This is a genomic window from Streptomyces scabichelini (assembly GCF_011045015.1).
Classification (GTDB): domain Bacteria; phylum Actinomycetota; class Actinomycetes; order Streptomycetales; family Streptomycetaceae; genus Streptomyces; species Streptomyces scabichelini.
Genome location: NZ_JAAKZY010000047.1, coordinates 1 through 55,322, shown reverse-complemented (window position 1 = coordinate 55,322; position 55,322 = coordinate 1). Strand labels below are relative to the sequence as shown.

Annotated in this window: 45 protein-coding genes and 2 pseudogenes; 23 read left to right on the top strand and 24 right to left on the bottom strand. The window is 70.5% G+C overall.

Translation table 11 applies throughout. From position 1 onward, the window contains the following. The 8 genes from G5C60_RS54160 to G5C60_RS17140 all read right to left on the bottom strand — a co-directional run. Positions 1–940 (bottom strand): D-glycero-alpha-D-manno-heptose-1,7-bisphosphate 7-phosphatase (locus G5C60_RS54160; protein WP_420907379.1); only part of this gene is annotated, 940 nt, incomplete at its 3' end. After that, positions 937–2,025: a glycosyltransferase family 2 protein gene (locus tag G5C60_RS17170; RefSeq protein WP_165260092.1), complete on the bottom strand. Its 1,089-nt coding sequence runs from the start codon at positions 2,023–2,025 to the stop codon at positions 937–939. The genes G5C60_RS54160 and G5C60_RS17170, both read right to left, overlap by 4 nt. Next, on the bottom strand, positions 2,022–3,689 hold the full coding sequence (locus G5C60_RS17165) for a carbamoyltransferase family protein (protein ID WP_165260090.1): 1,668 nt from the start codon (positions 3,687–3,689) through the stop codon (positions 2,022–2,024). The genes G5C60_RS17170 and G5C60_RS17165 overlap by 4 nt, the downstream gene beginning before the upstream one ends. Positions 3,690–3,778: 89 nt before the next feature. Then, positions 3,779–4,747, bottom strand: coding sequence for a UDP-glucuronic acid decarboxylase family protein (locus G5C60_RS17160; RefSeq protein WP_165260088.1), 969 nt, complete (start codon positions 4,745–4,747; stop codon positions 3,779–3,781). Between the two features lie 454 nt (positions 4,748–5,201). Beyond that, positions 5,202–5,729, bottom strand: coding sequence for a hypothetical protein (locus tag G5C60_RS17155; RefSeq protein ID WP_165260086.1), 528 nt, complete (start codon positions 5,727–5,729; stop codon positions 5,202–5,204). Positions 5,730–5,868: 139 nt separating this feature from the next. Beyond that, positions 5,869–6,444, bottom strand: a complete 576-nt coding sequence (locus G5C60_RS17150; RefSeq protein WP_206439634.1) for a GerMN domain-containing protein — start codon at positions 6,442–6,444, stop codon at positions 5,869–5,871. Next, the gene (locus G5C60_RS17145; RefSeq protein WP_165260084.1) at positions 6,441–7,913 is read right to left on the bottom strand and encodes a sensor histidine kinase; all 1,473 of its coding nucleotides are present in this window, start codon (positions 7,911–7,913) and stop codon (positions 6,441–6,443) included. Before G5C60_RS17145 ends, G5C60_RS17150 begins: the two co-directional genes overlap by 4 nt. A gap of 35 nt (positions 7,914–7,948) precedes the next feature. Then, the gene (locus G5C60_RS17140) at positions 7,949–8,650 is read right to left on the bottom strand and encodes a response regulator transcription factor (protein WP_165260082.1); all 702 of its coding nucleotides are present in this window, start codon (positions 8,648–8,650) and stop codon (positions 7,949–7,951) included. Between the two features lie 137 nt (positions 8,651–8,787). Between G5C60_RS17140 and G5C60_RS17135 the strand changes: the two genes are divergently transcribed. The 3 genes from G5C60_RS17135 (at position 8,788) to G5C60_RS17125 (ending at position 11,387) form a co-directional block, all read left to right on the top strand. Further along, entirely contained in the window at positions 8,788–9,630 is an 843-nt protein-coding gene (locus G5C60_RS17135; protein ID WP_165260080.1) for an SGNH/GDSL hydrolase family protein, read from the top strand. 113 nt (positions 9,631–9,743) lie between these two features. Beyond that, positions 9,744–11,009, top strand: a complete 1,266-nt coding sequence (locus tag G5C60_RS17130; RefSeq protein WP_165260078.1) for an acyltransferase family protein — start codon at positions 9,744–9,746, stop codon at positions 11,007–11,009. A 174-nt stretch (positions 11,010–11,183) separates the two neighbouring features. Further along, a complete protein-coding gene (locus G5C60_RS17125; protein ID WP_165260076.1) occupies positions 11,184–11,387 on the top strand; it encodes a cold-shock protein in 204 nt (67 codons plus the stop codon). 125 nt (positions 11,388–11,512) lie between these two features. On the opposite strand, the gene G5C60_RS54155 is transcribed toward G5C60_RS17125, so the two are convergent. Both G5C60_RS54155 and G5C60_RS54150 read right to left on the bottom strand, forming a co-directional pair. Beyond that, the gene (locus G5C60_RS54155) at positions 11,513–11,806 is read right to left on the bottom strand and encodes an SRPBCC domain-containing protein (protein ID WP_165260112.1); all 294 of its coding nucleotides are present in this window, start codon (positions 11,804–11,806) and stop codon (positions 11,513–11,515) included. Beyond that, a complete protein-coding gene (locus G5C60_RS54150; RefSeq protein WP_165260110.1) occupies positions 11,763–12,170 on the bottom strand; it encodes an ArsR family transcriptional regulator in 408 nt (135 codons plus the stop codon). Before G5C60_RS54150 ends, G5C60_RS54155 begins: the two co-directional genes overlap by 44 nt. Before the next feature lie 263 nt (positions 12,171–12,433). On the opposite strand from G5C60_RS54150, the gene G5C60_RS17110 reads away from it, so the two are divergent. From G5C60_RS17110 to G5C60_RS17075, 8 genes and pseudogenes are all read left to right on the top strand, one after another. After that, entirely contained in the window at positions 12,434–14,026 is a 1,593-nt protein-coding gene (locus G5C60_RS17110; RefSeq protein WP_165260074.1) for an NAD(P)-binding domain-containing protein, read from the top strand. A gap of 7 nt (positions 14,027–14,033) precedes the next feature. Continuing rightward, complete coding sequence (locus G5C60_RS17105; RefSeq protein ID WP_165260108.1) at positions 14,034–15,152, top strand: alpha-hydroxy acid oxidase; 1,119 nt, start codon at positions 14,034–14,036, stop codon at positions 15,150–15,152. Beyond that, entirely contained in the window at positions 15,149–16,564 is a 1,416-nt protein-coding gene (locus tag G5C60_RS17100) for a cytochrome P450 (RefSeq protein ID WP_165260072.1), read from the top strand. Before G5C60_RS17105 ends, G5C60_RS17100 begins: the two co-directional genes overlap by 4 nt. Before the next feature lie 13 nt (positions 16,565–16,577). Next, positions 16,578–17,849, top strand: a complete 1,272-nt coding sequence (locus G5C60_RS17095; RefSeq protein WP_165260070.1) for a cation:proton antiporter — start codon at positions 16,578–16,580, stop codon at positions 17,847–17,849. Next, the gene (locus G5C60_RS17090) at positions 17,846–19,528 is read left to right on the top strand and encodes a thiamine pyrophosphate-dependent enzyme (protein ID WP_165260068.1); all 1,683 of its coding nucleotides are present in this window, start codon (positions 17,846–17,848) and stop codon (positions 19,526–19,528) included. The genes G5C60_RS17095 and G5C60_RS17090 overlap by 4 nt, the downstream gene beginning before the upstream one ends. 41 nt (positions 19,529–19,569) lie before the next feature. After that, positions 19,570–19,893 (top strand): annotated as a pseudogene (locus G5C60_RS17085) (P-loop NTPase family protein); the annotation flags it as partial. 216 nt (positions 19,894–20,109) lie between these two features. After that, complete coding sequence (locus G5C60_RS17080) at positions 20,110–22,188, top strand: SpoIIE family protein phosphatase (protein WP_206439631.1); 2,079 nt, start codon at positions 20,110–20,112, stop codon at positions 22,186–22,188. Between the two features lie 134 nt (positions 22,189–22,322). Further along, positions 22,323–23,531 (top strand): flavin-dependent monooxygenase, encoded by a 1,209-nt coding sequence (locus tag G5C60_RS17075; RefSeq protein ID WP_165260064.1) that lies wholly within the window; start codon positions 22,323–22,325, stop codon positions 23,529–23,531. Positions 23,532–23,564: 33 nt separating this feature from the next. Here G5C60_RS17075 and G5C60_RS17070 read toward each other — a convergent pair whose 3' ends face one another. The 7 genes from G5C60_RS17070 to G5C60_RS17040 all read right to left on the bottom strand — a co-directional run bounded on the left by G5C60_RS17070 (position 23,565) and on the right by G5C60_RS17040 (position 33,435). Then, complete coding sequence (locus G5C60_RS17070) at positions 23,565–24,830, bottom strand: LCP family protein (protein WP_165260062.1); 1,266 nt, start codon at positions 24,828–24,830, stop codon at positions 23,565–23,567. 29 nt (positions 24,831–24,859) lie between these two features. After that, entirely contained in the window at positions 24,860–26,950 is a 2,091-nt protein-coding gene (locus tag G5C60_RS17065) for a bifunctional polysaccharide deacetylase/glycosyltransferase family 2 protein (protein WP_241266864.1), read from the bottom strand. A 218-nt stretch (positions 26,951–27,168) separates the two neighbouring features. After that, positions 27,169–28,083, bottom strand: a complete 915-nt coding sequence (locus G5C60_RS17060) for an ROK family protein (protein ID WP_165260102.1) — start codon at positions 28,081–28,083, stop codon at positions 27,169–27,171. 32 nt (positions 28,084–28,115) lie between these two features. Beyond that, positions 28,116–29,801, bottom strand: a complete 1,686-nt coding sequence (locus tag G5C60_RS17055; RefSeq protein ID WP_165260060.1) for a dipeptide ABC transporter ATP-binding protein — start codon at positions 29,799–29,801, stop codon at positions 28,116–28,118. Next, the gene (locus G5C60_RS17050; RefSeq protein WP_165260058.1) at positions 29,798–30,679 is read right to left on the bottom strand and encodes an ABC transporter permease; all 882 of its coding nucleotides are present in this window, start codon (positions 30,677–30,679) and stop codon (positions 29,798–29,800) included. Before G5C60_RS17050 ends, G5C60_RS17055 begins: the two co-directional genes overlap by 4 nt. Beyond that, on the bottom strand, positions 30,676–31,635 hold the full coding sequence (locus G5C60_RS17045) for an ABC transporter permease (RefSeq protein WP_165260056.1): 960 nt from the start codon (positions 31,633–31,635) through the stop codon (positions 30,676–30,678). Before G5C60_RS17045 ends, G5C60_RS17050 begins: the two co-directional genes overlap by 4 nt. A gap of 6 nt (positions 31,636–31,641) precedes the next feature. Next, positions 31,642–33,435 carry a peptide ABC transporter substrate-binding protein gene (locus G5C60_RS17040; protein ID WP_165260054.1) on the bottom strand — a complete coding sequence of 598 codons (1,794 nt, stop codon included), beginning with the start codon at positions 33,433–33,435 and terminating at the stop codon, positions 31,642–31,644. 176 nt (positions 33,436–33,611) lie between these two features. Here G5C60_RS17040 and G5C60_RS17035 point away from each other — a divergent pair, with 176 nt between their 5' ends. From G5C60_RS17035 to G5C60_RS17020, 4 genes are all read left to right on the top strand, one after another. Continuing rightward, positions 33,612–34,802, top strand: coding sequence for an ROK family transcriptional regulator (locus G5C60_RS17035; protein WP_165260052.1), 1,191 nt, complete (start codon positions 33,612–33,614; stop codon positions 34,800–34,802). Between the two features lie 34 nt (positions 34,803–34,836). Continuing rightward, on the top strand, positions 34,837–36,360 hold the full coding sequence (locus G5C60_RS17030) for a M81 family metallopeptidase (RefSeq protein ID WP_165260050.1): 1,524 nt from the start codon (positions 34,837–34,839) through the stop codon (positions 36,358–36,360). A gap of 148 nt (positions 36,361–36,508) precedes the next feature. After that, entirely contained in the window at positions 36,509–37,522 is a 1,014-nt protein-coding gene (locus tag G5C60_RS17025; RefSeq protein ID WP_165260049.1) for a permease, read from the top strand. Then, the gene (locus G5C60_RS17020) at positions 37,519–38,313 is read left to right on the top strand and encodes a TIGR03943 family putative permease subunit (RefSeq protein ID WP_165260047.1); all 795 of its coding nucleotides are present in this window, start codon (positions 37,519–37,521) and stop codon (positions 38,311–38,313) included. Before G5C60_RS17025 ends, G5C60_RS17020 begins: the two co-directional genes overlap by 4 nt. 51 nt (positions 38,314–38,364) lie before the next feature. On the opposite strand, the gene G5C60_RS17015 is transcribed toward G5C60_RS17020, so the two are convergent. Then, positions 38,365–39,042 carry an MBL fold metallo-hydrolase gene (locus G5C60_RS17015; RefSeq protein WP_165260045.1) on the bottom strand — a complete coding sequence of 226 codons (678 nt, stop codon included), beginning with the start codon at positions 39,040–39,042 and terminating at the stop codon, positions 38,365–38,367. Next, positions 39,039–40,184: a CapA family protein gene (locus G5C60_RS17010; protein ID WP_165260043.1), complete on the bottom strand. Its 1,146-nt coding sequence runs from the start codon at positions 40,182–40,184 to the stop codon at positions 39,039–39,041. The genes G5C60_RS17015 and G5C60_RS17010 overlap by 4 nt, the downstream gene beginning before the upstream one ends. A 105-nt stretch (positions 40,185–40,289) precedes the next feature. Here G5C60_RS17010 and G5C60_RS17005 point away from each other — a divergent pair, with 105 nt between their 5' ends. Continuing rightward, entirely contained in the window at positions 40,290–41,189 is a 900-nt protein-coding gene (locus tag G5C60_RS17005) for an aminoglycoside phosphotransferase family protein (RefSeq protein ID WP_165260041.1), read from the top strand. 33 nt (positions 41,190–41,222) lie between these two features. Here the strand turns inward: G5C60_RS17005 and G5C60_RS52120 are convergent, their stop codons facing one another. From G5C60_RS52120 to G5C60_RS16995, 3 genes and pseudogenes are all read right to left on the bottom strand, one after another. After that, positions 41,223–42,071 (bottom strand): pectate lyase, encoded by an 849-nt coding sequence (locus tag G5C60_RS52120; RefSeq protein ID WP_420907380.1) that lies wholly within the window; start codon positions 42,069–42,071, stop codon positions 41,223–41,225. A 48-nt stretch (positions 42,072–42,119) separates the two neighbouring features. Further along, positions 42,120–42,488: pseudogene (locus tag G5C60_RS52115) on the bottom strand (RICIN domain-containing protein); the annotation flags it as partial. A gap of 238 nt (positions 42,489–42,726) precedes the next feature. Next, positions 42,727–43,377 (bottom strand): TetR/AcrR family transcriptional regulator, encoded by a 651-nt coding sequence (locus tag G5C60_RS16995; RefSeq protein WP_165260039.1) that lies wholly within the window; start codon positions 43,375–43,377, stop codon positions 42,727–42,729. Between the two features lie 114 nt (positions 43,378–43,491). Between G5C60_RS16995 and G5C60_RS16990 the strand changes: the two genes are divergently transcribed. Further along, positions 43,492–44,052, top strand: coding sequence for an NAD(P)H-dependent oxidoreductase (locus G5C60_RS16990; RefSeq protein WP_165260037.1), 561 nt, complete (start codon positions 43,492–43,494; stop codon positions 44,050–44,052). Between the two features lie 124 nt (positions 44,053–44,176). Here G5C60_RS16990 and G5C60_RS16985 read toward each other — a convergent pair whose 3' ends face one another. Further along, the gene (locus tag G5C60_RS16985; protein WP_165260035.1) at positions 44,177–45,949 is read right to left on the bottom strand and encodes a phospholipid carrier-dependent glycosyltransferase; all 1,773 of its coding nucleotides are present in this window, start codon (positions 45,947–45,949) and stop codon (positions 44,177–44,179) included. A 286-nt stretch (positions 45,950–46,235) separates the two neighbouring features. On the opposite strand from G5C60_RS16985, the gene G5C60_RS16980 reads away from it, so the two are divergent. The 4 genes from G5C60_RS16980 to G5C60_RS16965 all read left to right on the top strand — a co-directional run bounded on the left by G5C60_RS16980 (position 46,236) and on the right by G5C60_RS16965 (position 51,795). After that, positions 46,236–48,137 carry an AMP-dependent synthetase/ligase gene (locus G5C60_RS16980; protein ID WP_241266863.1) on the top strand — a complete coding sequence of 634 codons (1,902 nt, stop codon included), beginning with the start codon at positions 46,236–46,238 and terminating at the stop codon, positions 48,135–48,137. Between the two features lie 43 nt (positions 48,138–48,180). Continuing rightward, on the top strand, positions 48,181–49,620 hold the full coding sequence (locus tag G5C60_RS16975) for a GMC family oxidoreductase (protein ID WP_165260027.1): 1,440 nt from the start codon (positions 48,181–48,183) through the stop codon (positions 49,618–49,620). Positions 49,621–50,080: 460 nt separating this feature from the next. Then, positions 50,081–51,121: a hypothetical protein gene (locus tag G5C60_RS16970; RefSeq protein ID WP_338145843.1), complete on the top strand. Its 1,041-nt coding sequence runs from the start codon at positions 50,081–50,083 to the stop codon at positions 51,119–51,121. Positions 51,122–51,354: 233 nt separating this feature from the next. Continuing rightward, the gene (locus G5C60_RS16965; RefSeq protein ID WP_165260025.1) at positions 51,355–51,795 is read left to right on the top strand and encodes a TIGR03618 family F420-dependent PPOX class oxidoreductase; all 441 of its coding nucleotides are present in this window, start codon (positions 51,355–51,357) and stop codon (positions 51,793–51,795) included. 33 nt (positions 51,796–51,828) lie between these two features. Here G5C60_RS16965 and G5C60_RS16960 read toward each other — a convergent pair whose 3' ends face one another. Further along, positions 51,829–52,398, bottom strand: a complete 570-nt coding sequence (locus tag G5C60_RS16960) for a pep a2 (protein ID WP_241266862.1) — start codon at positions 52,396–52,398, stop codon at positions 51,829–51,831. 306 nt (positions 52,399–52,704) lie between these two features. On the opposite strand from G5C60_RS16960, the gene G5C60_RS16955 reads away from it, so the two are divergent. Both G5C60_RS16955 and G5C60_RS16950 read left to right on the top strand, forming a co-directional pair. Then, positions 52,705–53,040, top strand: coding sequence for a DUF5133 domain-containing protein (locus G5C60_RS16955; protein ID WP_165260094.1), 336 nt, complete (start codon positions 52,705–52,707; stop codon positions 53,038–53,040). A gap of 89 nt (positions 53,041–53,129) precedes the next feature. Next, complete coding sequence (locus G5C60_RS16950) at positions 53,130–55,163, top strand: alpha-1,4-glucan--maltose-1-phosphate maltosyltransferase (protein ID WP_165260023.1); 2,034 nt, start codon at positions 53,130–53,132, stop codon at positions 55,161–55,163. Positions 55,164–55,322 lie beyond the last annotated feature (159 nt).

Genomic DNA, 55,322 nt, shown 5'->3' with positions numbered 1-55,322 from the left:
CAGCCCGGTCCACCGACCCCGGCCGACCCGGCAGAGCCTCCGCCCGACGCACACCCCCGACCCCACGCCCGGACTCCGACCCGCCCGCCGCACGACCCGCCAGAAACGCGCCCTCAGCCCGGTCCACCGACCCCGGCCGACCCGGCAGAGCCTCCGCCCGACGCACGCCGTCGCCCCCGTGCCCGGACTCGGGCCCGCCCGCCGCACGGCGCGCCGGGTTCACGTCCTCGGCATCATCCACCGGCCGCGGCCGCTCCGGCACAGTTTCCGGCCGGCGCACGGACTCCGGCCCGTCAGAACCCGCGCTCTGCACCAGCCGCACTGCTGCGAGCAGGTCGGGGGCCGTGGTGTCGGCGGTTTCGATCTCCTCGGGGCGGGTGATGGGGGTCGGCACCAGTACGCCGCGGGCGCCGGCGGCGCGGGCGGCTGCCATGTCGGCGCCGATGTCGCCGATGACGGTGGTGCGTTCGGCGGAGACGCCGAGTCGTTCGCAGGCGGCCAGGATCAGGCCCGGGGCGGGTTTGCGGCAGCCGCAGCCGTCGTCCGGTCCGTGCGGGCAGACCGCCCACACGGCGAACGGACCGAGGAGGTCCTCCACCCGGCGCCGTACGGCCTCGACTTGACGGTACGTCAGCATCCCGCGGGCCACACCCGACTGGTTGCTCACGACCCCGACCGGAATCCCCAGGGCGCGTACCGCCTCGACGGCCTCCCGCGCCGACGGCATGGGTTCGACCCGCGCCGGGTCGCCGTTGTAGGGCACGTCCACCACGAGCGTGCCGTCGCGGTCGAACAGGACCGCCGCCGGAAGGTCGCCGCCCGGGTCGGACCGTGACGGCGGCGCGTCCGGGCGGGCGTCCGGAGGCCCGTCGAACAGCCACGATCCGGTCGCGGAACGCGCGAGGACCTCCGGGGGCCGGGGTGTCGAGGAGCCGGTCATGGGCGCACCCGTTCCAGGAGAGGCTGCCGGGGTTCGCGCGGCGGCTCACCGGCCTCGTACGGGCCGAGCGGCAGCGTCCCGCGGTGTCCGGCCTGCCCGCGCAGCCAGTGCCAGGTGGCGGCGGGCGGGATGAGCACACTGGTCAGGGCCATGGTGATCACCTCGTCCCGGGTCCGCGGCCCCGGCGCGATCCGGGCCAGCGCGAATTCGGCGGTCCCGGCCAGCCAGGCGGCAGCACAGGCCACGGCGGCGCGGCGCCTGCCGAGCACGGCGCAGGAGAGGGCCGCGACCGCCGCTCCGGTCACCGCCAGGTGGCGGGGCCGGCGCCCGCGTGGCGCTCCGGCCCGGCTCCGCCAGTCGCGGCCGTGGCGCCGGGTCATCAGTACGTCGTCCGCGTTGCCCGCCTGGAGACGTACGGAGATCCAGCGGTCTGCCGGACGCACCGGATGGGTCGTGGTCCGGGTCCCGGCGGTCAACGTCCAGCCGGCGGCGAGCACCCGCAGGGCAAGGTCCGCGTCCTCCCGGAAGGCGCGCCGGAACCGTTCGTCGAATCCGCCGACGGCCTCCAGTGCCTCCCGGCGGTACGCCATGTCGGCGGTGATCCACCGTGCGGTGGCGAGCCCGGCGGTATTGCGTTCCCAGTCGTTCGGCCTGCGGTCCACCGGCAGCGGCACTGCGATACGAGCCGTGATCCCGGCGGTGCGGTATGTCGCCCCCGCGAGGTCAAGGACGAGGTCGTCACCCCAGGTGTGGCCGGGCACCACATCGTCGTCGAGGAAGACGATCCAGGGCACACGACCGGCCGCCCGCCACCCCGTGTTGCGCGCCGCGGCCGGTCCCCGGGCGCGGCCCCGCACGACGGTGGTGACGGAACGCAGGGCGACCGGGACGTCGACCGCGAGGGGTGTGCCGCCGGTCTCGGGACGGTCGTCGACGAGGATCATCCGTACCGGCTTGGGGCCTTCGGCATCGGCCAGCGCGCGCAGGCATCCGCCCAGGCTGGGGCGTCCCAGCGTGGGGATGACGACGGCGTACGCGTCGTCGGCCGGCTCCGCCGCCTCTTCTCCTTCTCCGTACTCCGTCATCGCACTCCCCCTTCGGCCGCGGCGGAGCGGAAGAAGCTCTCGCGCCGGATCGCGTACGGGCCGATGGCCAGCAGATCGACGGGCGAGGACCCGAAGCACTCCAGCGCGTCGCGCGGGTCGTCCACCATGGGCCGGCCCGCCGTGTTCAGGCTGGTGTTGACCACCACGGGCAGTCCGGTGAGCCGCTCGAACTCGCTGAGCATGCGGGCCACCAGCGGGTCCTGGGCCGGATCGACGGTCTGGATACGGGCGGTCCCGTCGACGTGCACGACAGCCGGGATGCGCTCCCGCCAGGCCTGCGCCACGTCGTGCACGAAGAGCATGTACGGGCTCGGCAGCGGACCGTCGAAGACCTCCGCGGCGCGGTCGGCGAGCACCATCGGCGCCACCGGCCGGAACTGCTCGCGGCCCTTGACGTCGTTGAGCCGTTCCAGATTGCCCGCGTGCCCGGGATGGGCCAGCAGCGAGCGGTGGCCGAGCGCCCTGGGACCGTACTCCGAGCGGCCCTGGAACCAGGCGACGATCCCGTTGTCGGCCAGGGCGCGCGCCACGGTCGCGGCGATGTCCGGCGGCCGGTCGAAGGGCACGGCCGCCGTCTTCAGCCAGGCTCCGAGCTCCGCGTCCGACCAGTCCCGGCCGAGGTCGGCCCCGGTCATGGGCTGCGGCTCGTCCCCTCCGCCGGCGGCCAGCAGCAGGGCGCCGCCCAGAGCCGTACCGGCGTCACCGGCCGCCGGCTGCACCCACACCCGGGAGAACGGGCCCTCGCGGGCGATCCGCGAGTTGGCGACACAGTTGAGCGCGACGCCTCCGGCGAGGGTGAGCACGCTGTGGTGCGTCCTCCCGTGCAGCCAGCGGACGAGATCGAGCAGCGTCTCCTCCAGTACGGCCTGGGCGCTTGCGGCGACATCGGCGTGGTCCTGCGTCCAGGGCTCGTCCGGGCCGCGGGGTGCGCACAGTTCGTGCCAGGGCACCGCGGTGGCACGGAACCCGCCGTCGCCCGTGGGATACACGTGGCGGCGCAGTTCGGGCAGCATGCGCGGGGTGCCGTGCGCCGCGAGGGCCATCACCTTGAACTCGTCGGAGGAGCGCAGGAATCCGAGGTGTTCGGTGAGCTCTTCGTAGACCAGCCCCAGGGAATGCGGCAGTTCCTGCGCGCAGAGGGGTTCCAGCCGGTCCCCGACCCGGTACGCGGCCAGATGCGAGGCCCGTTCCCCGCGGCCGTCCAGGACGAGTACGGACGACGGCTCGGCGTCCGGCGCGGCGAAGGCGCTCGACGCGGCGTGCGCCATGTGGTGCGGTACGAAGCGGACGATGCCCGGATCGAGGCCCGGCAGCGCGGTCTTGAGGAAGCCGGGCGCCTCGCGCGCGTACGTCAGGCGCAGCTGGTCCCAGGGGTCGTCGAGGCCCATGGACTCGGCCGGGCGGGCGAGCGCCGGGTCGAAGGAGTAGGTGACCGCGTCGAGATCCTGCGGGCGCAGCCCCGCGCGCTTCAGGCACCAGGCGGCGGCCTTCTCCGGAAGTTCCCAGGCGGAGAACGGCACCGGCCGCTTCCCGTGCTTGCGCCGGGAGAACCGCTCCTCCTCCGCGGCGGCGACGGTCCTGCCGTCGATCACGAGAGCGGCGGCCGGATCGTGGAAGAGGGCGTTGATTCCGAGGATGCGCATGGGCGGGTTCCCAGGTCTTTCGGCGGATCGGGGCGAAGGCGGCGCCGCCTGACAGGGAGTCGGCGGGGACGGCTGCGCGGTGCGTGGGATCAGCGGTCGGCGGTCGCGTGGTCGCAGAACCAGGCGATCGTGCGGCGCAGCCCTTCTTCGGCGGTCACCCGCGGTTCCCATCCGAGCTTGTCGCGGGCCAGCGCGATGTCCGGGCAGCGCACGGCCGGGTCGTCCGTCGGTCGTTCGATGAAGCGGATCTCCGAGCGGGATCCGGTGAGTTCGATGACGAGCCGGGCCAGCTCGAGCATGGTGATCTCGGTGGGATTGCCGATATTGACGGGGCCGCGCATCCCGTGCGCCGCCGCCGCGAGAATGCCGCGCACGGTGTCGTCGACGTAGCACAGGGACCGGGTCTGGCGTCCGTCACCGGTGACGGTGAGGGGTTCACCGTTCAGCGCCTGCCGGACGAAGGTCGGGACGGCGCGGCCGTCGTGCCCGCGCATGCGCGGGCCGTAGGTGTTGAACAGCCGCACGATGCCCGTGTCGCTGCCGTGGGCTTCGGCGTGGGCGGTGGTCAGTGCCTCACCGAAACGTTTGGCCTCGTCGTACACGCTGCGTGGTCCGACCGGGTTCACATGGCCCCAGTACCGCTCGTCCTGGGGGTTCTGCTGTGGGTCTCCGTAGACCTCGGAGGTAGAGGCGAGAAGAAAGCGGGCTCCGGAGCCGTGGGCGAGTTCCAAGGCGTTGCGCGTGCCGAGGCTGCCGGTCTCCATCGTGTGCAGGGGCAGCCGCAGATAGTCGGCCGGGGATGCCGGGGAGGCGAAGTGCAGTACGAGATCGGGTGGCCGCTCGACGGTGAGTCCCTCGGCGACATTGGCCTGCACCAGGGTGAATCCGGGTCGGTCGAGGAGCGCGGCCACGTTCTCGGGCCGGCCGGTGCTGAAGTCGTCCACGCAGGTGACCGCCGCACCCGAGTCCAGCAGGGCGGAGCACAGGTGCGAACCGACGAAACCGGCGCCGCCGGTGACGACGGCGTGGTCCCAGTTCCGTGAGAGAGCGGTACTCATTTCGATCTCCTCTGTACGCGACGACGGCGTATCGGCCCCTGTTTTCGCCGCCGGGCTCCTGATGTGGCCGAAGGCCGTCGAGCTCTCGATCAGCGTCCGCCGCGGCGGCGCCGGGGGCTCGGTGGTGTACGGCATCCGGGTGACTCACGCAGAGCGAAGGCGGACACCTGATGCCTGGCTGGACAGGCCGCCGTGGCGCTGTTATCGCCGGGTTACTGCCGGCTGGACGCGCACTCGGCAGCCGTCGTCACAGCCGGGCCGGGAGTCGACGCGCTGCCGACGGGGCCGTGCATCGCCGCCCCGCCGGCCGACGACAGAAGCACAGCGTGGGCAGGCCTCGGCCACGTATCGCATGCTTTGACGTATCGCTTGGTTCTTGACATGCGTCACCGGTTTCCCTGCCGACCGCGGGACATGCCTGTGCCCCAGGCAGTCGGAGCGGGTGCTTCCGGTTTCAGGCGGTGAGCGCCTGTCCCGGCTTCAGTCGGTCCAGGAGATCGGCGTGGTGGAGTTCGGCTACGGGCGAGAGGAAGTCCGGATGGCGCAGCAGCGCTGCCGCCCGCCGGTCGCGCTCATCGGGAGCGACCAGACGCCGGAACTCGGCCGGCGAACCGGCCGTGTGGCCGGAGTCGGCGAGTGCGGACACCGCCCTCTCGGCCAGCGTCGGATCGGTGAGCAGACATGCCGCCCAGCTCGCCACGACCTCGTCCACCCAGGTACGCCACGCGTACGCGTCCGCGTCGTCGGCCCCGGTGCCGTCCGCACCCGTGATCCAGTCGAGCCGGGCGGATCCTCCGGGGCCCGCCATCCCGACGAGCGCGGCATCCATCGGCGTCGGATAGCGCAACCACGCCGCGACGATCACGGCCTGCCGGGCCTGCACCTCCGAGAGAGCGGAGTCCAGCGCACCACCGCCCGACGGATACGAACACGTCAGCCACTGAGCGGTCGCCGCTATGACCGGGGAGAGATCTGCGTGCACTGGCTGTCCGAATTCGCTGGGGAACGTGGAGAAAGACGCTAGCCCGCGGCTCCGCTGAGGGAAATGGCACAGGTCACGGAAACGACGTTGCTTCGCCCACATCGTCGGTTCGAAACAGCGGCCGGTGACCGGCGGTGTGTCAGCCGGTCACCGGTGTCACGTTGCCGTTCGGACCACAGCGGACTGTCCAGGGCGTCCGGGAGCGAGTGAGGTTCTCGTGGATGCGGATGTCGACCTGTGTGGCGGGTTCGTTGCCGGGGACTTCGGCGTGGGCGGCGGTGCAGGCGATTTGACTGACCGTCGTGACGTCGAGGTCGCCGGAGCCGACTTCGCCGGGAACGAGGACGTCGACGGCTCCCTTGGTCGTGGTGGCGGTCAGCTGTCCGGCCATCGGCGGCACTTGGGTGATCAGGCCGCGGTCGCGTTCGGCGGGGGTGGGGCCTTCCAGAAGGAGGTCGAGGGCTCGCTGGGGGCTGAGTGGCCGGTCCGTGGGGCGTGAGACGGAGCGAATGCCGTAGGGGCCGGCGAAGTACAGGCGCACGGAGTGGGCCTCGGTGCCGGGCTGCCGGATGCCGGATGCCGGTGCACCGGCATGCACCGGGCCGGTGGGGCTGATTCCGCATCCGGCGGCGGTGGCGGCGAGCAGGACGGTCAGGGCGCCGAGGGCGGCTCTCCTGGTACGGCGGCCGGTCCTGGCCGTGGGTCGGTGGGTCATCGCTGTCCCTGCGGGGAGGTGGCGCGAGGCAGTCTGAGGGTGAAGGCGGCACCGCCGTCGGGGGCGTTGGCAGCGGTGAGTGTGCCGCCGTGCAGGAGAGCGTTTTCGTAGGCGATGGCCAGGCCGAGACCGCTGCCTTCGGATCGAGTACGTGCCGTGTCGGCTTTGTAGAAACGTTCGAAGACATGCGGGAGTGCCTCGTCAGGGATGCCGGGTCCCTGATCGGTGACGGTGACGACGGCCTGGTTGTTCTCGGTTCGGGCGGTGACGGTGACGGGCGGACGTCCATGGCGCAGTGCGTTGGTGATGAGGTTGGCCAGGATGACGTCGATGCGGCGGGGATCGGCGCGTACGAGGACTTCGTCGGCCAGGTCGGCACGGACGCGTTCGTCGTGGGCCCAGCCGCGCAGTTGGAGGGTCTTGGCCGCGATGGTGCGCAGGTCGGCTTCCTCCAGGTGGACGGGGGCGGCGTTGGCGTCGAAGCGGGAGACTTCCATCAGGTCTTCGACCATGCGGGCGAGGGTACGGATCTCCTCGCTGACGAGCTGGACGGCATCGGCTGTGTCGGGGGGCAGGATGCCCGAGGCGGCATCCTCGTCGAGGACTTCCGTGACGGCGGTCATGGCCGCCAGTGGTGTACGGAGTTCGTGCGCGACGTCGGCGGCGAACCGGCGTGCGCCCGCTTCCATGCGGCGCAGCTCGGCGGCGTCTTTCTCCAGGGTGTGGGCCATGGTGTTGAAGGAGTGGGTCAGATCGGCGAGTTCGTCGTGGCCCGCGGCGTCGAGGCGGGTACCGAGTTCCCCGGCGGCGATGCGTTCGGCCCCGTGGTGCAGCCGGCGTACGGGACGCAGGACGCTGCGAGCCGCGAAGAGGGCCGGTACGAGAGCGAGGGCAAGCGCGGGGATGGCACCGGCCTGAGCTGCGGTGACCAGGGCGGCGATGTCGGCTTGGTCGTCGTCGAGGGGGAAGGCGGCGTACACGGTCAGTCCGGAACGTTTGCCCGCGCTGTCGGGCCGGCCGGGGTCACCGGCGTAGGCGACGGGCATCCCGAGCGCCAGCCAGGGGCGGCCGGCGCGTTCGACCCGTTGGTAGGCCGCCCGGCCGTCGTCCTGGACGGCTTTGCGCAGCCCCTCCGGCACGGGTGGCGTGCGGGGAGAGGCCGAGACCGGTTTGCCACCCTTGTACGAGGCCGAGGAGTGCCACGCCCGCCAGCCTCCGGCCTGGTCGAGCTGGCGGGTCAGGCTACGCAGGTCTTCGGTGCGGGGTGGGAAGGTCAGGTCGGTCGCGAGGGAGTCGAGCTGGGTGCGCAGGTCGGCGACGGCGGTGTTCTGGGTGCGCTCCAGGATGGCCGAGCGGGCCTGGTGGAAGGTGAGTCCGGCCGTGAGCAGGGCGCCGAAGGCGGCGGCCAGGAGGAAGGCGACGACGAGCCGCACACGCAGACCACGGGGCACACGCAGACTACGGGGCATGCGCAGACCACGGGGCATACGCGGCTCGAGGTCCATCACAGGGGACCGAAGCGGTAGCCGAAGCCACGGACGGTCTGCACGTACAGCGGCTTGCGCGGATCGTCCTCGATCTTGGCTCGCAGCCGCATCACGCAGGCGTCGACCAGGCGGACGTCGCCGTAGAAGGAGTGCTCCCAGACCTGTTCCAGGAGCTGCTGGCGTGAGTAGACCTGGCCGGGAGCCGCGGTGAGGAACAGCAGCAGCTTGAGCTCGGAAGGCGCCAGGGACAGTTCGGAGCCGTGCTTGGTCACCACCAAGGTGGTGCGGTCCACCGTGAGGTCCGCATAGTGCTCCGCACCTGCCACCGCTGGGGGTCCCGTCCGGGTGTCCTGGGCGGGCGCGACCCGGCGTAGGACCGCTCTTATGCGCGCTTCGAGGATCTCCGCGCCCGCCGGTTTGACGATGTAGTCGTCGGCGCCCGCTTCCAGGCCGACGACCATGTCGATCTCATCACCCCGCGCGGAGAGGATGATGATGGGTATCTGCTTGCTCTCTCTGATCCGGCGGCACACTTCCAGGCCGCTCATGTTCGGCAGCATCAGGTCGAGCAGCACCAGGTCGGGCCGGTAACGCTCCAGGGTCAGCAGTCCGGTCTCGCCGCTGCCTGCGACCTCCACCTCATGCCACCGGCGCTTCAGAGCGAGGGCGACACCCCTCTGTACGGCGGGGTCGTCTTCGATGAGCAGGACTCGTGCCATGGGTTTGTGCGCTCTTCTCCAGCCGAACGGGTGTCTTCTACCAGGGTGCGCACAGCGTATGACGCCCCGTTTCGCGTTCCATGATGAAACGATGACAGGCCGCCCGAGGGGCGATCGCGTGGACTGTGCTGGAGCGCATGAACGCCAAGACCACTTACTCGCCACGGCTTCGGAGCGCCCGTCGCCTCGCCGGGCTCACCCTCGCCGCCGTCGCGGCCACGCTTCCCCTTACCGCCTGCCAGGGTTCCGGCAACGGTTCAGAGACCGCGGCCGATGGCCGCACCGAGACAGCCGGCACAACCGGCGACCAGCAGGCGTCCGGCAACGAGAAGCGGGACGCCAAGCCGCACAAGCTCCTGTGGATGGGCGACTCCATCGCGGAGGCCCAGGCCCCCGCCCTCGGCGCGGCGATGAAGGCCGGCAACGTGGATTTCAAGTCCGTGGCATCCACCGGCGGCGGCGGAGTCATCGGCGAGATCGCGGCGCCCACGTGGGAGACCCTCCCGAAGGCACTGGAGTCCTTCGAACCGGACGTCGTCGCCTATCAGGTCACCACCTACGACTGGGGCACCCGGGACGAACAGCGCGCCGCCTACGAGCGTCTGGTCAAGACGGTGAACAACGCGGGCGCCGACCTTCTCATCGTGTCCGCACCGCCCTTCAAGATCGACGACTTCTACAAGCCGCACGAGGCCGCGCTCAAGACCGCGCCCCAGTCCGCCGAGGACGTGGCGGACAAGCACCCTGACACGGTCCGCTACCTCGACGCCTCCGCCCTGTGGGGCACCGACAGCAACTCGGCCAAGGCCCAGCGCGGCAAGGACGGCATCCACTCGTGCCAGCAGGGCTCGGCCGCGTTCGCTGCTTGGTTCGGCGAGGAGCTCCAGAAGCGGTACGGCTTCACCCCGCCCGAGGTGAACCAGTGGGCCACCGGGCCGTGGACCGGCGAGAAGGTCTACAGCCAGCTCGGCTGTCGGTAGTCGAGGCCTCCTCGCCGTCCGAGGGCCGACCGGCCTGCTGCACCACCTCCCGCGAGGCGTCCCTGCCCCCATGCCCGGGGCCGGGGGCGCCTCGTCCCTGCCGATGGAGACCCATGCCCACCCAGCCATCACCCGCGCGTGCCCGCCGCCGCACCCGCACCACCCCTCCCTCTGCGCCCCTGTCTGTTCCGCCGACCGAGCGGCACATCGCCCCGCTCGACGGCCTGCGCGGTCTGGCCGTCCTGGGTGTGCTGTTGTTCCACGCCGGCCACTTCAGCGGCGGCTTCCTCGGCGTGGACCTCTTCTTCGTCCTGTCCGGCTTCCTCATCACCGGCCTCCTGCTGAAGGAGACGCGGGCGGGCAACGGCCGCATCGACCTCATCGCCTTCTGGGGCCGGCGCGCACGCCGCCTGCTGCCCGCGCTCGCCGTGACGATCGCGGGCACCCTGATCCTCGTGTGGGCGTTCGGCCCGCCGAACCTGCTCCGTTACGCCCTCGACGACAGTCCGTGGGTGGTGGCGAACCTCGCCAACTGGCACTTCATCGCCGACCAGGTCGGCTACTGGAACTCGGCCGACACGAGGGTCTTCAACCATCTCTGGAGCATCGCCGTCGAGGAGCAGTTCTATGTGATCTGGCCGCTGGTTCTGGGCCTTGCGACCCGTGGCCGCAACGCGGGCCGACGCGTCGCCGCCGTGGCCGCGGCCGGAGCCACCGTCTCGCTGGTCCTCATGATCGTGCTCACCGTCCCGTCCGACACCACACGCGTCTACGAAGGCACCGACACCCGCGCCTTCTCCCTTCTCCTCGGTTCCCTGATGGCCACCCCACCGGCCTCCCGGCTCCTGGCCCGCGCCGGCGAACGTGCGGCCGGCTGGTGCGGCCTTGCCCTGGCGTGCGGGATCGGGGCGTACTGGATCACCGCCGACGGGCAGAACGCCCACTCCCTGTTCCAGGGCGCACTCTTCCTCCACGCGCTGGCCGCCGCCCTGCTCATCGCCTGCCTCGCCCGGGCTCCCCACACCCCGGTCGGCCGTGTCCTCGCCGCAGCTCCCCTGCGCTGGACCGGCCTGATCTCGTACAGCCTCTATCTCTGGCACTGGCCCGTCTACCTGCTGCTGAGCGAGGAACGGCTCGGCACGGCGGGCTGGAGCCGTACGGCCGTCGTCCTCACCGTGTCCGTCGCGGCCGCGTGGCTCTCCAAGGTCCTGGTGGAGGACCCGATCCGGTTCCGGGCCGGCTGGGCGAAGGGCCGCACCGGAGCGATCGCCCTCGTTGCCACCTTCGCCGCGCTGGCCGGCCTCTGGGCCCTCATCCCCCAACCGCAGACCGGAGCGGGCACTGTCGATGTCACACGCCTCCTTTCGGCCAACGAGTGACTTCATGACTTCAGCACCGCGTACGTGGCACGACGGCCCCAGGGGGTCATGCGGTCCGTAGGCACACCCTCACGGATGACCCGCGTTTGCCTCCCGCAGCCCTGGGAAACCCGTCAACGATCAAAGCGCGACCGCCCAGAAGCGACGCGCGCAGGGCCCATGAAGGAGATCGAAATGGCTACGGGCACTGTGAAGTGGTTCAACGCAGAGAAGGGATTCGGCTTCATCGAACAGGACGGCGGCGGCCCGGACGTGTTCGTCCACTACTCGGCCATCGCCAGCACCGGATACCGGGAACTCAACGAGGGCCAGAAGGTCCAGTTCGACGTGACGCAGGGCCCCAAGGGACCCCAAGCCGAAAACGTCACCCCCGCCTGACTCGGACCCGGCACTGTACTGATGGGCTCGCTGCGGAGTCGGGTGGCACCGCCACCGCAGCAGCCATCGTCATCCGGCTCCGCCAGGGACCGGCCGGACAGCGGCCGGCCCACCGGCCCGGGCGGTCATCCAGGCATCTCGAGCTGCGCCACAAGCTCCTCCAGGCACGTCTGCCAGCCTCCGGAGGCACTGTCGGCGATCGAGGGATCGGCCATGACGTGCGTCAACACCAGGAGGCAACCGGCGCCCTCGCCGCGCAGCTCGATCCTGAGGTGACCGTCGAACTCCCGCTCCTTGCCGTCCGGATCGTGCTCGTCGAACGCGAACAGCCGCGGCGGGTCGAAGTGGGTGATGGTGGCCGCGTAGACCGTCCCCTCACCGTCGTCGAAGGCAAGCCGCCCGCCGACCCTCGGCTCCAGTTTCCGTCACTCGAAACGGATACCACTGGCTCAGATGACGGGGATCGGTGACGGCCGGCCAGACCTTCTCCCGGCTGCGCTTCAGGTGACATTCGAACTGCAGTGCAGGCCGACCGTCAATGACGGTGGTGTGGGTCGCGCTCATCACTTCGCTGCTCCTCTGGCCGAGCGACGCGGCCGTTCCTGGGGGACGTCGGGCATCGCGTCCAAGTGTCGCCCGTACGGCGACGACCTCGGCTTCCCGCAGCACCCGCAGATGCCTGGACACCCGCGGCCGGCTCATCTCCAGCTCGTGAGCGATCTCCCCTCCCTTGCGCCCCGGCAGGGCGGCCGCACTCCTGGCCGTGTGGACCGGCGGGAACACCTGAGCCCCGCTCCACGAGTGAAACCCGGCCGGATCGCGGTGTTGCCAAAGCTGAACTGCCGTTACTAGGGTCCTCGTTGACGTTTCAATATCATTGGGCCGACGCCACACCGCAAGCCATCGAGCTGCAAGCCGCGCAAGCCGCAAGTCGCGTACGGGGTGCCGCACGTCGCTCCCTGCCCATCGACGCCCAGTGTCGCCTTTCCGAACTCCCGCACGTCTCACGGCCCTTTCAGACACTCCCCCACCGTAAGGAAGGCACCGTGCACAATGAACCGCTCGACTATCTCGTGATCGGTGGCGGTCCCGCGGGACTCCAGCTCGGGCAGCTGCTGCAGGCCGCGGGCCACAGCTACCGGATTCTGGAGGGCGGACCCACCCCGGGCACCTTCTTCCGCACCTTTCCCCGGCACCGCAAGCTGATCTCCATCAACAAGATCTACAACGGCACCTCCGACCCCGAGCTCAACCTCCGGATGGACTGGAACTCGCTGCTGTCCCCGGACCCCCAACTGCTGTTCACCCGTTACAGCAAGCGCTACTTCCCGCACGCCGACGACCTCGTGCGCTACCTGGCGGACTTCGCCGAGGCGTTCAAGCTCGACGTCGCGTACGACACCCGGGCGGTACGGATCCGCCGTACCGACGACGGATTCACGGTCGACGACCAGCACGGTGCGGAGCACCACGGCCGGCGCCTGGTCATGGCCACGGGACTGACGCGGCCCAACACCCCTGACATTCCCGGCATCGAGACCGCCGAGGACTACTCCGTCGTGTCGACCGACCCCGAGGACTTCACCGACCAGCGCGTTCTGATCATCGGCAAGGGCAACTCCGCGCTGGAAACGGCCGACAACCTCGTCGAGACGGCCGCCGTGATCCATGTGGCCGGGCCGCACTCCATACGGATGGCCTGGAACAGCCACTACGTCGGCCATCTTCGCGCCGTCAACAACAACTTTCTCGACACCTATCAACTCAAGTCGCAGAACGCCCTGTTGGACGGCCATGTGCTGTCGATCGACAGAGCCGGCGAGGACGCCGCAGACGATATGTACCGGGTCCGCTTCAGCTTCTCCCGGGCGAACGAGGTCGTGAAGGAACTGCGCTACGACCGGGTCATCCTGTGCACCGGCTTCCGCTTCGACGCCTCTGTCTTCGCTCCCGACTGCCGGCCCGAGCTGGTGATCAACGACCGTTTCGCCGGGCTCTCTCCGGCCTACGAGTCGGTGAACGTGCCCGGTCTGTACTTCGCCGGCACCTTGATGCAGCAGCGCGACTTCAAGAAGTCCACCGGCGGCTTCATCCACGGATTCCGTTACGCCGTACGCGCGTTGAGCCGGATTCTCGACGAACGCCATCACGACCGGCCCTGGCCGCAGCTGTCCGTGGACACGGATCCGTCCGCGCTCGCGGACGCCGTGGTGGCGCGGGTCAACCGGAGTTCGGCGCTGTGGCAGCAGTTCGGCGTGCTCGGGGACGTGCTGGTCACGGTGCCCGGCGAACCGGTGCGCTACCACGAGGAGGTACCGGTCGCGTACGCGCACGGCAGCCCTCTCACCGAGCGGGGCGACTACTTCACCGTCACCCTGGAGTACGGCCCCGACCACGACAAGGTCGACCCTTTCGACATCACCGTGCGCCGCACCGCCCAGAACTCGGTCGACGACGCCTTCGACGCCGCGTATCTGCATCCGGTGATCCGCCACTGGCGGGTCGGCGAACTGCTCGGCACCCATCACATGGCCGAGAACCTGGAGAACGAGTGGGACGACCCTGAGGTCCACCACGCACCGCTGGCTCAGTTCTTCGCCCGTGAGCTGGACCCGCGGCCCGCCGGTGCGGGGCGGTGACGCCGCCATGACGCTCTCCGTCCATGACTTCGAGACCGCCGCCCGCGCCAAACTCGACCCCGTCCACGCCGACTTCATCGCCGGCGGGGCACGCGACGAGATCACCGTACGGGCCAACGAGGCGGCGTTCGGGCGGCTGCAACTGCTGCCGCGGGTGCTGCGCGGCAGCGCCGAGCGGGACCTGGACGTCACCCTGCTCGGCGGCCACGCACGCCTGCCGATCCTGCTCTCCCCCACCGCCTTCCACAAACTGGTCACCCCTGAGGGCGAGTTGGCCACCGCGCGCGCCGCGGCCGACGCCGGCGCGATCATGATCGTGAGCATGGCGTCGACGGTGTCGGTGGGCGACATCGCCGACGCCGCGCGCGCGGCCTCCGAGCACGGCGATCCGCCGCCCCTGTGGTTCCAGCTCTACATCCAGCCCGACCCGGACATCACCGAGGCCCTGGTGCGGCGGGCCACCGACGCCGGCTGCACCGCGCTGGTGGTCACCGTGGACTCCCCGGTCCTCGGCGCCCACGAGCGCAACCGGCGCAACGGCTTCCACGACCTGCCCGCGGGCCTGCGCTGCGAGAACCTGGTCGACCTGCGCGACGGCGAGAGCGGCCACGTACGCCAGATCGCCATGTCCCCGGAGCTGAACTGGGAGCACATCGACTGGCTCCGCTCGATCACCTCGCTGCCGATCCTGCTCAAGGGCGTCCTGCATCCCGAGGACGTACGCCTGGCGCTGCGGCACCGTGTCGACGGGCTGCTGCTGTCCAACCACGGCGGCCGGCAGCTGGACACCGTACCGGCGACGCTGGAGCTGCTGCCCGAGATCGCCGCCGCGGTCGCGGGCCGGATCCCGATCGTGCTGGACGGCGGCGTGCGGCGCGGCACCGATGTGGTCAAGGCGCTGGCGCTCGGCGCGTCCGGCGTGGGCATCGGCCGCCCGGTGATGTGGGCCCTGGCGGAGGGCGGCGAGAAGGGCGTACGACGGCTGCTGGAGCTGTTGCGCGAGGAACTCGACGACACCCTGGCGCTGTGCGGCGCGACCGGGCTGCACGACCTCACACCGGACCTGGTCCGGTTCCCCGCCTGGGGGCCCGGCTGGGGCGCGGCGCACGGCGGGGTGCTGTCATGAGCGGCACGGGATGGCTGGTCACGGTCGCCGCCGTGGCCATGGCCGCGAGTCTGCCGTACTGGCTGCCCCGAGTGGTGATCGCGCTGCGGGTGCGCATCTTCGCCCGGGTCAACGGCGAGGAGGGCATCCCCGCGCCCGGCCGTGAGGTGCCCGCCGAGGAGTTCAAGAAGGTGTACGGGCACCCGGCCGCGAACGGCCGCAGCCGTGGCGCCGCGCTCTCCGACCTGTTCTGGTACTGGCTCTCGCCCGGCCCCGAGGTGCACCAGGAGCACCTGGAGCCCGGCCCGCGCTACGACGACGTGGCCCGGACGACCCGGCAGATCCTCGCCGGGCTCTCCCGGGAACAGTGGACGGAGCTGGTCGGCCGCTGCGCCCGGCACGTACTCGACGAGCTGGAAGCCGGCAGCGCACCCCGCGTGCACAAGGTCAGGCTGCGGGACCTGATGATGCCCGTCTGGGCCGAGGTCTACTACGAACTGGTCTTCCGCGAACCGTGCCCACGCCACGTCCGGGACCTGATCGTCGGCAACGCGGACGACGTGGTGACCGCCCTCAAGTGCACCAGCCTGCGGCACATGGACCGGCGGGCCCGGCTCACCGCCCATCTGCGGCACCGGCTCGCCACCGATCCGCCGCCCGTGCCGCTGCCGTCGCTGTTCTCCGAGGAGGAACGGGCCTACTACCTTCAGGGCACGTTCTTCAACACGGCCGTGGTGCAGATGTCCGAGGCGATGGCGCATCTGCTGCTGGCCCTCGCCACCCACCAGCCGGTCCAGGAAGGGTTGTTGACAGGCCATCAGCATGACCCGGACTTCCTGGACCGGGTCATCGACGAGACGCTGCAGCACTTCCCGCTGTTCGGCGTGGCCCACCGGATCACCACGGACGAGATACCGCGGAACGGGCGCGACCCCATCCCCGCAGGCTCCGTCCTGCTGTTCAACTACCCCGAGTACCAGCGGTCCGGCGCGGCGAGCGAGCGGTTCGACCCGGACCGCTGGCTCTCGCCGGAAACCAGGCCCGCCTCGTACATCCCGTTCGGGGTGACCGCGAACCGGCCATGCCCGGCCCGCGGCTTCGCGATCCTCACCATGCGGGTCGCGGCCGAGGAGGTACTGAGCCGCTTCCGGCTCGAGTCGTCGGCCGAGCACACCCGGTCGCTGCCCAGCCGTGGTCCCTGCCTGCTGATCCCCCGCTCCGGCGCCGGCGCGGTGGCCTGGAGTCCGGCCCGCCGAAGGGTCCGGCTCGCCGCTATGCGGCTGGGCGACCACTGGGCGGGGATCCCCCGCAGCCTGGTCCAACTCGTCCTGGGCAGCTACATGGTGTGGGACGCCCGCCGCCAGGGCCTGTGCCGGAACTACTTCGCCACGGCGTCCGGCGGCTCCGCGCCGTCCGCCCTCGGCAGCCGTTGAGGAGGACGGGACGATGACCCCCACAGAGCTCGCGCCTGCCTTTTTCGCCGCTGCCGTGGTGATTCTGCTGACCTGCCGTGTGGTCGTCCTGGTGGTGGGCCGCTTCGGCCAGCCTCCTGTGGTCGGCGAGATGATCGCCGGGGTGCTGCTCGGGCCCTCGCTGCTCGGTCTGATCGCGCCGGAGGTATCGGATGCCGTCTTCCCGGACGAGCTGAAACCGGTGCTGTACGTGGCCGGGCAGATCGGTCTGGTGGCCCTGATGTTCGCCGCCGGATACGAGTTCAGGGCGCACGCCGGTCGAGGGCTGGCCGGCACCGCGGTGGCCGTCTCCTCGGCGGGCGTACTGATCCCGCTGCTGCTCGGCGTCGGACTCACCGTGGCGGCCCACGGCCACGTCGGCATCTTCGTCGACGGTGTCTCGGTCTGGGTGACCGCGGCCTTCGTCGGCGTCGCCCTGGCGATCACCGCCTTCCCGATGCTGGCCCGGATCATCACCGAACGGGGCCTTTCCGGGTCCCGGCACGGCTCCCTGTCCCTTGCCTCCGGTGCCACCGACGACGCGGTCGCCTGGATCCTGCTCGCCGGGGTGCTGAGCGTGGCCTCGGGCGAGGTGGGGCCCGTCCTGAAAGCGGTCGGCGGTTCGCTGCTGTTCGTGGCGGTGCTGTTCCTCGCGGGACGCCGCATCCTCGAGTGGATCATGATCCGGCCGGGCCTCACCGCCGAGACCCGGCTGCTCTTCACGATCGCCGTGCTGTTCGGCGCCGCCTGGTTCACCGACATCATCGAGCTGTACGCCGTCTTCGGGGCGTTCTGCGTCGGGATGGCCATGCCCCGCGGTGAGGAGTCCGAACGGGTCGTACGGACCACCCAGTCCGTGACGCAGGTGGTGTTCGTCCCGATGTTCTTCACCTACTCCGGCCTGAACACGGAGTTCGACGTGTTCGCCGACCCGGCCGTGATGGCGTTCGGTGCGGCGGCCGTCGTGCTGGCGGTGGTCGGGAAGTTCGGCGGCTGCTGGGCCGCCGCCCGGCTGCGCGGCGAGCCCGGCGCGGTCGCCGTCAGGGTCGGCGCCCTGATGAACGCGCGCGGGCTGATGCAGCTGATCGCGCTCAACATCGGTCTGTCCGCCGGCATCGTCAGCCAGGAACTGTTCGCCGCGCTCGTTCTGGTCGCGCTGGTGACCACGGTGATGACGGTTCCGGTACTGAGCTGGCTGGACCGCCGCGACGCCCGGTCCGCGGCGGCCGGGGAACCCCAGGACGCCAAGGACGTGGTGCCTACATGACGCAGCTGAGCGGCGCCGAGGGCCTCGTCGCACAGCTGCGGCGGGAAGGCGTCCGGCATGTCTTCGGCGTGCCGGGCGTGCAACTCGACCATGTGCTGGACGCCTTGGCCCGCTCCGGGGAGTCCGGGGAGTCGATCCGTTACATCGCCGCCCGCCATGAACAGGGCGCGGCCCACATGGCGGAGGCGTACGCACGGACGGCCGGGCGCCCCGGCGTCTGTCTGGTGGTGCCCGGGCCTGGCGTCCTCAACGCCCTGCCCGCCGTCGCCACCGGTTACGCCTGCTCGTCCCCGATGCTGGTGGTGGCGGCCGACATCCCCTCGACACTGGCCGGCCGAGGGCTTGGCATGCTGCACGAACTGCCCGACCAGGACGGTGTCCTCGCCTCCGTCACCACCTGGTCGGGCCGGGCCGAGACCGCCGAGCGGATCCCCGGTCTCGTACACGAGGCGATCCGGCGGTCACGATCCGGCCGTCCGAGGCCGGTCGCCCTGACCATTCCGGCGGACGTGCTGGCCGCCAAGGCGGACATGGAGCCGGCACGGACAGGTCAGGAACCGGACGCCTCGGAGGGAATGCGGGCGTCGACCGTCGCGGACATCGCCGCCGTGCTGCGTACGGCACGGCGGCCCCTTCTCTGTGCGGGCGGTGGTGTGCAGGCCGCGCGGGCGAGCACCGCCCTGACCGCGTTGGCCGAGGCGCTGTCCGCACCCGTGGTGATGAGCCGCAACGCGGGCGGGGCGATCCCCGCTCGTCACCAGCTGGCCTTCCCCAGCCTCGCCGCGTCCAGGCTGCTGCCGGAGGCGGACGCGGTGCTGGTGGTGGGCAGCCGTTTCGTGTCCCCACGCGGCAGCGCACTGCCCACGGCTCCCGGTGCGACCGTCGTCCTGGTCAACGCCGATGCGGCTGACCTGGGGCCGCCCCGCCGCGCGGAGCTCACCCTGTGCGCGGACGCCCGGACGGCGCTGGAGGAGATCCGGGCCGCCCTGCCGGACACCGGGGAACCGGACAACGAGGAACCGGACTCCGGAGAAGCCGGTTGGGTGTCCGGCGACCTCGACGAGGTGCGCGCCTGGTGCGCACAAAAGGTCCGTGGCGTCGAGCCCCAGTGGTCGTTCGTACGAGCGCTGCGCGAGGCGATCCCCGAGGACGGCATCCTGGTCAACGAGCTCACCCAGGTGGGCTATCTGGCCGCCGTCGGCTACCCCGTCCACCAGCCGGGGACGTTCCTCACTCCCGGCTACCAGGGCACTCTCGGCTACGGCTATCCATCGGCACTCGGTGTGAAGGTGGGCAGTCCGGACCGGACCGTCGTCTCCATCAACGGCGACGGCGGCTTCTGCTGGAACATGCAGGAGCTGGCGACGGCACGGAAGTACGGCATCGCCGTGACCGCGGTCGTCTTCAACGACAACGCCTACGGGAACGTGCGGCGTATCCAGGCGGACGAGTTCGAGGGCCGTTTCATCGGCAGCGACCTGGCCAGCCCCGACTTCGTCCGCCTCGCGGAGTCGTTCGGGGTGCCCGCCGTCCGCGTCACGACTCCCGACGGGCTCGCCGGAGCCCTGAAGGACTCCTTCGACGAACCAGGGCCGTCACTGATCGAGGTCCCGGTGGGTGAGATGCCCAGCGTGTGGCCACTGCTGCTGGGCGGTGCCCCCGGCTCCGTGCGGAACTGAGAGGCTGCGACACACGATCCGCCGCCGGTAGCGTGACGCGGATGACGGTGGGCACAGCGGAAACCAGGCTCGTTGTTGTGCGCGGCAACAGTGCCTCGGGGAAATCGACGGTCGCGGCCGGGATCCGCAACGAGTTCGGCCGCGGCCTCGCCCTGGTCGGACAGGACAACCTCCGCCGAGTCGTCCTGCGCGAACGCGAACGCCCGGGCGGCGCGAACATCGGTCTCATCGACACCGTGGTCCGCTACTCCCTCGACGCCGGCTACCACGTCGTACTCGAAGGCATCCTTTATGTGACCCACTACGGCGAGATGCTCAGCCGGCTCCGCCGCGACCACCGCGGCCGAACCCACTGCTACTACCTCATGCTCGACACGGGCCTGGCCGGCCTTCCCCCGCTCGACCGCTGACAACTCGATCTCCGCGCCGCCCTCCCACGCCTTCGCCGGACAGCCGGTGCTGTGTTGGGGGATGGTGGAGAAAGACGAAGGTGACGGCGGAGGCAGGGTGAGCGCGATAAGACAGGGGAAGTCGACGCGTGGGACAGTGTGCCGCGTGGATGGGCGAAGGCGGTGCGTGGGATGAGCGCAGCCGGAACTCCCGTGACCGAGGGTGACGAACCGGTGCGCGGGCCGGTGCAGCCGAGCGGGCTGCTCGATGTGCTGGGCGTGGCCTCGGTGGTGCTGGACACCGAGGGTCGCATCGTGCTGTGGAGCCCGCAGGCCGAGGAACTGTTCGGCTACCCGGCGCAGGAGGCGCTGGGCCAGTACGCGGCCCGGCTCATGGTCCACGAGCAGCACACCGATCTGGTCGTCAAACTGTTCACCGACGTCATGGAGACCGGTGAGGGCTGGGCCGGAGCCTTCCCTGTCCGGCACAAGGACGGCAGCACGCGCCTCGTCGAGTTCCGCAACATGCGGCTCCTGGACGACCACGGTTCCGTCTACGCCCTCGGTCTCGCCGCAGATCAGTCGACCGTGCGCCGACTGGAGCGGGACGTGGCGCTGTCCGCGCGGATGGTCTCGCAGTCGCCGATCGGCCTGGCCGTCCTGGACACCGATCTGCGGTACGTGTCGGTCAACCCGGCGCTGGAGCGGATCAACGGCGTCCCCGCGGACGAGCACATCGGCCGGACGGTGCGCGAGGTCCTGCCGTTCGTCGACGTCGACGCCCTCGAGTCCGCGGTACATCAGGTGCTGGACACCGGCGTCCCTCTCGTCGAGCAGCCCACCATCGGCCGGACGCCGGCCGATCCGCACGAGGATCATGCCTGGTCGCTCTCGTTCTACCGGCTGGAGGACTCCCTCGGCACCGTGCTGGGCGTGGGCATCTCGGTCGTGGACGTCACCGAGAGGTACCGGGCGAGCCTCGAGGCCGAGGCGGCACGGCGGCGCCTGGCCGTCATCGCCGATGCCACCACCCGTATCGGCACCACGCTGGAACTGGACCGGACCGCCCATGAGCTGGCCGACGTCGCCGTGCCGGAACTCGCCGACATCGCTGCCGTGGACCTGCTCGAGACGGTGATGGAAGGCCGCCGCAGCGACCTCGGGCCCGCGGAACCGGCGATGATCCGCGCCCTGGCCGTGCAGGCGGACGATGGCTGCGAAGCCCTCCGGGCAGCCGACCCTCCGGGGCAGGTCGCCCGATACGAGCCCGACCGCCTCGTCACCGAGTGCGTACGGACGGGCCGCCCGGTCATGGTGCCGCAGGTGAAGAACGGGGACCTGGTCCGCATCGCCCGCGATCCGGAGTCGGCGGAGCTCCTTGCCCGGGCAGGCGTCCACTCCTATCTCGCGGTGCCGTTGATCGCGCGCGGCGAGGTACTCGGCGCCCTGGACCTCAAACGCGCCCGCAACCCGCTGCCCTTCACCGACGACGACCTGCTGCTTGCCCGGGAGCTGGCTGCCCGGGCCGCCGTGCAGATCGACAACGCCCGCTGGTACCAGACGGCCCGCAGCACCGCCGTCACCCTTCAGCGCAGCCTGCTGCCCAGCCACCCGCCCATGACGACCGGACTCGAGGTCGCCTCCCGCTACCAGCCCGCGGGTGCCGTCGGTGAGGTCGGCGGCGACTGGTTCGACGTCATCCCCCTGGAGGGCGGCAAGACCGCGCTCGTCGTGGGTGACGTGATGGGCAGCGGCATCAACGCCGCGGCGACCATGGGCCGTCTGCGTACCGCGACGAGCACCCTGGCCTCGCTCGACCTCGATCCCGCCCGGCTTCTCGAACACCTCGACAAGATCACCGAAGGTCTGGATCACTACATCGCCACGTGTCTGTACGCCGTCCACGACCCCCATCGGCGGCAGTGCCGGCTCGCCAACGCCGGACACCTGCCGCCCGCTCTCGTCCGCGTCGGCCACCGTCCGAAGCTGCTCGAACTGCCCACCGGGGCACCGCTGGGCGTGGGCGGCGTTCCCTTCTCGACCACGACCGTCGACCTCGATCCTGGTGACCAACTCGTCCTCTACACCGACGGTCTCGTCGAAACGCGCCGGGATCCCCTCGACGAACGCCTCGACAAGCTCCTCAGCCTCCTCGACGACCCCACCCGCCCCCTGGAAGAGGTCTGCGACCTGCTCCTGCGCGCCATGCACCACCCCGACAACCACGACGACGTGGCCCTGCTCATCGCCCGCGCGCAGGATCAGAAGTAGAAGCGTGTGCCGCGGCAGGCCCGCGCGCCGTCGGGTTCAGCAGATTATGGCCTCAACGCCCGCTGCGGGAAGGGGCGTTGACAGTCGAGGCGATCCGGGTCACGGTGATGACTCGTCGTGCCCGGAGGTCGTCCATGGCTCTGTCCTCAGCACCTCGCCCCACCGCACCTCCCACCGATACCGGCATCGTCGAACGCGTACGGGCGATGCGGCCACTCGTCCGCGAGCATGCCCTGCGTACCGAGCAGGAGCGGCGGGTGACGAGTGAGGTCGTCGCGGCGCTGACGGAGGCCGGGATCTACCGGATGAACGTTCCGAGGCGGTACGGCGGTTACCAGAGCAGGCTGCGCACCCAGGTCGACGCGCTGGCCGAGGTCGCCGCGGCGTGCGGTTCGGCCGCCTTCATGGCGCTGATCCAGGCCGGTTGCTCCTACATCGCGGCGCTCTTCCCCGACGAGGCGCAGGACGAGATCTTCACCAGCCCCGACGTACGGGTCAGCGGCACTCTCATTCCGGACGCGACGGCGGTCGCGCGGGACGGCGGCTACGTGGTCAACGGCACCTCCGCCTTCGCCACGGGCTGCCAGGACGCCGACTGGCATCTGCTGACGGCCCGGGTCGAGTCCGCCGAGGGACATGACGGGCCGCCCGAAGTGCTGTGGACGGCCGTCCCCATGGCCGAGCTCGAGGTCCTCGACGACTGGCACGTCTCGGGTCTGGCCGGCAGCGGCAGCAACAGCGTGGTCGCCCGTGACGTCTTCGTACCCGCCCACCGCGTCCTGCCGGTCGGGCCCTTACTGGGCGGGAGCTTCCCGTCGAAGACCAACGCCGACGACCCCTTCTACCGCATGCCGGTCCTGCTCCTGTTCTGCGCGTGGACGACACCGAACGCACTCGGTGTGGCGCGGGGCGCCCTGGCGGAGTTCACCGAGCGGATCCACCGGCGGGGCATCACGTACACCTTCTACGAGCGGCAGAACGAGGCGGCGGTCACGCATCTCCAGGCGGCCGAGGCGGCGATGAAGATCTCCTGTGCCGAGCTGCTGACCGGCGAGATCGTCGCGCGGATCGAGTCCAGGGCGGCCGACGGCGCTCCGTACACGCAGGAGGAGCGGGCCAGGATCAGGGCGCAGAGCGGCTATGTGACGCGGCTGAGCAAGGAGGCCGTCGATCTGCTCGGCTCCGCTTCCGGCGCGTCCTCCCTGCACCGGGACGTGCCCATCCAGCGGGCCGTCCGCGACCTGCACGCACTGAGCCTCCATTCGTTCGTGAACCCGGCCACCAACCTGGAGTTGTACGGCCGGGTGCTGTCCGGGCTTGATGCCGGTACGCCATTCCTGTAGCGGTAGCCGGCCTCCCCGAGGCCGCTGAGTGGCTCACTGCTTCTGCTGGACGGTCACCGGCCGGTCCTCCCTCAGCTGGGCGAAGAGCTGCCGTGCCTGGCGTATGTCCCACTTCACGGCGGCGCCCTGGGGCGTCCTGAATGCCGGGTCGGCGACGGGGACGTTGATCTGGCGGCCATTGCCTGCCGTGACCTTGCGCATCGACTGGAACAGGCTCACGAGATCCGGCAAGTTCGTGTCCTTGTCCACGATGAGCGTGTCGAGGCCCGCGTCAGCGGTCGGCAGGACCCTGCCCGGGTTGAGGAGCGTCTGACGGTCGACCGCCTTCTTGGCGAGCGCGGCCAGGAACTTCTGCTGGTTCTGGGTACGGCCCAGGTCGCCCTGGGCCTCCTGCTTGCGCTGCCGTACGAACGCCAGTGCCTCGGCGCCGTTCAGGGTCTGGCAGCCCTTCTGCAGGTTCGCGCCCGAGTCCTTGTCCTTGATGGCGCGGTCCAGGCACATGTCGACGCCGCCGACCGCGTCCACGATCCCGACGAAGCCCGCGAAGCCGATCTCCGCGTAGTGGTCGATGTGCAGGCCCGTGTTGCGCTCGACGGTCTGCACGAGCAGTTCGGGTCCGCCCAGCGAGAACGCCGCGTTCAGCTTGTTCGGCCCGCGGTAACTCCGGCCGGTCTCGGGTCGGACGAACGACGGGAGGGTCACCCACGAGTCACGCGGCAGGCTCATCATGGTGGTGCCGTTCGCGCCGGTGTGCATCAGGATCATCGAGTCGGTGCGGCGGCCCTCGGTCGAGCCGGTGCGCAGATCTTGCCTGGCCTGCTCGGACAGACCCTCGCGGCTGTCCGAGCCCACGATCAGATAGTTGGTTCCCTTGCCCGGCGCGGGGCGGTCCGGGAGCGCGCCCAGGTCGACCTCCTTGGTGAGCTCGGTGTCGGCCCACACGTACGCGCCTACGGGAGAGACAAGCACTACGGCGAGCCCGAGGATCGCCAGCCGCACGGTCCGCTTGCGCCGGGTGGGGCGGCGCCTGGGGGATCTGCCGCCGCTGTCGGGAACCCTGCCCTTCCGGGATCTGGCGCGGTGGGGGTGTGGTTGATGCTCGGCGTCCGTGCGGCCCGCGGCGTTGGACGACGGCATACCGGGCAGGGGCGCGGTGCGCCACGGGGGCGGGGACGGGTTCGCGTCCGCCACCGGTCCCGTACCGCCCCGGACCGGATCCGGCCGGCCGCCCTCGTACCGGCCATCCTCGCTCCAGCCACCCCCGTCGTTGCCCGGCAGCCGGTCAGTCCACTCGCTCATCGGCCTGTGCAGTCCTCACGCCATCTCGATCACCTGGTAGTCAGGCTCTTATACGAGTCCGCGCTGCCGATCTGTTCACCGGCCGAACCGGAACGCCGCATGCGATGCCACTTGAGCCGGCTGCCGAACAGCAGGGCGACCATGGACTGGATGACGACCAGGTACGTCAGCTGCCGGTACACGAAGAGCTGGAACGGCATCGACCACAGGGCCCCCACCTTCTCGCCGTCGAGCTTCAACGCGTAACGGGCGCAGACCAGTTGGGCGCCCACGAAGCTGAACCACACGCCGGCCGCCATCCAGGAGTCGAGGAACAGCACCGCGTACAGGGCGAACACGTCGATGACCGGGGCGAGCAGCGGAAGAACGACCTGGAACAGCGCGATGTAGGTGAGTCCGCGCCGGCCGAAGCGCCCGGACACTCCCCTGTCCAGGACGGCACCGCGGTGCTTCCACATGGCCTGGATCGTGCCGTAGCACCAGCGGTAGCGCTGCCGCCACAACTGGCCGAGCGAGGTGGGCACTTCGGTCCAGGCGACGGCGGACTCCTCGTAGAGCACCCGCCAGCCCGCCCGCCACAGCGCCATCGTGAGGTCGGTGTCCTCGGCGAGGGTGTCCTCGCTGACCCCGCCGACGCTCACCAGTGCGTCCCTGCGGAAGGCGCCGATGGCACCGGGGACCGTGGTCATGCACTCCAGGACCTCGAACATCCGGCGGTCGAGGTTGAAGCCGAAGCAGTACTCCAGGTGCTGCCACTTGGCGAGCAGGCGGCGCCGGTTGCCGACCTTGGCGTTGCCGCTGACGGCGCCGACGGCCGGGTGCGCCAGCGGCTGGACGAGCCGGCGGATGGCGTCCTGTTCGAAGACGGTGTCGGCGTCGACCATGACCACGATGTCGTGCCGTGCCTGCGCGAGCCCGGTGTTGAGGGCGACCGCCTTGCCCTCGTTCACCTTGCGGATCACCTGGACGCGCGGGTCCCCGATCCCCTCGGCGATGTCCGCCGTGCGGTCCGTCGAGCCGTCGTCGATCACGATGATCTGCAGCTGCCGGTGGGTGGAGGCCAGCAGGGAGAGGAGGGTGGACTCGATGCCGGCCTCTTCGTTGTACGCGGGCACGAGCACCGTCACCGGTTCGGTCACCTCCCCCAGCCAGGGTGCGCCGGGGCGGGAGCTCTCGAGCCGGCGGACATGGCTCCGGGCGAAGTAGGCGAGCAGTGCCAGACGCAGCAGTCCGAGGGTGCCCGCGATCCCGAGTACCCAGGTCATGGCGTTCGAGAAGGCGTCCCCGAGCTTGGTCACCCAGACCAGGGCGGTGCCCTGCCAGCGCTCGGCGGTGGACACGGGCTCGTACGGTTCCAGCCTCGCCCCGTCCGACACGGTGGTGAAGCGGTCCACGTTCCGGCTCTTCAGGAGCTTCTTCGTCTCCCCGTAGGCGAGCGACGTCTGGCTGAACTGCCGGACCAGGCCCTGCGACGGCTTCCGGGACTCCGCGTCGGCGGCGACCAGTACGTAGCCCCGCGTGGTGGCCTGCTGTGCCGCCCGCCACTCGCGGCCGCACAGCGTGTCCGGCGTGGTGGTCCGCGGCATCCGCAGCAGTTTGGGGTGCCGGTCCGCAGTGCTCGCCAACGCGCTCTCGGTCAGGTCGAGTTCCGCCGAGAAGCGGGTGGGCGACGACTCGCCCAGGACAGCGCCGGTGTACGTGTTCGAGCCGATCTCATGGCCCTCGGCGCGGATCCGACGCACCAGTTCGGGATATCGGGCGGCCTCGGAGCCGAAGAGGAAGAAGGTGGCGCGTGCCCGGTGCTGCCGCAGCAGGTCGAGAAAGCGCGGAGTCCAGACGGGGTCGGGGCCGCCGTCGAAGGTGAGGGCGACGGTGCGGGCGGGCATCGAGGCGGTCTGGACGCCGTTGCTGTTGATGCCCACCACGGGTCCGCCCCGCGCGACGGCATCCGGTGCGGGCGAGGTGCAGGGGGTGCGGGTCTTCGCGGCGTCGATCTCGTGGCTGGTCCAGCCCTCGAAGAACAGGACCGCGGCCATCGCGGGGAGGACGAGAAGGAGTAACAGCCAGTGGCCCCGTGGGTCGCGGGACTGCTTGTGCCGGGCCTTCAGCCGGGCCTTCAAGAAACATCAGCTCCCTTCGCGACGTCCCGGACCCCTCTTCCTCTCTCGGCGCGTGGTGGGCGGTCGGACGGCTTCTTGCGCTGACGGGTAGGGGTGGCCTTACACATGGTGGGCGAGTGTAGCCACAGCAATTCAGTTGCATGCCAACAACACCGAGTCTCACAGGGACACTTCACCCGGGTCCGACGGGCCCCGCGTTCGGGGCACGGATACGGTGCCTACACTCGTGTGACCACGCCGAGTTCCGTGCGCGCACGGGATGCGGCGCCGATCGCGACCGCGCCGCTTCCGAGGCTGGCCCGTACGACGTGGAGCGGGTGACCGCTGACGGGTGGCTCGGCGGCGAGTGCGGCCAGGAGCGGGGGTTCGAGGAGCTGCCACGACCCGCTGACACCGCCGCCGATCACAGCGGTGGTGATGTCGACCATGCCGGCGGTGATCAGGATCGCGCGGGCGACCGCCGTCCCCGCCGCCTCGTACACGGCGATCGCGTCCGGGTCGTCCTGGGTCGCCGCCTCGGCGACGGCGCGGGCGGTGAGACTCCGGCCGGTCCGCTCGCCGTACCGGGTCGCGATGGAGCGGCCGGAGGCGAGCGTTTCCAGATGGCCGCGGCCGCCGCAGGAGCAGGGCAGGTCACCGAAGCCGGGGATGTGACCTATCTCGCCCGCGGCCCCGTGCGGGCCGTCGAGCAGGGTGCCGTTCATCCACAGCGCACCGCCGACGCCGGTGCCGAGCGTCATGCCGAGCACGTGCGGTTCGCCCGCGACGGCGCCCTGCGCCACCTCACCGCGCAGGAACGCGTTGACGTCGTTGTCGAGGAAGGCGGGAACGCCGAGCGCGTTCTCGACCGCCGACGTCACCGCGAATCCGGCCCAGGAGTGGAACGAGTCGCTCGCCACGAGAACGCGCCCGGCCCGCGCGTCGACGACGCCCGCCGCGCCGACCCCGACCCCGAGCAGCCGCGCGGGCACGCGCTCCCGGAGGAGACCGACTGCGTCGAGTGCGGCGCGGACCATGGCCCGCCCGCCCTGCGACGCCGGCGTGGGCACCTCCGTGCTGTCGACGACGGTGAGGTCGGCCGTGCAGAGCACGACCTGGGTGGTCGTGCCACCGATGTCGACCCCGGCGAACACTTCCGGGACGGGAGGACGCGCCCGGGATGCTGTCACGCCTTGGCTCCCGTCGCGTCGGCGGTGAGCGCGGCCTGACGTGCCGCGCGCCTTCGGCGCTGCAGGACGGGGTCCGGTACGGGCACGGCGGCGATGAGCCGCCGCGTGTAGTCCGTCTCGGGATGCAGGAGCGTGGTCGCGGTGGTGCCCTGCTCCTCGATGCGCCCGGCCCGCATGACGACGACGCGTTCCGCGAACCGCTGCACGACCGCGAGGTCGTGGGAGACGAACAGGCAGGCGAAGCCGAGTTCGTCCTGGAGTTCGCCGATCACGTCCAGCACCGTCTGCTGGACGCTGACGTCGAGCGCGCTCGTCGGCTCGTCGGCGACCAGCAGCCGGGGTTCCAGGACCAGGGCCCGCGCGAGGCTCACCCGCTGACGCTGGCCGCCGGACAACTCGCGCGGCCCACGGTGCGCCAAGTCCCTTGGCAGTCGGACGAGTTCGAGGACCTCCATGACGCGGGCCCGGCGCTCGGCCGACGACATTCCCCTGCGATGCACGCGCAGCGGTTCGGCGACGCACTCCGCGACGCTCATACGGGCATCGAGCGAGGCCACCGGGTCCTGGAGAACCACACCGACGCCGGCCAGCAGGGCACGCCGCGCACGCCCCCGGGCCCGGCCGAGATCGGCGCCGAAGAGCGAGACGGAGCCGGAAGCCGGGGGCAGGAGACCGAGCGCGACACGGGCCGCCGTGGACTTGCCGGAGCCCGACTCACCGACGAGGCCCACGGTTTCGCCGGGGCGGACGGTGAGCGAGACATCGCTGAGGGCCCGTACCGTACGGCGTCCGCGGCCGAAGTGCACCGATACGTCCCGCAGGTCGACCACCGGTTCCCCGGAGGGCCGCGTTCGGGCGGCGCCTTCCGATCCGGGGTCCGGCTGCCCCGCCTCGGCCACAGCCAGCCGCGGTACCGCCCCGAGGAGCCGTTTCGTGTAGGCGTGCGTGGGCCGGAGCAGGACCTCCTCCACCGGCCCGGTCTCGACGACCTCCCCCTCCAGCATGACGGCGACCCGGTCCGCGAAGTCGGCTACGACGCCCATGTTGTGCGTGACGAGCAGGACACCGGTTCCGGAGTCGGCGGCGAGGGCGCGCAGCAGGTCGAGGATCTCGGCCTGGACCGTGACATCGAGCGCGGTGGTCGGCTCGTCCGCGATCAGCAGGCTCGGGGCGTTGGCGATCGCCATGGCGATGACCACGCGCTGCCGCTGGCCGCCGGACAGCTGGAAGGGGTACGCGGATGCCCGGTTCTCGGGTTCGGGAATGCCGACCCGGCGCAGGAGTGCGACCGCCTCGCGCGCGGCGTCACGCGCCGACATCGCCCGGTGGTTCCGTACGACTTCCGCTATCTGCGCCCCGATCCGGGTGAGCGGGTCGAGCGCTGTGGCGGGCTCCTGGAACACCATCGACGCCACACGGCCGCGCAGCCCCGCGAGTTCGGCCTCGGCGGCGCCGATGACGTCGGTTCCGCCGATCGAAGCACGCCCCGACGCACGGGCGTTGACCGGCAGCAGCCCCATCGCGGCGAGCGCGACCGTCGACTTCCCGGACCCGGATTCGCCGACGAGCGCGAGCGTTTCGCCGGGCCGGACGTGCAGCGACACCCCGCGTACGGCGGGTACGTGACCCGTCTCCGTCGAGAACGTGACGCCCAGGTTCTCGATCTCCAGGATCGCCGTCATCCGCGCCCCCTCACGTCGAACGCGTCCCGCAGCCCGTCCCCGATCGCGTTGAACGCGCACACGACGAGGATGATGGCGAGGCCGGGCGGCACGATCAGCCACCAGCGCCCGGAGTACGCGGCGGTGAGACCGGCCGACAGCATCCCGCCCCAGTCCGTCGACGGCGGCTGGACGCCCAGGCCGAGATAGGACACGTACGCGACGAGCAGGATCGCGTCGGCGACCTGGAACGTCGCGGCGACCACGATGGTCGAGACCGAGTTCGGCAGGATGTGCCGGGTGATCGCCCGTCCGTGCGTGCCGCCGATCGCGCGGAGGGTCAGCACGTAGTCGCGGCTCTTGAGCGTGAGCGTTTCGGCCCGGACGAGACGGGAGGGCACCAGCCACGACACCAACCCCAGGATGACGATCAGCCCGAGCGTGTCCGGGGTCGTGATGGCCGAGACGACGAGGAGGATGAACAGCGCCGGGATGGCGATGCCCGCGTCGACGACGCGCATCATGACCGCGTCGATCCAGCCGCCCGCATAGCCGGCGACCGCGCCCCAGAGCGTCCCGATGACAGTCGCGAGGATGCCGGCCGCGAGGCCGACGAGGAGTGAGACCTTCCCGCCGAACATCAGCCGCCCGAGCTCGTCGTGCCCGACCGCGTCGGTGCCGAGCAGGTGTGCGCCGCTCGGGGCGAGGTTCACCTGCGTGAGGTTCGTGTGGGTCTGGTCGGTCGAGTGGAGGAAGGGACCGACAAAGCAGAAGAGCAGGAACAGTACGACCACCACGAGCCCGGCGACGGCGAGCCTGTTCCGCGCGAACCGCCGCAGGGACAGGCGGTGGCCCGCGACCGCCTCCACCGGCGGTGTCGTGTGCAGTACGGCGCTCATGTCCGGTCCGCCTTCACTCGGGGGTCGATGATCCGCTGGACGACGTCGGCGAGGAGTGTGCCGATGACGGTCGCGACGGAGATGACGAGGACGCAGCCCAGCAGGACGGGATAGTCGGAGGACTGCGCGGCGCTCCAGAACAGCAGCCCCATGCCCGGGTAGTTGAAGAGCTGCTCGACCACGAGCGCGCCGCCGAAGAGCACGGGCACGTAGTAGCCGAGCATCGCGACGACGGGCGTCAGCGAGTTGCGCAGCACATGCCGCCACAGGATCGCGCGCGGCCGTGAGCCGCCGGCCCGCGCGGTCCGTACGTAGTCCTCGGAAAGGTTCTCGAGCGTCGCGGCGCGCATGTACCGGCTGAACACGGCGACCATGGAGGCGGCTCCCGCGACGACGGGCAGGACAAGCGCGTTGGGCTGCGCGAACACCTGCCCCAGCGTGTCGCCCTGGGGCGCCTGCGAGGGGAACCAGTTCAGGACCTGTGTGAACACGAGCACGAGGACGAGCCCGAGGAAGTACACCGGTGTCGAGTACGCGACGAAGCTCAGCGTCGTGATGACGTAGTCCACCGGCCTGTTGCGTCGCACGGCCTGCCACATGCCGAGGGGGATCGCGAGCGCGAGCCCGGCGATCGCGGACAGGACGGTCAGGACGAGTGTCTTGGGCAGCCGCTGCTCGATGAGGCGGGAGACGGCCTCGTTGAGCGTGTACGAGGTGCCGAGGTCGCCGTGGAGAAGGGTGTTGAGGTAGTAGACGTACTGGACGGGGAGCGGTCGGTCGAGGCCCTGCTCGTGGTTGAACGCGGCGATCTGCTGGGCCGTCGCCTGCGGGCCGAGGATCCCGCGTGCGGGACCCCCGGGCAGAGCGTGCAGGAGGCAGAAGACCACCACCGTCACGATGAGGATCACCGCGAGGGCCTGGAGGATCCTCCTGGTCAGGTAGAGGAAGGTGTCCATACGCCGTCAGCTGGTCCACTTCCACTGCGCCGGGTGGAAGTTGGCGAGCGAGTCCTGGGAGAAGCCGCCGAGGCCTTCCTTGATGACCGAGATCTGGTAGACGGGCTCCGGGAGCCAGATGACCGGCAGGTCCTTGGCGAGAGCCGCGCTGTAGTCCTGTACGGCCTGTGACGAGGTCGACGTCGTGGAGGCGGTGATGAGCTTGTCGGTCTCCGGGTTCGAGTAGTTGCCGAAGTTCGAGCCGCCCTTGGTCTGGAACAGCGAGTCGCCGGTCGGGAAGGCGGAGAAGTACCAGCTGCCGGCCGTGCCGAAGAAGGAGAGCTGCCACTTGCAGATCGACTGGCCTGACGTGCACTGCGGGGTCTGGGACAGGACCGAGTTGACGGGCGCGGTCTTGATCGAGAACTTGATCCCGGTCTTCGCGAGGGAGGACTGGATCGCGCTCATCATGTTGTCGGTGACGGTCGAGCCGGACTGCGACAGCACCCCCATCTCGAACTTCGTTCCCTCGGCGACGCCTTCACCGCACTGCCCGTCGCCGCCTCCCGGTTCCGTACAGACCATGACACCGCCCTGCTCGGTCCAACCGTGGCTCGTCAGCAGCGACTTGGCGGCCGAGGTCGAGAAGGGATACGGGTTGTCCTTCTGCTCCCGCGACACGAAGTCTGACGCCTGCCCCTGCGGGATCGGGCCGTAGCCGGCGATGGCGGTGCCGTTGAAGATGACCTTCGCCAGGCTCGTCTGGTCGATCGACCGCTGGATGGCCTGGCGGGCGTACAGCTGCTTGAACACGGCGCCCATGGCCGGGTTGTTGAAGTTGTACGGCATGTACGTGATCGCCCAGCCGGACCACGGTTTCACCGAGTAGCCCCGCGCGGTGAACTGCTCCTTCTGGTCGAGGTCGGTCGCCTCGATGTAGCCGTAGTCGACGCTGCCGGAGCGCAGCGCGTTCTTCTCCGCGTCCGCGGTCGTGAACGGCAGGAGGTTCACGGTCGCGATGTTGGCCTTCTCACCGCCGTCGTACTTCTTGTTGGCGGCGAGCGCGACCTTGCCGGACGTCGAGAAGGACTTGACCGAGTAGGGGCCGCTGATGGTCTTCCACAGTGTGTTCTTCTCGTACCCGGAGATGTTCTTCGCGGCCGTGTTGAGGTACGTCCATACCTGCTTGGCGCCCGCGGCCGTACGGTCGGCGTCGGACACCTTCGCGGACGCGCCGGTCTTGTCCCACGCGTGCTGGGGCAGCGGGGTGATCAAGCTCAGCTGATTGGCGAGCATCCACTGGGAGTTGTAGGTCTGGTCGAAGGTGATGGTGAAGTGGCGGTCGTCGACGGCCTTGAACGACTTCCAGTTGTCCGGCGCCTTGCCGGGGTTGTAGTGCGCCCACTCCGCCTTGTTCGCCTTGATGAGGTTGAACCAGAACTCGACGTCGCGCGAGGTGACCGGCTTGCCGTCGCTCCAACTGCGGTCGCCGAGCGTGATGTCGACGCTCTTTCCGTCGGACGCGAAGTCGGCGTCGGTGGCGATGGAGGCCTGCTTGTTCCAGGCGATCTTTCCGGTGGAGCCGTCGTAGGCGACGAGCCGCTCCCACAGGCTGTCCGAGATGGAGCTGTTGTTGGTGTTGAGGTGGGCCGCGGTGCCGATCGGCAGGATCCAGTTCGGGGTGAAGTTCGCGGGCAGCGCGTAGTTGATGGAGTCGCGTGACGCGGACGGCGTGTCGCTCGTCCCGGAGCAGCCCGCGAGCAGCAGCGCGCTCGCTGAGACGGCAACACCGGCGACGAGTCTCGGGCGAGCAGGGGACATGGCTCTCCTCGAAGGGGCTTCAGGTGGTGGGGCGAGGCCAGTCAACGACCCAACTGTCCGAAGAAACAGGATGGTTGCTGTAAAAAGTCTGTTTCTGCTGTTCTGGAAAAAGTCGGGAGGCTGCTTCGGGGTCGTACGCTCGTCGCCCCGGACCCGCGTCGGAAGTTACTTCATCCATGCCTGAAAAAAGCGCGTCGCACCGCAGGGGCGCCACGGGTGTCTCCTCGCTGGCCGAGCGTGTCCTCGAACTCCTCGCCTCGGGGCAGGCGGCCACCCGTACCGAACTGGCCGACCTCCTCGGCGCCGCGCCGTCCACGATCTCGCTGACGGTGAGTCAGCTCGTGGCCCATGGGCTGGTGGCGGAGCAGGGCACGCGCTCGTCCACCGGAGGGCGTCCGCGCAAGATCCTGCGTCTGGGCGGGACCGAGGGGTTCGCGGTCGCGGCCGACCTGGGCGGCAGACACGCCCGCGTCGGCGTCGTACTGCCCGGTGGCGGCCTCACCGATGTCTCGACCGTGCCGTTCGCGACGGCGCAGGGACCGGAGGCGGCGCTCCCCGGACTCGCCGAGACGCTGGAAGGCCTTGCCGAGCGGCACGGCCGGGATCTGCTGCGGGGTGTCGGCCTCTGCCTGCCCGGACCGGTCGACGTCGAGTCGGGCACGGTGACGCTGCCCGCGCGCATGCCCGGCTGGAACAGGTTCGCCGTCCTGGCCTGGCTGGAGGACCGGTTCGGCGTCCCGGCGGCGATCGAGAACGACGCCAACTGCATGGCCGTCGGCGAGCACAGCGTCCAGCCGGCCGAGCGCCGCCAGTCGATCACCGTGAAGATGGGTTCCGGGATCGGTGCCGGCGTCATCGCCGACGGGCGGCTGTACCGCGGTGGGACCGGCGCCGCCGGTGAGATCACCCACACCCGGGTCGAAGCGGGCCACGACATCCCCTGCTCCTGCGGCAACACCGGCTGTCTGGAGACGGTCGCCTCGGGCGCGGCGCTGGTGCGGATCCTGCGCGAGCGCGGTCTCGACGTCGCGTCGGTCGAGGACGTCGTGGGCCTGGCGTCCGACGCCGACCCGGAGGCGACGCGCGCCGTACGCCAGGCCGGCCGGTATCTCGGCATGGTGCTGTCCGCGAACGTCAACTTCTTCAACCCCGACGCCGTGTACCTCGGGGGCCTGCTGTCGACGCTGGAACCGTTCGTGGCCGCCGTACGAAGTCAGTTGTACGAAGGGTGCCATCCGCTGGTGACCGAGCATCTGGCCATCGAGCGGACGAGCCTCGGTGCCGACGCCGGGCTGGCCGGAGCGGGGCAGTTCGCGCTGCAACGGGCTCTGTCGCACGCCCTGCAGGCGGCCACCGGCAACCCGTAGGACTTCGCAGTCACCGGCAACCGGAGGAGAACCCGTGCCACAAGGTCGTACCCCCGTCGCCCGTCCCGTCATCGCCGTCGCCGGGCTCGGCATCGAGTCGTCGACGTTCTCGCCCGCGCGGACGGAGGCCCCCGCCTTCCATCCGCTGCGCGGCGAGAGCGTGTTGACGCGTTATCCGTTCCTCGCGCCGGGAACGCCGCTCCTGGCCGCCGCCGAATGGCGTGGCGCACTGGTCGGCAAGGCGCTGCCGGGCGGCACGGTGACGGCCGCCGCGTACGCCGAACTCTCCGACGAACTCGTCGAGCGGCTGGCGGCGATGGGCCACCTCGACGGCCTCTGGTACGACATCCACGGCGCCATGACGGTGGAGGGCATCGACGACGCCGAAGCGGTCCTGCTGGACCGCATACGCGCGACGATCGGCCCGGACGTGATCGTGTCGACCTCCATGGACCTGCACGGCAACGTCTCGCGTGAACTCGCCCACCGGAGCGATCTGATCACCTGTTACCGCATGGCTCCGCACGAGGACCACATGGAGACGAAAGAGCGGGCCGCGCGCAACCTCGTGGACCTGCTCGCGACCGGTGCGCCCCGGCCGGTGAAGGCCTGGGTCCCGGTGCCCGTGCTCCTGGCCGGCGAGCAGACCTCGACGCGCATCGAGCCCGCGAAGAGCGTCTACGCGGCGGTCGACGAGGTGGAGACCATGGACGGCGTCATCGACGCCGCGATCTGGGTCGGGTACGCCTGGGCGGACGAGCCGCGCAACCGGGCCGCGGTCGTCGTCACCGGACCGTCGGAGCCCGCCGTGGCCGCGGGCGCAGAACGCCTGGCCCGCGGATTCTGGGACGCGCGGCGCGAGTTCGCGTTCGTCGCGCCGACCGGCTCGCTGGACGAATGCCTCGACGACGCCCTGGCCTCCGACGCCCGGCCGTACTTCATCAGCGACACCGGCGACAACCCGACCGCGGGCGGTGCCGGCGACGTCACGTGGGGACTCGGGCGGGTCCTCGGCAGACCGGAGTTCCAGCGGCCGGACGGACCGGTCGTCATCTACGCGTCCGTGCCCGGTCCGGCCGCCGTCGAGGCCGCGGAGAAGGCGGGCATCGGCGCGACCGTCACGGTCACGGCCGGTGCGGAGGTCGACGACCGGCACGCCAGGCCGCTGACGATGACGGGTGTCGTCCATGCCGTCCGGCACGGCGACCGCGACGCCGGGACCGAGGCCGTCCTGCGGGTCGGCAGCGTGTACGCGATCCTCACCAAACTCCGCAAGCCCTACCACCACGAGCACGACTTCACGGGCCTCGCGCTCGACCCGCGCGGCGCCGACATCGTCATCGTCAAGATCGGTTACCTCGAGCCGGAATTGTTCGACATGTCCGTCGGCTGGCAGCTCGCGCTCACGCCCGGCGGTGTCGACCAGGACCTTCCGCGGCTCGGCCACCACCGCATCCGCCGCCCCATGTTCCCGTTCGATCCGGATATGCCCGAACCGAACCTCGAAGCGAGGATCATCCCTCCCTCCGATGAACCGCTCACCGGGGCCGACGAGTAGGCCGCCTCATGACGAGCAGGCCGCCGCATGGGGAGACGCACCGCACACGTAGGTTGAGGAACAAGATGAGCAACCGTGCCTGAATCGGCGTACTGGAGGTGAGGGGAATCCGCCCGCGAACCCCCTCCCCGCTGGAGGTATCCCACCCGTGACCATCACCAAGGCAGCCCCGCCCCGGGGCGATCAGCGCGACGCGGACGAACCGCAGGGATGGCGGCAGGTCGACTCGTCCCTCGTCCTGATCATGCTGCTGCTTGTGGTGGTGGCCCTGCAGGGGCCGATCCGCGAGGCCGTGTCGCCGCCGGTGATGCAGAGCTGGATGACGGTGTTCGTCGCGGTGATGGTCCAGGCCCTGCCCTTCCTCGTCCTCGGCGTGCTGCTGTCGGCGGTCATCGCCGTGTTCGTTCCGCCCTCCTTCTTCGCCCGTGCGCTGCCGAAACGGCCCGCCCTGGCCGTGCCGGTCGCCGGGATGGGCGGGGCGGTCCTGCCGGGCTGCGAGTGCGCCTCCGTGCCGGTGGCCGGGGCGCTGGTGCGCCGGGGCGTCGCCCCCGCGGCGGCGTTCGCGTTCCTGCTGTCCGCGCCGGCGATCAACCCGATCGTGCTGACCGCCACCGCCGTCGCGTTTCCCGGCAAGCCGGAGATGGTCCTCGCCCGGTTCGTGGCGAGTCTGCTGGTGGCGTGCGCGATGGGCTGGTTGTGGCAACGCCTCGGCCGTACCGACTGGCTGCGCCCGCCGGCCCGCCCGACGTCCGACGGGCTCAGCAAGGGCGCGGCGTTCTGGGGATCCGTACGGCACGACGTGATGCACGCGGGCGGCTTCCTCGTCGTCGGCGCGATGGCCGCGGCCACCCTGAAAGCCGTGGTACCGGCAAGCTGGCTGCAGGCCGCGGCCGACAACCCTGTGCTGTCGGTCCTCGCCCTGGCGGTCCTCGCGGTGCTGTTGTCGATCTGCTCCGAGGCCGACGCGTTCGTGGCCGCGTCCCTGTCGCAGTTCTCACTCACCTCCCGGCTCGCGTTTCTCGTGGTCGGGCCGATGATCGACCTGAAGCTGTTCGCCATGCAGGCCGGCACGTTCGGCCGCGGGTTCGCGCTGCGGTTCGCCCCCGCCACCTTCGCCCTGGGCATCCTGATGTCGGTCCTGGTCGGGGCGGTGCTGCTGTGAGCCGGCAGGCACAGGCGGCCGTGTTGTTCCTCATCGGCGGGTCACTGCTGCACGCCGGCTTCACCGACCTCTACCTGCGGTACGTCAAGGCCGGGCTGCGCCCGTTGCTGCTCGCGGCCGGCATCGTCCTGATCGTCGCCGCCGTCGCCACCGTCTGGTACGAAATGCGACGGCCGCGCGCGGCTCAGGAGCAGCCCGCGGCCAAGGAGAAGGCCGCGGCTCAGGAGAAGGCCGAGGAGGACCGGCCCGAGTCCGAGCACCACGAGGGACACGGTCATGCCCACCGCGAACCCCGCGTCGCCTGGCTTCTCGTCCTGCCCCTGCTCGCTCTCATCCTGGTCGCCCCGCCCGCACTGGGCTCCTACAGCGCCATGCGCACCGGCACGGCCCTGCAAAAGCCCTGGGGCTTCCCCGATCTCCCCGCGGGTGATCCCGTGCGGCTGAGCCTCGTCGACTACGCCGGCCGCGCGGCCTACGACCAGGGACGCTCCCTCCGCGACCGGCAGGTCAAGGTCACCGGCTTCGTCGCCCTCGACCGCGGCGGCACGCCGTACCTCGTCCGCATCGCGCTCAACTGCTGCGCCGCCGACGGCCAGCCCGTCAAGATCGGCCTGTCCGGCCGGACTCCCCCCGTCCTGCAACCCGACACCTGGCTCGAAGTCACCGGCACCTACACCGGCAAGCGGACCAAGGACCCCGTCAACGACGGCATCATCCCGTTCATCAACGTCACCGAGGCCAAACCGGTCCAGGCCCCGCGCGATCCGTACGACGACGGCGGGAACGGCTGAGCCCTTCATCGGCGCGACGGCTGAGCGCGTCATCGGCGACGGCTGAGCGCGTCATCGGCTGCGGCGAGGGCTCCCGATGCTGTGGGCGGCGGCCCTCTCCTCCCACCGCAAGGAGTGCCACCGCAAGGAGTAGGTGCGGCCTTCGACGCCCCATTCGCCCGTCGGAGGCTTCAACCCGGCGTCGATCGCCCGGATGGTGGGCCGGCCGATGTGGGCGTACACCAGTCGCCGCACCCCGTGCCGTGCGGCCTGCTCGGCGACGTCGCGTACGCACATATGGCCGCCCACGCCGCCCCGGAACCGTATCGGCCGGTCCCAGGACGCGGCCTCGGCGAACATCAGGTCCGCCTCCGCGGCCCAGCCCGGGAACTCCCAGAACTCCGGCGCCCAGACCACCACCAGGCCGCCCGCCTCGATGCGATAGCCGTACGCGGGGTGCGACGTGTGCTCCACCGGGCGGCAGCACACCCGTACCTCGCCGAGGTCCAGGTCACCGGCCCGCACCTGGACGCCCTGCGCGGCCGCGCGCCGCCGCAGTTCGGACCGCAGTTCCGCCTGCTCGTCAGTGACGAGCCAGGCGGCGAGCCGCCCAGGCGGTGGTTCGGCCCCGGGTCCGCCGTCGAAGGCCACACGGTGACCGGCACACCGCAGCAGCAGACCGGCCGGGGCGAACCGCGGCGAGTTCATCGCCCCCACGCCGAGCAGGGTCAGCCGCAGCCAACGGTTCACCTGCCCGTCTCCGTCCCCCGGGTTCCGTGCGCGGCGGCCGGACGCGGGAGTCGGAACGCGCCGTCGGGGTCCAGGGTGATGTGGACCCCTGCGCTGATCCGGTCGAGTGTCTCGTGCAGCCATGCGCTGTCCTCGTCCGAGGCGGGCTCCAGCCGCATCCGCCGGACCCGCAGCGGCACCATGCGGACACCGGCCAGCCGCCCGGTGTCCGCCTCCACAGAGACGAAGTAGGCGAGGCGAAGGTCGTCGCGGTAGCGCTCGTAGCCCCGGATGCCCTCGTAGTCGTCGATGAAGTCGCCGCAGCCGTAGAGGATCAGCCGGTCGCGGTACACCTCGATGGGGCGGGGATGGTGCGAGGAGTGCCCGTGCACGACGTCGACGCCGCCGTCGACCAGAGCGCGCGCGAAGCGGATCTGGTCCCGGGAGACGCGGTAACCCCAGTTGGAACCCCAGTGCACGGAGACGACCGCGATATCGCCCGGAAGCTTCGTCTGCCGCACGCGCTCGACCGTCGCGGCGGCCTCGGCGGCCGTCGGCGCGGGGGCGTAGGCCACGCCGGGCAGGTACTCGGTCGCCGCCCAGCCCGGCGGGATGCCGCTGGACTCCATCCCGAGGGCGAACACCAGCACACGTGCGCTGCGGCTGACCGTGACCGTCGCGGGCGCGTGCGCCTCGTCGGCGTTGCGCCCCGCTCCGACCGCCCGCAGACCCGCGCGGTACAGCGAATGGAGCGTCTCCTCGAGACCCGGGTGGCCGAAGTCCAGCACATGGTTGTTGGCCAGGACGCAGACGTCGGGCCTGGCCACGGTGAGGGCGGGCATGTTGGCCGGGTGCATCCGGTAGTGGATCGCCTTCCCGGCGTCGAAGGCGTCACTGCGCGTGATGGCCGTCTCCAGGTTCACGATCCGGGCATCCGGGGACGCCTCCTTCAGCACCCGAAGCGCGTCGCCCCAGACCCAGGAGGGGGCCACAGGGGCGGGGATCGGGCCGTTGACGGCCTCCGCCACCCCGACGTAGGAGCGGGCGTCGTCGACGTAGCCCTCCCGCAGGGCCGGATCGCCGGGATGCGGAAGGATCTGATCGACGCCGCGCCCGAGCATCACATCGCCGCACAGGAACAGCGTCACCACGCCGCCATCCATGGCTCCAGGCTACAGAGCTGTACTGGGGAAATGAGTTGACGGGTGACGTGCAGGACCGTTCGTATGGGCCCTTGGCCGACAGCCTCCGATTTCAGGAAGGTGCTCATGGGCGCCGCCAACATGCATGCCGACGAGGTGGACATCGACGTGCCGCTCGTACGCCGGCTGGTCGCGGCGCGGTTTCCGCAGTGGGCGGATCTTCCCGTCGAGCTGATCGAGTCCGCCGGCACGTCCAACGCCATGTACCGGCTCGGCGGGGACATGTCCGTGCGGCTCCCCCGTATCGAGGGCGCCGCGAGCGATGTGGAGAAGGAGCACCAGTGGCTGCCTCGGCTTGCTCCGTCGCTTCCGGTCGCCATTCCCGTACCGCTGGGCAAGGGACTGCCGGCTGAGGGCTATCCATGGCCGTGGTCCGTCTATCGCTGGCTCGACGGCGAGAATCCGGCCGTCGCGCGTATCGCCGATCCCGGCCTGCTCGCCAGGGATCTGGCGGAGTTCGTCGCCGCGCTGCACCGGATCGATCCCGCGGACGGGCCTGCCTCCTACCGCAGTGAGCCCTTGACCGCGCGAGACGCTTCGACGCGTGCCGCGATCGAGGAACTGCGCGGGATCGTCGACACCGACGCGGCGACCGCCGCCTGGGACGCGGCCCTGCTCGCCCCCACATGGCCAGGGCCGGCGGTCTGGATCCACGCGGACCTGCAGCCAGGGAACGTGCTGATCGTCCGCGGGCGGCTCGGCGCCGTGATCGACTTCGGATGTCTTGGCCTGGGCGATCCCACCGTCGACCTGATCGCGGCGTGGTACCTGCTGCCGCCCGACGCACGCGGCGTCTTCCGCGCCGCCCTGGAGTGCGATGACGCGGCCTGGGAGCGAGGCCGCGGCTGGGCGCTGTCGATCGCGCTCGACGAACTGCGCTACTACCAGGACACGAACCCGGTCATGGCGACCGTCGCACGACGCGTCATCCACGCAGTCCTCACCGATCCCGGGCACGCCGGGTGACACCGCCGTGGGGCAGTTGCCGCCCGACAGCGATCACCGGTACCTGATGTCCGAAGAGGTGTAACGGCAGTGGGTGCCGTCCGCGCCGCTGCCGAGCTTCGTCGGTTCGTCGCCTGAGCTGTTGCCCTGGAAGCGCTCGCAGACAGTGAGTTCCCTGTCGCCGACGACGGTGATGCCGGAGAGCGTGGCGGTGTCGCCGTAGTTGGCGTTGACGCCGACCAGCACCTGGCCGGGGCCGGTCGCCTTCACGTTGCTGACCACGACATGGCGCTCGTACTGGGTGTCGCAGTTGCCGCAGGACCGGTAGAGCTTGCCGAAGTTCTCGACCTGGAAGTTCTTGATCGTCACGGTGCCGGCGCCGTTGTGCTGGAAGACCTTGTCGTCGGCCTGTCTCGCACCGCCGCCGTCGATGGTGTACGTGGCCGATGCGGACGTGCCCTTGAAGGTGGCAGCGTCTTCGCCGACGTCCTCCCACCACACGTTCTGCAGGGTGCAACTGCCCAGGCAGTGAATGCCGTCGGCGGCCGGGGCACCCAGGATGACGTTCTTCAGCACGGCTCCGTCGGCCAGCTCGAACAGGGCGTCCTGGTCCTCGTCCTGCCCGGCGCCGCCCAGTTCGCCGGAACCGGAGTAACGCTTCATACCGCCGTCGTAACTGCCGGAGACCTCGATGGTGGCGGACACCCGCTCGCCCGCCGGGGCGTTCGGCCACGCGCCGAGGGCGGTGCTGCCGGAAGGGGTACGAGACGGGGCCGCCGAGGCGGTGGCCCTGGCGCGCTTGCTCGGTGAGGCGGAAGCGGACGCGGACGGGGACGCCGAGGGCGATGTAGATGACGAGGGAGACGCCGACGGAGACGGGGATTTCGTGGGCGTCGGAGACAGGTCGGACACCGCCCTCAGGGTCCAGCTCTTGCTGCTCGCCTTGTCACAGGAGTCCTGCTGCGCCAGCCCGCCCTCGATGTTCAGACACTTGCCGCTGTTGTCGTTCACGAGGTGGTACGCCTCGCCGGCCTCGCGAGCCTTCCAGACCTGTGAGGTGCCGTCACCGCAGCTCTGCTGCTGCACGGCCGTGCCGCCCGACGTCGACGCACTCCTCACGTCGACGCACAGGCCTCCTGACGCGGCCTTCACCCTCAACCCCTCGCCGGACTCGGTGACTTGCCACGTCTGCGCGGCGGCATCGTCACAGGTCACCGCCCCCAACTGCACACCGCTCGACGGCACGGTCAGACACCTGCCGTCGGCGGCGTTCACCAGCTGGTACGTCCCGGCGTCGGGTCCGGACGCGGAAGCCGACATGAGCACCCCACCGACGATCGCGCCGCTGGTCAGGACCGCGGCCAGCGCGCTGATCAGCACGTTTCTTCGACGGTTCGTCGTCCTGCGCCGAGCCCCGCGATGGGCTGCTCTCTTACCCACGTCGTTACTTTCATTCAAGTTTTCTGAAGTTGCGGTTGGCCCGCACCTCCTTGTCGCCACCGGCCGCACGAAGGTTGCCGCGCGTGGCCGAATTCTTATGGTGTCTTTTCCCGGCGGGCTACGCGGCTGCGCCGAGGCGCGCGACGAGGTCGTACCAGCCGGCTTCCAGTCGTTCCAAGGACATTCCCCGCTGGGTCACCAGGTGGTCGGCGAGGAGGGTGCCGATGTAGCCGAGCAGAGTGTGCGCCATGAGTTCGATGTCGCCGCCCGTCTTCAACTGCCGTAGCAGCAGGGCGACATGGCCGATCCTGAGCTGGTACGCCGGGCCGCGGTAATTTCGGGCGGCGTCCTCGTGGGCGGCCAGGTAGAGGTCGCGGTGGGCGTGTTCGTGACGGATGACGGCCGGGCCGAAGGCACGCAGGCGCTCGGCGGCGGGGGCGTCAGGGCCCAGCGGGGGCGGGCCCATGAGGAAAGCGGCCTGGAGCTGCTGCTCGTGGTGGTCCAGGAGCGCGTACATGAGCCCGGCCCGGTCGCCGAACCGGCGGAAGACGGTGCCCTTGCCGACCTTGGCGGCAGTGGCGACGGCCTCCATGGTCACGTTCGCGGCCCCGCGCTCGGCGGCGAGCTCGGCGGCCACCTCCAGCAGGCGCGTGCGGTTACGCGCGGCGTCGGCCCGCAGCGGGGGTCGCCCGCCGGCCGAGGGGAGTGTGAGATCCACCTGCCCAAGGGTGTCCTGCACATCGGGAAAGGGTGGGAGCGGCTCGGTCATGACTTCAGCCTAGCGCCAGAGGAATACAAGTGGACCGCGGTCCGTTTGGCTGGTACAACAGTAGCGGACCGCGGTCCGTTTGCTCCGGCTCACTCTTTCTGGGAGTTCCACACCATGTCTGTACGCATCCTCGCTCTCGTCGGCAGCCTTCGCGCCGGTTCGCACAACCGTCAGCTCGCCGAGACGGCCGTCAAGCACGCTCCCGCCGGCGTCGAGATCACGCTCTTCGAGGGCCTGGCCGAGGTGCCGTTCTACAACGAGGACATCGACGTCGAGGGCAACGTGCCCGAGGCCGCCGCCCGGCTGCGTGCCGCGGCGAGCCAGGTCGACGCGTTCCTGCTGTTCTCGCCGGAGTACAACGGCACCATGCCGGCCGTGCTGAAGAACGCGATCGACTGGCTGTCCCGCCCGTTCGGCGCCGGTGCCATCTCCGGCAAGCCGGTCGCCGTGGTCGGCACCGCCTTCGGCCAGTACGGCGGCGTGTGGGCGCAGGACGACGCCCGCAAGTCCGCCGGCATCGCCGGCGGTACGGTCCTGGAGGACGTCAAGCTCTCCATCCCCGGCTCGGTCACCCGCTTCGCGGACACCCACCCCTCCGAGGACAACGAGGTCGTCGCCGGTCTGACCGAGGTCATCCAGCAGCTCACCTCCGAGGCCACCGCCACCGCCGCCTGACGTCGGCACCCGGCACGGCGGTGGCGTGAGAAGGACACGGCGCCACCGCCGGGCAACCGCGTCACGCTCGTATGGCAGGACCGGCTCCCGCTCAGGACCGGCTCCCCCGCAGGACCGGGCTCCCTCAGGACCGGCGGAAGATCGTGATCGAGTGGCCGACCTCGTCGATCGGCCTGCTGCTCTCGATCAGTGCCTCGAGCGGCCCTCCGGGCTCGGCCTTGGCGACCGCGGAATTCGACACGACGAACAGCCCGCGGACATCGTCCGGCTTCGCCTTGAACGGGTCGCGGGCGTCGATGCCGTAGTACGCCGGGACGCCACTGCCCTTGTAGACGAGCCACACCCGCTGGTCCGGGTAGCGCTGCCGCAGGCGGTCGGCCAGGCGGCCCAGGTCCTGGCCCCAGTCGACGTTCGAGTCGTGCAGACGCAGGTGGGTCTTCGAAGGCCCGCCGAAGGCTTCGTTGGAGTACGGGAGATAGTACGGATACGTCCGCAGCGAGCTCACCGCGACGAACACGACCAGCGCCGCCGTCACCCCGTACGCCCACCGTCTGCGGAAGGCCAGTACGCCGGCCGCGGCGACGGCCAGGAACATCGGCATGAAGATGACGTACCGGACCCCGAAGCCGCGCGATCCCTCCAGAAGCATGGCGAACAGCACCGCCGGGAGCACCAGCACGTACGGCGCCGCGGGCCGCAGCCGGCGAACCGTCAGCAGGGCGATGCCACCGGCCGCCCACAGCGCGAGCATGCCCAGCGGCGTCTTCACCAGCACCGCGGCCGGCAGGTAGTACCACAGCGCGCCGAAGTAGCGCCGGCCGAACAGGAAGCCGCCGCCCTTCGTCGAGTACTCGATGCCGAACTGGATGCGCATGCCGTCGCGGTACGGCTCCGGCAGCGGCAGCCAGGCGGTGAGGAGGCCGCGCTTCCCGCGGATGTCCGGCACATTCCTGGGCGTCGGCCAGGGCAGCCGCGGGTCGACGGCCAGGTAGGTGGCCCACACCACGGCGACGGCGACCAGCGCCACACCGGCCGCCGCCACCACGCCGTACGCGACGAGTCGCAGCGTCCCGCGCCTGCCGAGGCCCCGTGTGCGACGGGCGGACCAGAACGACAGGACGGCCAGGAGCAGCAGCACCGGCACCGCCACCAGGGTGTTCATGCGCGTCGCCAGCGCCGCGCCGAGCGCGAGACCGGCGAGCGGGAGATAGAGGACCGGCCGTCCGCGGGCCCGCCACAGCAGCCACACCGACGTCAGCAGGAAGCCGGCCGCCGGTACGTCGAGTGTGGCCAGCGATCCGTGCGCGATGACATCGGGCGAGAACGCGTACAGCGCGAGCGCCGCCAACCCGCCCACCGGGCCGGCGAGATCGCGCGCGAACGCGAAGACGACCAAGCCGAACAGCAGCGTCAGTACGATCATGGGCAGCCGTGCGAACAGCATCACTCGCCACGGATCGTTGCCCGATTCGTACAGCAGATGCCGCCCGAGCGCCGTCTGGTCGCCCGTGAAGGCGGGGTCGAGGTGCACATCGGTGAACGCCAGACCGGCCGCGATGACCAGCTTGCCCAGCGGCGGATGCTCGGGGTTGTAGCGCAGGCTGTGCTGCTCCAGATAGACCTCGGCCGCTCCCACGTACACGGGCTCGTCGATGGTCGGCGTCTGCTCCACGGCCGTGGTGACCATCGCGACCGCCATCTGGCCCAGCAGTACGGCCACGACGAGCGGGAGCAGCCATCGACGATGCCGGCGCAGCACTTCGAGCCGGCTCCATGGACTCCTGTCGGGCGCCGAGGCGGGCCCGTCGGGTGCGGGAGAGGGCGCGGGCGCTGCGGCGGGCGGCACGGCGTCCTCACCACCGACGCGGGCGAGGAGCGGACGTGGTTCCCGCTTCATCACCCGTGTACTCCGCCCGGCATCCCCGTACCACCGCAATCGTGCCTGATCGCCATGAACATCGACATACCCATTACTACGTCCGTCCCGTATGAGCCTGCTCATCCATGCGCGAATCATCCGGCCCTCCCCCGTACGAAACGATCAATCAGGCCTGAAACGCCGTCAGATCAAGCCACTTGGGGGTTCAGGACGCGGTTGTCTTCGGTGTGGGTTAGATTTCGATCGCCCCGGTTCCCAAGCCTCCATCGGCGAGGGCGCTGTGAGAAGAATGCTGGAGCGGCGCATGCACGTGTCCGAAGTTCCGTCACCGGCTCTGCCCCTGATGCAGGGAGGACTCGCAGACAGTCTCTTCGACACGGCGGAGCGCACTCCGTTGCTTCCGCAGATCGCACGCCGTTCCGGTACTTCCCCCATGACCTGGTCACCGGTGACCGCGATCGAGTTGCGGGACGAAGTCACCGACTTGGCCAGGGGTTTCATCGCGTCCGGGCTGTATCCGGGGCACCGCGTGGCCATCATGGCTCGCACCCGCTACGAGTGGACCGTACTCAGCTACGCGCTCTGGGCGGTGGGAGCCGAGATCGTCCCGATCTACCCGACCTCGTCGCACGACCAGGTCGCGTGGATCCTCCGCGACGCCAACTGCGTGGGTGTGGTGGTCGAGGACGAACAGGGCCTGATGACCGTCGGCTCGGCGTGCGCCGCGCTGCCTCAGCTGCGCCACGTCTGGCAGCTGGACGCCGGGGCCCTCGCGCAGCTGGTGGAACTGGGCCGTTCGGTACCGCTCGCGGGTGTCGACTCGATGCGCCGCATCGTGCTCCCCGACTCGACCGCGGCCATCGCCTACACGTCCGGCACGTCCGGGCACCCCAGGGGATGCGCCCTGAGCCATCGCAATCTGGCGAGCCCCAGCGATGCCCTGCTGGCCGGCTGGGCACACACGACGGCGCCGCCCGGAGAGCAGCCGGCCATCCTTGCCTTTCTGCCCTTCTCCCACGTGTACGGCCTCATGATCCAAGGGATCTGTGTACGCGGCGGCCTGCTGATGGCACACGAAGCCGAGCTGCGCGAGGAGACACTTTCCGCGGCCTTCCTGTCGTTTCGCCCCACGTTCGTCTTCGGTGTCCCCTTCATCTTCGAGAAGATCTACAAGAACTTCCTGCGCAAGGCCCAGCAGGCGGGCCACGGCGCGCTGTTCGACCGCGCGGCCCACACGGCACGGCGATTCGCCGGCGCCGTCGAACGGCAGCAGCTCGGAACGGGCCCCGGACCCAACCTCGAACTGCGGGCCCAGCACGCCTTCTACGAACGGACGATCTACCGGAAACTGCGGGCCGCGCTGGGCGGAAGAGTATGCGGCGCGTGCTCGGGCGGTTCTCCCCTGAACCGTCAACTGGCCCTCTTCTACTCGGGAATCGGCATCTTCATCCACGACGGGTACGGGCTCACGGAGACGAGCGGCGGGATCACGGCGCAGCCCGTGGGGCGGCAGAAGTTCGGAACCGTCGGACGCCCCCTGCCGGGCACGGAGGTCCGCGTGGCCGAGGACGGGGAGATCCTGGTGCACGGTCCCTCGGTGTTCCAGGGGTACGTCAACGACGGCCCGGGCACCAGGGAAGCGCTCCGCGGCGGCTGGCTGGCCACCGGGGACATCGGCCGGGTCGACTCCGAGGGGTATCTGGCCATCACCGGGCGCAAGAAGGACATCATCATCACGAGCGGCGGCAAGAGCGTGGCTCCGGCGGCCCTCGAAGAACGCCTTCGGGTCCACCCCCTCATCCATCAGGCGGTCGTCGTGGGTGACAACCGGCCCTGTGTGGGAGCCCTGATCACCCTGGATCCGGACTTTCTCGCCCACTGGCGCGCGAACCTGCCCGTACAGGGAGAAGTGTCGAGCCGGGACATACGCGAGCAGGACGCCCTGCGGGAAGAGGTCAAGCGCGCGATCGCGGCGGCCAACAGCACGGTGTCCCGCTCCGAATCCATCCGGGTGTTCCGCATCCTCCCGGAGCCCTTCGAGCCGGCCACCGGGCTGATGACGCCCTCGATGAAGCTGCGCAGGGACGCCATCGCGCGGCACTTCGCGGCCGAGATCGACGCGATGTACGCGACATCCTCCAGAGCCGCACGACGGAACACGGCCGTCGAGTCCTTCGCCTGGGAGGACGACAACGTGTTCCGGTGAGGCCTGCCTGTGGTTCGTCGTGGGTCCCGGGTACTCGGCGGCCATGCGCTACGACACCGTCATCGTAGGAGGAGGAGCAGCGGGCGGGATCCTCGCCGCACGTGCCGCGGAGGACCCGGAGCGCTCGGTGCTCCTGATGGAGGCGGGTCCGGACTTCGGGCCGACCGCCGAAGGGCAGCCGCCGGACGTGATCGACGCCGACGACCCCGGTCCCACCGACTACGACTGGGGCCTGGAGGCCGAGCTCGGCGCCCTGGGACGCCGCTCCCCGGTCTTCGCGGGGCGGCTGCTCGGCGGGAGTTCGGCCACCAACAACGTGATGGCCCTCAGGGGGCGGCCCGCCGATTACGACGCCTGGGCGTCGGCCGGCAACCACGGATGGTCGTACGAGGAGGTGCTGGCGGACTTCGCCGCCGTCGAGCGCGATCTGGACTTCGGGGGCGATGCCTGGCACGGCTATGCCGGGCCGGTTCCCATCTGCCGTCCCGACGAACCGGCGCCGGTCCAGCAGGCGTTCCGGGACGCGTGCGTCGCGGCGGAGCACCCGCCTGTGGCCGATCACAACGCGCCCGGGGCGGTCGGGGTGGGGCCCCTGCCGTTGAACCAGATCGGCGGCGTACGGCAGTCGACCGCCCTGACCTGCCTCGCCACCGCGCGCCGGCGCCCCAACCTGACCATCCGCAGCGGTGCGACGGCCGACCGGGTGGTCATCGACCGGGGCCGGGCCCTCGGTGTCCGGTCCGTCGGACCGGGAGAGGAGATCGAGGCGGACCGCGTCGTGCTCGCCGCGGGCGCGTACGGCAGCCCGGCCGTCCTGCTGCGGTCCGGCATCGGCCCCGCCGATCACCTGCGCACTCTGGGGATCCCGGTGGCCGTCGATCTGCCGGGGGTCGGCGCCAACCTGCACGACCACCCTCTGCTCCGGCTGCGATACGCCTCGCGCGGCCCGGTCTCCGTCCCGCCCCGGCAGATGCTCCTCACCACCGATTCCGGCCTGCAGATCTTTCCCAGCGGGCCCGAGGACGGCGAGTTGGTCCTGCTCGTGGCCCTGCTGGTACCCCACTCGCGGGGGCGTCTGCGGCTGCGTTCGCCCGACCCGCGCACGCCGCCCGACATCGACGTGGGACTGCTTCGCGCGCCCGAGGACGCCCCGCCCCTGGCCGACGGCCTCCACCAGGCCCGGCGGCTGGCCCGGACTCCGCCCCTGGCCCGCTTCGTGGACGACGAGCTGTGGCCCGGCGACACGACCGACGTGAACGACGCCCTCCGCGAGGGGCTCAACGTGTATCAACACCCGGTCGGCACCTGCCGGATGGGCCCGCCCGACGACCCGTATGCCGTCGTCGACCCGTCCGGTCACGTGCGCGGGCTCGAAGGGCTCCTCGTCGCCGACGCATCCGTCATGCCGACCGTCCCCCGGGCCAACACCCACCTGCCCACGCTCATGCTCGCCGAACACCTGGCCGCCCGGCTCGGGCAATAGGGCGCGGTCCTGGGCCGGCAGGGCGTCACACGTGTGGCTCGTCCCGAATGCGGGGTCCGGGGCGGGCGCCTAGAAAGGTCGAATACCGGAATCTCGTGCCGCACGTCAGGGGCGCGACAGCGTCCGCTGCCCTTCGTAGGAGCCGAGTATGACAACCCGTTCGCCTTTCCAGCCGGACCACTCCGGCATACCTCCCGAGCGTGTGGTCGACGTACCCCCACGGCCGCAGGCACCCCCCGTCTACCACCACCCCGCGCCTGCCGCCCCAGCGACGGAGGAAGGGCCGGCTGCCACGCCACCGCCGGCCCCGGTCGACCCCGCGCCCGCACGGTACCCGGACGTGTCGTCCTCAGGGATACCGTCCTCAGAGATGCCGTCCTCGAAGACATCGCCCTCGAAGACATCGCCTTCCGAGACGTCGCCGTCGAAGACGTCGCCTTCGGGGACATCGCCCTCGGAGGTGTCTCCCGCAGCCGGAGATGGCGGCCTGGGGCGCCTGTACGCGGATCCGGTCGACGGGCTGGTGCACGCCGCCGTCGCCGACCGGCCGCTGGACGAGGTCATACAGCTCATCAAGCTGCTCGAGCAGTCACCGGAGTACGCGGCCGCCACGGCCGATGCGCTGCGGGCGGTCGGCACGGACCGTTCCGTGGAGGACGTGAGCCGACTCGTGGCCCTGTTGACGCAGCCGCCGAGGAACGCCGACAGCGCCGACGAGGCGATCCGCGCGGCCGCCGAGGGCCGCCCCGTGGAGGACGTCACCCGGCTGATGGCACTCCTGCACCGGTCCCCGCTGGAACCCCACTGCGCGCAAGAGGCGGTGCGGGCGGTCGCCACGAGTCGGCCCGTGGAGGAACTCGTGCAGCTGATCGGCCGTCTGGCCCAGGAGCGGGGAGTACGTGCCGAGCGGCAGCGGGCGCAGGACTCGTTGGTGCAGGCCGCTGACGGATCTTCCACGGAGGCGCCGGAGGACGGACCTGCGGTACCCCTGGGCACGGTCGGCCGCGAGGTGCGTGCGAAGCCCGACGGGACCGCGAAGGACAGTGCTTCCCCGGCCTGGCGACGGCGGCTCGCGGCCTCCGCACTCCTCCTGTGCGGACTGGCCTACTTCCCGCCGGACCGCAGCGGCGCATCGGCCAACGCCTACGGATTCGCCATGGGCGCATCGGTGTTGTGCGTCCTGCTCGCCCTCGCCCTGTTCCGCAAGCGGCCGCTGCCGGTCCTCGCCGCGGGTGTCCTGCTGACAAGCGCGCTGGCCATGGCCCAGCTGCTGGAAGGCCGACTCCGCTCGCCGGGCCTCACCCGTGCCGTGGACATCACCGCCGCGCCACCCTGGCTCGCCGGTCTCACAGCCGTACTCGCCGCGCTGGCGTCCCTGACAGCCCTGCTCACGCTGCTGTCGTCGGACAAGACCGAGCGGCACCCCGAGCCACGTCGGTCGGCCGATCCGGATCGCGCGGCAAGTGCAAGTGGTACCGCGGAACGTACGTGGCACCCCTGAGGCGACGCAGGGGCGTCACCCGGCTGGTGACCTCCAGACGTTTGATGTCGTTCATGCGGACAGCCTGCGCCGACGGAGCCGGAGCAACCAGATCCCTCCGGTGGGCATGACCACGAATCCCGGTAGTAGGACCACCACTCTCAGCTGCAAGCAGCGCGTGGCGCGGCGATCCCGATCGCCGCGCCACATCGCTGAACGGAATGCCTCGCGACGTCCGCAGCGTTGATCAGCGCATGACCCAGGACACGAGCCAGGACACGTTGCTCAAGCTGCTCGGCGAGTACGACGGAGGAGTGCTGGTCACCCTCAAACGCGACGGACGGCCCCAGTTGTCGAACGTCAACCACGCGTACTACCCCGACGAGCGGACCGTGCGCGTGTCCATCACCGACGACCGCGCCAAGACGCGCAACCTGCGCCGGGATCCGCGGGCGTCGTACCACGTGACCAGCGAGGACCGCTGGGCCTACACGGTCGTGGAGGGGCTTGCCGACCTCTCCGCCGTGGCGCGGGATCCGCACGACGAGACGGTCGAGGAACTCATCCGCCTCTACCGCGACGTCCAGGGCGAGCATCCCGACTGGGACGACTACCGCGCGGCCATGGTCCGCGACCGCCGCCTCGTCCTGCGCCTGCGCGTCGAGCGCGCGTATGGCATTCCCCGCGCCCGCTGAAGAACGGACGCGCACGCCGACACCGGTCGGGGCTCACACGGAAGGGCGCATCACAGACCTGCGCGGCGAGCCCTCCCCATCCCGGGAGCGGGCGCTCCCGGATGCCGCCGTGAGCAGATTCGCCGGTGCGGAACCGGCCAGGGCCGGCATCGGCGCCTCGCGGGGCATGGGGCGTGACTCCCGCAGGCTGGGGGCGGGAGTGGTCGGGACCAAGGGAGCGCGTTCGACGGCGCGAGCCCGGCGCGAGAACCAGATGATCTTGCCGCCGGCGCCCGTGGCACAGCAGCCCCAGCCGTCGCTCACGGCGGCGATATGGGCCAGGCAGCCTGGTTGGGCGTAGTTCGGGTGCAGATCCGCGTCGTTGTCCGACACGGCGGTGATGAGGTGCTGGCCGTTCCACCACATCTCGATGGTGGTGTTCTTGTCCACCGCATGCTCGTCGATCGTGTGCAGCAGCACCTCGGTGCAGTGACAGACGGGCTCGACGAGGTCCTCCAGGTTCCAGTACCGGAGGTGGGCGGCCAGGATGCGCCTGACCTGTGCGACCCGTTCCGGGCTGACCTCCACGTCGAGGTGGTAGTAGCAGGGCACTACGGTCTTCATCGTCGTTGACTCCTCACCGGCGAAGCCCTCGCTCCTCCTCGCCCCTGCCGGGCCGAGCCCGAACACGGAGCGTGTGCATTGATCGCTTCTGAGTCACTCCAGGGTGAGAGCAGTACTCCGTTCGTGCAACACGAGGGAACAGAGCGACTGATGTTGTTGAAGACACAACAGGACGTTCTGTGGTGACGCGTGCACCATGAGTGAAAGCTCCGACGGTGATAACCGGTCGGCGCCTCTCCGCGCACGGCCTTCGCACACCGTTCCGGTGAACCGTGCGCACCCGCGAGGAGGAAGGTGACCAGTGAGATGCTGCTGCCTGCCAAAGCCGAGGTCGCCAGGCATCTGGAGCGGTACCGGGCCTGGGAGCGCCTGATGCTCGCCGCCCCCACCGACCGCGCAGCGCGGGACAACTTCGAGGACACGGGCTACACGCTGTGTGTGCTGATGGGGGCGCGCTGCGCCCGAGAGGCCGCCGACGCCGCCGAGCGCTATCTGTGCGCCGATTTAACCGCGTACTTCGGAATCCGGAACGGCGGAACCATTCGCCGCGGTATCGGCAGGACCGGCCGCCGAAGCGGTGGCCGCGGTGGCCGGAAGAGCGGCACACAGCCGGCACAACTCGCGGCGGCACCAGCGCGATAGGCACTGCCGACACGGCTGCTGACCGTAACCGTAGGAGAACTCGACTCTTTCGAACCGTAGGCGAACTCGAGGCGGTGGAGGTGAAACCCATGAAGCGGAACCGGGCAGGCGGCCGCGGCACCGTGGATCGCACCCTCATGGGCCGCGTTCCCATCGTCGATGTCCGCCCGGCTGTCGAGTGCGGCAAGCGTCCGGCGAAGGCTGTCGTGGGAGAAACCTTCCGGGTCACCGCCACTGTTTTCGGCGAGGGTCACGACGCGATCGCCGCCGACGTCGTGCTGCACGACCCGAACGGTCACCCCCGGCCATGGACCCGGATGCACGAACTCGCCCCTGGCAGCGACCGCTGGGGCGCCGACGTCACACCGGGCACAGAGGGGCATTGGACGTACGTGGTGGAGGCCTGGGCCGATCCGGTCACCACCTGGCGCCACCACGCGCAGATCAAGATCCCGGCGGGGATGGACACGGAGCTGGTCCTGGAGGAGGGCGCGCTGCTGTACGAGCGGGCCGCCGCCGGAGTTCCGGATCGCGTGGAGCGAAAGACGGTACTGGCCGCCGCGCACGCACTGCGCGACGAGTCCCTGCCTCCGGCCTCCCGTCTCGCGGCCGCCCTGACCCCGGACGTGGACGCCGTTCTCGCGGAGCATCCCCTGCGTGACCGGGTCACCCAGTCGAGCCCCATGCCGTTGTTGGTGGAGCGGGAGCGGGCGTTGTTCGGGTCGTGGTACGAGTTCTTCCCGCGGTCGGAGGGTGCGGTCGTCGAGCCGGGCAGGCCGCCGGTCAGCGGCACCTTCTCCACTGCCGCGCGCAGGCTGCCGGCGATCGCCCGGATGGGCTTCGACGTCGTCTACCTGCCGCCCATCCACCCCATCGGCACCACCTTCCGCAAGGGCCCCAACAACACCCTGGACCCCGGCCCCGACGACGTGGGGGTGCCCTGGGCGATCGGCTCCCCGCAGGGCGGCCACGACGCCGTCCACCCCGACCTGGGCACCTTCGAGGATTTCGACGCGTTCGTGGCCCAGGCGCAGGCGGTGGGCCTGGAGGTGGCGCTGGACTTCGCGCTGCAGTGCTCGCCGGATCATCCCTGGGTGGCCGAGCATCCCGAGTGGTTCCATCACCGTCCGGACGGCACCATCGCCTATGCGGAGAACCCGCCGAAGAAGTACCAGGACATCTACCCGATCGCCTTCGACGCGGATCTGGCCGGGCTGGTCGCGGAGACGCTGCGGGTGCTGCGGTTGTGGATGGGTCATGGGGTGCGGATCTTTCGGGTGGACAATCCGCACACCAAGCCGGTGGCGTTCTGGGAGCGGGTGATCGCGGACATCAACCGCACCGACCCGGATGTGATCTTCCTGGCGGAGGCGTTCACCCGGCCGCCGATGATGCACACCCTGGCGAAGATCGGTTTCCAGCAGTCGTACACCTATTTCACCTGGCGTAATTCCAAGCAGGAGCTGACCGAGTACCTGACCGAGCTGTCCGGCGAGGCGGCCTGCTACATGCGGCCGAATTTCTTCGTGAACACCCCGGACATCCTGCACGCGTATCTGCAGCACGGCGGGCGGCCGGCGTTCGAGGTGCGGGCGGTGCTGGCCGCGACGCTGTCGCCGACGTGGGGGGTGTACAGCGGGTTCGAGCTGTGTGAGAACACTCCGGTGCGGGAGGGCAGCGAAGAGTACCTGAACTCGGAGAAGTATCAACTCAGGCCGCGGGACTGGGAGTCGGCCGAACGCGAGGGCCGGTCCCTGGCGCCTCTCATCACGCGGCTCAACCGGATCAGACGCAGTAACCCCGCGCTCCGGCAGCTGCGGGATCTGCACTTTCACCATGCGGACAAGGACGCGATCATCGCGTACTCCAAACGCAGTGGCGCGAACACGGTTCTGGTGGTCGCCAACCTCGACCCGCATCACACCCAGGAGGCCACGGTCTCCTTGGACATGCCACACCTGGGCCTCGACCGGCACGAGACCGTGCCCGTGCGTGACGAACTCACCGGCGAGACCTATCACTGGGGCAGGACGAACTATGTGCGCCTTGAACCGGGCCGCGCGCCCGCGCACCTCTTCGTCCTGCGACCGTCCTCACCGATCGGAGGGTCACCCACACCATGATCGTCAACGAGCCCGTTCAGGACACCTTCGAAGACACCCCCGCCAAGGACCGCGATCCCGACTGGTTCAAGCGCGCCGTGTTCTACGAGGTCCTCGTCCGCTCCTTCCAGGACAGCAACGGCGACGGCATCGGCGACCTCAAAGGCCTGACCGCCAAGC

Bases quoted from the DNA above. Each gene is read 5' to 3' on its own strand.
- G5C60_RS17170 (WP_165260092.1), bottom strand. From the start codon at position 2,025: ATGACGGAGTACGGAGAAGGAGAAGAGGCGGCGGAGCCGGCCGACGAC.
- G5C60_RS17165 (WP_165260090.1), bottom strand. From the start codon at position 3,689: ATGCGCATCCTCGGAATCAACGCCCTCTTCCACGATCCGGCCGCCGCT.
- G5C60_RS17160 (WP_165260088.1), bottom strand. From the start codon at position 4,747: ATGAGTACCGCTCTCTCACGGAACTGGGACCACGCCGTCGTCACCGGC.
- G5C60_RS17150 (WP_206439634.1), bottom strand. From the start codon at position 6,444: ATGACCCACCGACCCACGGCCAGGACCGGCCGCCGTACCAGGAGAGCC.
- G5C60_RS17145 (WP_165260084.1), bottom strand. From the start codon at position 7,913: ATGCCCCGTAGTCTGCGTGTGCCCCGTGGTCTGCGTGTGCGGCTCGTC.
- G5C60_RS17140 (WP_165260082.1), bottom strand. From the start codon at position 8,650: ATGGCACGAGTCCTGCTCATCGAAGACGACCCCGCCGTACAGAGGGGT.
- G5C60_RS17135 (WP_165260080.1), top strand. From the start codon at position 8,788: ATGAACGCCAAGACCACTTACTCGCCACGGCTTCGGAGCGCCCGTCGC.
- G5C60_RS17130 (WP_165260078.1), top strand. From the start codon at position 9,744: ATGCCCACCCAGCCATCACCCGCGCGTGCCCGCCGCCGCACCCGCACC.
- G5C60_RS17125 (WP_165260076.1), top strand. From the start codon at position 11,184: ATGGCTACGGGCACTGTGAAGTGGTTCAACGCAGAGAAGGGATTCGGC.
- G5C60_RS17105 (WP_165260108.1), top strand. From the start codon at position 14,034: ATGACGCTCTCCGTCCATGACTTCGAGACCGCCGCCCGCGCCAAACTC.
- G5C60_RS17100 (WP_165260072.1), top strand. From the start codon at position 15,149: ATGAGCGGCACGGGATGGCTGGTCACGGTCGCCGCCGTGGCCATGGCC.
- G5C60_RS17095 (WP_165260070.1), top strand. From the start codon at position 16,578: ATGACCCCCACAGAGCTCGCGCCTGCCTTTTTCGCCGCTGCCGTGGTG.
- G5C60_RS17090 (WP_165260068.1), top strand. From the start codon at position 17,846: ATGACGCAGCTGAGCGGCGCCGAGGGCCTCGTCGCACAGCTGCGGCGG.
- G5C60_RS17080 (WP_206439631.1), top strand. From the start codon at position 20,110: ATGAGCGCAGCCGGAACTCCCGTGACCGAGGGTGACGAACCGGTGCGC.
- G5C60_RS17075 (WP_165260064.1), top strand. From the start codon at position 22,323: ATGGCTCTGTCCTCAGCACCTCGCCCCACCGCACCTCCCACCGATACC.
- G5C60_RS17070 (WP_165260062.1), bottom strand. From the start codon at position 24,830: ATGAGCGAGTGGACTGACCGGCTGCCGGGCAACGACGGGGGTGGCTGG.
- G5C60_RS17055 (WP_165260060.1), bottom strand. From the start codon at position 29,801: ATGACGGCGATCCTGGAGATCGAGAACCTGGGCGTCACGTTCTCGACG.
- G5C60_RS17050 (WP_165260058.1), bottom strand. From the start codon at position 30,679: ATGAGCGCCGTACTGCACACGACACCGCCGGTGGAGGCGGTCGCGGGC.
- G5C60_RS17045 (WP_165260056.1), bottom strand. From the start codon at position 31,635: ATGGACACCTTCCTCTACCTGACCAGGAGGATCCTCCAGGCCCTCGCG.
- G5C60_RS17040 (WP_165260054.1), bottom strand. From the start codon at position 33,435: ATGTCCCCTGCTCGCCCGAGACTCGTCGCCGGTGTTGCCGTCTCAGCG.
- G5C60_RS17035 (WP_165260052.1), top strand. From the start codon at position 33,612: ATGCCTGAAAAAAGCGCGTCGCACCGCAGGGGCGCCACGGGTGTCTCC.
- G5C60_RS17010 (WP_165260043.1), bottom strand. From the start codon at position 40,184: ATGGATGGCGGCGTGGTGACGCTGTTCCTGTGCGGCGATGTGATGCTC.
- G5C60_RS17005 (WP_165260041.1), top strand. From the start codon at position 40,290: ATGGGCGCCGCCAACATGCATGCCGACGAGGTGGACATCGACGTGCCG.
- G5C60_RS16995 (WP_165260039.1), bottom strand. From the start codon at position 43,377: ATGACCGAGCCGCTCCCACCCTTTCCCGATGTGCAGGACACCCTTGGG.
- G5C60_RS16990 (WP_165260037.1), top strand. From the start codon at position 43,492: ATGTCTGTACGCATCCTCGCTCTCGTCGGCAGCCTTCGCGCCGGTTCG.
- G5C60_RS16985 (WP_165260035.1), bottom strand. From the start codon at position 45,949: ATGAAGCGGGAACCACGTCCGCTCCTCGCCCGCGTCGGTGGTGAGGAC.
- G5C60_RS16980 (WP_241266863.1), top strand. From the start codon at position 46,236: ATGCACGTGTCCGAAGTTCCGTCACCGGCTCTGCCCCTGATGCAGGGA.
- G5C60_RS16975 (WP_165260027.1), top strand. From the start codon at position 48,181: ATGCGCTACGACACCGTCATCGTAGGAGGAGGAGCAGCGGGCGGGATC.
- G5C60_RS16965 (WP_165260025.1), top strand. From the start codon at position 51,355: ATGACCCAGGACACGAGCCAGGACACGTTGCTCAAGCTGCTCGGCGAG.
- G5C60_RS16960 (WP_241266862.1), bottom strand. From the start codon at position 52,398: ATGAAGACCGTAGTGCCCTGCTACTACCACCTCGACGTGGAGGTCAGC.
- G5C60_RS16955 (WP_165260094.1), top strand. From the start codon at position 52,705: ATGCTGCTGCCTGCCAAAGCCGAGGTCGCCAGGCATCTGGAGCGGTAC.
- G5C60_RS16950 (WP_165260023.1), top strand. From the start codon at position 53,130: ATGAAGCGGAACCGGGCAGGCGGCCGCGGCACCGTGGATCGCACCCTC.